Source organism: Rhodococcus sp. NPDC059968 (assembly GCF_042738615.1).
Taxonomy (GTDB): Bacteria; Actinomycetota; Actinomycetes; order Mycobacteriales; family Mycobacteriaceae; genus Rhodococcus_F.
In genome coordinates, this window is the sequence record NZ_JBHWUE010000021.1 from 1 (window position 1) to 57,461 (window position 57,461).

Below are 57,461 nucleotides of genomic sequence, written 5' to 3' on the forward strand. Positions count from 1 at the left end.
ACCGCCGCGTTCCACCGGATGAACGCCCGGTACCGGCGCTCGGTCTCCTCGTCGCCGGGGAACCACGGCTCGTTCTCCGTCGGGATGGTGTTCACATAATCGGTCGACGTCAACGCCGGCAAAGCGACGTGCTTCTCCCCGGCCCGCTCGAGCATCCGCAACATCAGATACCGGGCACGGGTCGGTCCGGACCGGTCCAACAGTCCATCGAACGATTCCAACCACTCCGTGGTCTCGTCCGGGTCGATATCCGGCAGATAAGACGCAACACCCTCACGGATGACGCGAACCGAACCGGCGCGGGCGAGGTCCGCGGAGGTCGTGGTCTGTTCGAGCAAAGGGATACTCCATCGTTGCGGGCGCGGGATAGGGCGCCGTGGTGACTGTCCGGGGTGAGGACGAAGCTGTACAACTCACTGCACAGGTGACTAACGCGGTTTCGCGAGCGGCCATCCCGTGATCTTCTTGGGACGTGGGGGCGCGTACGTGCGCACCTTCGAGGTCGAGAGCCCCAACCCTACAAGAGATTCCGCTAATTTGACAGCCGCACTGACCCCGTCGACCACGGGAACACCGGTGCGCTCACGGATTTTGTCGTCGAGGCCGGCCATTCCACCGCAGCCGAGGCAGATCACCTCGGCCTTGTCTTCGCGCACAGCAGCTTCGGCCTCGTCGACGATCGCCTCGATCGTGCGCTCGGGGTCGGATTCCAGTGCGAGGACGGGCAGACCGCTCGCGCGCACACTCGCGCACTTGGCGTCGAGGCCCGCGAGCCGGAGGCGGTCTTCGATGAGCGGCACGGTGCGGTCAAGGGTGGTGACGACGGAGTACTTGTGCCCCAGCATCATTGCGATGCTGGCGGACGCCTCGGTGATGTCGACGACGGGTACGTCGAGCAGCTCCTGGAGACCTTCCCGGCCGTGTTCGCCGTACCCGGCCTGGATCACCGCGTCGTACGGTTCCGGGTACGAACGCACCCGGTCCATCACCGCGATCGCGGCGAGGTAGCTCTCGAAGTTCCCCTCGACGGATTCCGCACCGATGTCCGGTGTGAGCCCGACGATCTCGGTGCCGGGTGCTGCCGCGGCCTCGGCCTGCTTGGCGATGGCGTCCGTGATGGACGTGGTGGTGTTGACGTTGACGACGAGAATACGCATCGAAAGCTCCTGTCAGTGGTCGCCGTGGCCGCTGTCCACGGCGATCGACTCGCCGGAGACGTCCACGTACTGCCGGGTGCGGTCGCCGACGACCGCGTAGATTGCCGCCGCCAGGCCCGCTCCGATGAACCACGAGAAGGGGGCGACGAGATGGAAGGCCGGGACGATCGCGAACAGGGTGCTGACGAGCGCGGCGGGAACGAGGGCATAGATCGCCCGCAGATTGAATCCCTTGCGGTAGTAGTAGGTTCCGGTCGGGCTGTCCGAGTAGAGGGCGGGCACGTCGACCTTCGTGCGGCGGATGAACCAGTAGTCGACGAAGATGATGCCGAACAGCGGGCCGAGGACGGCGCCGAGGCCACCGAGGAAGTAGTTGATCACCACCGGGCTGTCGTAGAGATTCCAGGGCAGCAGGACCACGCCGATGCAGGCGCTGATGATGCCGGCCTTGCGGAAGCTGATCTTCCCGGGAGCGAGATTCGACAGCACGTACGACGGTGCGACGAAGTTCGCCATGACGTTGACGGCCATCGTCACGATCACGAGGGCGAGGCAGGCCAGCGACAGGAACAGGGTGTTCGGGATCGCCGCGACGATGTCGGTGGGGCTGTCGATGATCGTCCCGTCGATCTGGAACTGGGCGCCGCACAGGATGAACGCGACGACGGCGAACGCGAGGACGTTGACGAACAGTCCCCAGAAGTTGCCGCGCACGACGGCGGTCTTCGACGGGGAGCGCCGCGAGAAGTCGCAGAAGTTGAGGATCAGGGTGCCGTAGATCGACATCCACAGGGCTGCCCCGGCGAAGACCTGCCGCCACATCTCCCCACCCGAAGCGGGCTGATCGGATGTCCAGGCGATGGAGAAGTCGGTGCGGAACAGCATCCACAGGGCGAGCGAGCCGACCGTGACCAGGATCAGCGGGCCGGCCAGACTCTCGAATCGGCGCACGGCCTCCATCCCGTAGACGAGGACGACGATCTGGACCGCCCAGATCCCGATAAAGCAGATCCAGCCGAGGCTGGAGAGTCCGAGGATCGAATTCTGGTCGAAGCGGTCGAGCGACGGCGCCACGGCGACGAGGAAGATCCGGAAAACGATCGAGGCGAGATAGGTCTGGATTCCGAACCAGACGATCGCGATGACCGCACGGACGATGGCGGGAATCTGGGCGCCGCGGATTCCGAAACTGATCCGGCTCATCACGGGGAAGGGCACGCCCGTCTTCTGCCCCATGAACCCTGCGTAGGTCATCGCGACACACACGATGACGGCACCGATCATGAGCGACAGGATCATGTGGCCGCCGCCGAGCCCGAGCGCGAACAGGCCGATGGCGAACGAGTAGTTGGCGATATTATGGACGTCGTTGGTCCACAGCGTGAAGATGCTGTAGCTACCCCAGCGGCGACCCGAGGCCTTCGTGGGTGCCAGGTCCAGGTTGTAGAGTTTGGTACTCGTCTCGGTCGCTGTCGGCGTCGTTTCCTGCGGAGCGCGGCCGTGGACGGCGGCATCGTGGTCGACGGTGGTGGTGTGCCGCGAGACTGTGTCGTCTATGAGCATGTGCCTGTCCTTGCGTGGCGGCGAACGAACTTCCGTATCACGGAAAGCTTGTTCCATTGGTCCCTCCAAGTGTGAGCCAGGCAACAGTGGCCGGTCAATGATTTCCGCAGGATATATCTTGGTGTGGCGCCGCCCGAAACACGACAAACCCGCTGTAACACTGGATCTTTCGGATCCAGCGCGACAGCGGGCAAGGGCGGCAGCGTCAGGCCAGTCCGCGGCTGAGCAGCCGGCCGCGGGGCGCCTCGTCGAGGTCGATCCGCTTGCCGGCCAGCCAGGTACTGCGCACAACGCCGGCGAGGGCACGCCGGTCGTAGGCGGAGACGGGATTCTTGTGCTGCAGGGCGGCCACGTCGACGACGAACGCCTCCTCGGGCGCGAACACGGCGAAATCCGCCGCGTACCCCAGCGCGATGTGCCCTTTCGTGTTCAGCCCGACCTGCTCAGCCGGGTTCTCCGCCATCCACCGGACCACATCGTTCAGACTGTGCCCGCGACGCTTGGCCTCCGACCACACCGCGGACAGCGATACCTGGAGCGACGCGATGCCGCCCCACGCGACACCGAAGTCGCCGATGTCGAATCTCTTGAGGTCGACCGTGCACGGGGAGTGATCGGTGACGACGCAATCGATCACGCCGTCGGCCAGGCCCTGCCACAGCAGTTCACGGTTCCCGGCTTCGCGGATCGGCGGGCAGCACTTGAATTGCGTTGCTCCCGAAGGAATTTCTTCCGAGACGAACGACAGATAGTGCGGGCACGTCTCCACCGTGAGCTTCACGCCGTCCTTGCGTGCCGACGCGATCATCGGCAGCGCGTCGGAGCTCGACAGGTGCAGGATGTGGACCCGGCACCCGGTCCACCGGGCCAGCTCGATGACCTCGGCGATGGCGAGATTCTCGGCGCCCCGGGGCCGCGAGTCGAGGAAGTCCGAATAGTTCTCCCCTCCGGGTGACGTCGCGCGGTCGATCGCGTGCGCGTCTTCCGCGTGGACGATCATCATCGCGCCGAACCCCGCGATCTCCTTGAGCGCCAGTTCGAGCTCGGCCGGATCCAGCGGCGGAAACTCGTCGACGCCGGAGTGCAGCAGGAAGCATTTGAACCCGAACACGCCCGCGTCGTGCAGGGCCCGTAGGTCCGGGACGTTGCCGGGCACGGCGCCGCCCCAGAATCCGACGTCGACGTACGCCTGATCGGATGCGACCCGGCGTTTGACGTCCAGAGCCTCGGCGTCGACGGTCGGCGGAATGCTGTTGAGCGGCATGTCGACGATCGTCGTCACCCCGCCGGCGGCAGCGGCCCGGGTCGCGCTCGCGAACCCCTCCCACTCGGTGCGGCCCGGCTCGTTGACGTGCACGTGGGTGTCGACGAGACCGGGAAGCAGCACCTCGTCGTCACCCAGCTCCACCACGACCTCGGCGTCGAGCTGGGCACCGAACGGTTCGATGACGACGATCCGGCCGTCCCGCACACCCACACAGCGGGCGACCTCGCCCGCCGCGGTGATCACCCGCGGGGCACGGAACAGCAGGTCGAGCCGGTCAGCCATCGTGTTCACCACCTGCGTCGGCGACGCTGCGCACCGCTGCCGCCACGGCCGGGGCGACCGCGGCATCGAACACACTCGGCACGATGTACGTGGGATTGAGTTCCGACGGAGACACCGAATCGGAGATCGCGCGGGCGGCGGCGATGAGCATGTCGTCGGTGATCTCGACGGCGTGCGCGTCGAGCAGGCCCCGGAACACGCCCGGGAACGCGAGCACGTTGTTGATCTGGTTCGGGAAGTCGGACCGACCGGTCGCGACGACGGCAGCGTGCTGTCCGGCGGCGACGGGATCGACCTCGGGGACCGGATTCGCGAGGGCGAACACGATCGAGTCGGGGCCCATCGTCGCGATGTCGTCGCCGGTCAGAATGTCCGGTGCCGAGACACCGATGAACACGTCCGCGCCGGCCAGTGCGTCTCGCAGCGATCCGGACCGCGCTTCCGGGTTGGTGTTGTCCGCGATCCACGAACGGAACGAGTCGGACGTGTCGTCGGGCGAGAGGATTCCGTTCCGCCCGCACGCCACGATGTTCGTCGCCCCCTGCGCCACCAGCAGGCGGATGATGGCATGTCCGGCGGCGCCGACACCCGAGACCACGATCTTCACCGTGTCCAGGCTCTTCGCGACCACCCGCAGGGCGTTGGTCAGTGCGGCGAGAACCACGATGGCTGTGCCGTGCTGATCGTCGTGGAACACCGGGATGTCCAGCATGTCGCGGAGCCGTGCCTCGATCTCGAAGCAGCGCGGGGCGGAGATGTCCTCGAGGTTGATTCCGCCGTACACCGGTGCGAGGGCTCGTACGATCTCGACGATCGCGTCCGTGTCCTGGGTGTCCAGGCAGACCGGCCACGCGTCGACGTCCGCGAACTGCTTGAACAGCGCCGCCTTGCCCTCCATCACGGGAATCGACGCGGCGGCGCCGATGTTGCCCAGCCCCAGCACGGCCGAGCCGTCGGTGACGACCGCGACGGTGTTGCGTTTGATCGTCAGCCGCCGTACGTCCTCGGGATTCTCGGCGATCGCGGTGCACACCCGGGCGACACCGGGCGTGTACGCGCGGGACAGGTCGTCGCGGTGCTTGAGCGGAACCTTCGGCACCACTTCGAGTTTCCCGCCGAGATGGAGCAGGAACGTGCGGTCACTGACCTTGCCCACCACGACGCCGGGCACGTCGGCGATCGCGGACGCGATCTGCTCGGCGTGCTCGACGTCGGACGCGTCGCAGGTCACGTCGATGACCATGTGGTCGGGGTGGCTCTCCACCACGTCCAACGCGGTCATGGCTCCCTTCACGGAGGCCACCGCCCCCGCGAGAGTCGAGGTGGTGCCTGCGCCGACCGGGGCCGTGACGCGAACGGTGATGGAGTAACCGGGACTGGGATTGGGCATGCGTGTTTCCTCGGGTTCGTCAGGTAGGGGTGGAGAGCGCGCCGGGGCTGGACTAGCGCGGTGCCTGGTCGGCGACGAGCGCCTGATGGCTCTGGGGAAGGGCTTCCCACCAGGTGCGCCGCGTCTCCGAGAGCGCTGTCGCGTCGAGATCGCCGAACAGCCGCAGCCGGGACAGGCCGCCGTCGGGATAGACGTCGAGTCGCAGGTGCGTGGCGGCGTCGGTGGCGTCCAGAACGAACCGGTGCCTCGTGTCGGGTTGCACGGCCGTGCGGGGCAGCAGTTCGGTCCACGCTCCGTCGTCCGCGATGTCGGCGGTCCGCGCGTCGGCGGTGCTCAGCCGCACCCAGCCGGGCGCATTCCCCACGTAGTAGCTGGTGTCGATCTCGACGTGCCGGGGCCGGCCGGCCGCGGCCAGCGAGAACACCGCGAAGTCGTTGCCGCCGCCACGACGCCGGGAGTTCTCCCAGCCCTCCCCCATGTTCCGTGCCCGCCCGGGAAGGATGATGTTCGCAGGCGACGCGTAGAACGCGTCGGAGCAGCCGACGAGGCGCCCGCCGTTCTCCGCGGCCAGTAGGTCCACCGTCCCGTCGAGGAACCGCGGGTCGGGCACGACCTCACCGTGCACACGCAACCGCGCAACGCCACCGTCGGGATAGATCGACAGCCGCACGTGTGTCCACCGGTGCGGGTCGGCGACCGCGTAGGCGTTCGCGGCGTGCCCCTCGGCCGGGGACTTCTCGACGATGGTCTGCCAATCCGCCTTCATGACCTCCTCGATCGACGGGTAGCCCTCGATCGACGCCGCCTCGATGGAGATGAAGGGCGGGTAGTTGCCCTTGAAATGCGCTGTGTCCACGACGATCCCGTGAATGATGCCCGCGGCCCCGAGCCGGACGATCGCGTAGTCGTGGCCGTCGTCGCGGCGGCGGCGGGTCTCCCACCCGTCGTAAACCTTGCCCTTGTGCCCGAAATCGGACGGGTCGAAGAACGGGGCCTCCGCCTTGATGAGGTTCTCCCGCTGGGCGAACAGTTCGTCGTTGGCCGCGGATACGCTTCCGCCGAGGGCGCGTGAGGCGAGGTCGGGTAGTGCGGTGAAGTCGGTGGACGTCATGATTCTCCTCGTGTGCTGAGTGGTGCGAGTTCGGCAGTCGATGCCGCGATCGTGCAGCCGATCCGGCGCAGTAGTTCCGCCGCATCTCTGATCGATCGATGAAGGTCCGGTTCCAGGTCCGCGAGCGCGTATGCCTCGGAAATGCCGGCGCTGTGCAATTGGATGTCGCTGAGCAGGTTTCGTCCGCACACGGCGAGGACGGGGATTCCGGCCCTGCGTGCCTCGGTCGCGACGCCGATCGGTGCCTTGCCGTGCAGGCTCTGCTCGTCGAGTGAGCCCTCGCCGGTGATGACGAGGTCCGCCCCCGCGAGCCTCCCGGGGAAATCGACGAGCCCGAGGACCGTGTCGATGCCGGGCCGGGTGTCGGCCCCCAGCACGGAGATCGCGCCGAACGCCGCCCCTCCCGCAGCGCCCGCTCCCGCGACCCGGCTGTCGTCGCGGCCGGTGGCGGCGCGCACGACCTGCGCCCACCGGGTCATGGCGTCCTCGAGCACGACCAGTTCTTCTGCGGCCGCGCCCTTCTGGCTTGCGTACACGGCGGTGGCCCCGGTCGGGCCGAGGAGCGGATTGTCGACGTCGCAGGCGAGCCGGAAGTGCGCCGCACGCGCCGCCGGGTGGAGGCCGGTCAGGTCGACCCGGGCGGCCCCGCGCAGGGCCGCTCCTCCCTTGGCGACCTCGTTGCCGCCCGAGTCGAGGACACGCACGCCGAGGGCCTGTAACAAGCCGGCACCGCCGTCGGTTGACGCGCTGCCCCCGAGACCGACGATGATCTCGCGGGCTCCCCCCTCCAGCGCGTGCCTGACGACGGTGCCGAGTCCGAATGTACTGGCACCCAGGGGATCTGCCACACCGTCCGGGAGCAGTACCAAACCCACGGCCGATGCCAGTTCGACCACTGCGGTCGAGCCGCGCACCGCGTAGGACGAGGTGACGGGCAGACCCGTCGGCCCCGTGGTGGTCACCGCGACCGGCGACCACCCTGCCGCGATGGCCGCCGCGACGGTGCCGTCGCCGCCGTCCGCGACCGGAACACGATCGATCACCCAGGACCGATCACCGGCCAGGAGTCCGTCGGCCAGGGCGTCCGCGACTTCCGCGGCGGTGAGGGATCCCTTGAACTTGTCGGGTGCGACCAGTACACGTGTCACGGTGTCCCCTAGTCCAGCAGCATGAGGGCTGTGGGAGCGTGCTCCCAGCTCTCCGCCAGATCCTCGAACTCGGCGACGTTGTCGAGTTCGGTTCCCATCGCGATGTTGGTGACCCGCTCGAGGAAGACCTCGACCACCACCGGCACCTTGTGCTCACCGGCGAGCTCACGGGCCTTCTCGAGGGCGCCGGCGATCTCGCCGGGCTCGGTGACCCGCAGCGCCTTGCAGCCCAGACCCTCGGCGACCTTGACGTGATCGACGCCGTACCCCTTCGGGACTGCGGGCAGCACATCGTGTTCGGTGGCTTCCTGGGTGTTGATGTTGTCGAAGCCCAGCTGCACGCAGAAGTCCATGTCGAATGCGCGCTGAGCCTGACGGATCAGCCCCAGGTAGGAGTTGTTCACCACGACGTGGATGTACGGCAGGTTGAACTGGGCGCCCACCGCCAGTTCCTCGATCATGAACTGGAAGTCGTAGTCACCGGACAGCGCCACGACGGGCGTCTCCGGCTCCGCGGCGACCACTCCGAGAGCGGCGGGGATAGTCCAGCCCAGCGGTCCGGCCTGGCCGCAGTTGATCCAGTTGCGGGCCTTGTAGACGTGCAGGAACTGGCCGCCGGCGATCTGCGAGAGCCCGATCGTGCTGACGTACCGGGTGTTGCGCCCGAAGACCTTGTTCATCTCCTCGTACACCCGCTGCGGTTTGACGGGCACGTCGTCGAAGTGGGTCTTGCGCTGCATGGTCCGCTTCCGGGTGGCGCAGTCCTCGACCCAGGTGCTGCGGTCCGCCAGGGTTCCGGCTGCCTTCCGCTCCTTCGCGATGGCGACGAACAGCTCGAGCGCCGCCTTGGCGTCGGAGACGATCCCGTAGTCCGGTGCGAACACGCGACCGATCTGGGTGGGCTCGATGTCGACGTGAACGAACTTGCGCCCCTTCCGGTAAGTGTCGAGGCCACCCGTGTGCCGGTTGGCCCAGCGGTTACCGATGCCCAGGACGAAGTCCGACGCCAGCATGGTCGCGTTGCCGTACCGGTGAGCGGTTTGCAGACCGACCATTCCCGCGGCGAGGCGGTGGTCGTCCGGGATGGTGCCCCAGCCCATCAGCGTCGGCACCACCGGAACGTCCAGCAGTTCGGCCAGTTCCACGAGCAGGTCCGCGGCGTCGGCGTTGATGATGCCGCCGCCTGCGACGATCAGCGGGCGTTCGGCGGCACCCAGCATGTCGAGCGCCTTCTCCGCCTGCGCGCGGGACGCGGCCGGCTTGTACACGGGCAGCGGCTGGTAGGTGTCCGGGTCGAAGTCGATCTCGGCCAGTTGCACGTCGATCGGCAGGTCGAGGAGCACCGGTCCCGGCCGACCGGACCGCATCAGGTGAAATGCCTGCGCGAACGCTCCCGGAACCTGGGCCGGCTCGAGCACCGTCATCGCCATCTTCGTGACCGGACCCGCGATCGCAGCGATGTCGACGGCCTGGAAGTCTTCCTTGTGCAGACGCGCGACGGGGGCCTGCCCGGTGATCGCGAGGATCGGGATCGAGTCCGCCATCGCCGAGTACAGACCGGTGATCATGTCGGTCCCGGCCGGCCCGGACGTCCCGATGCAGACACCGATGTTTCCGGCCTTGGCGCGGGTGAATCCCTCGGCCATGTGGGATGCGCCCTCGACGTGGCGGGCGAGGACGTGCTTGATCCCACCGTGGTCACGCATTGCTGCGTAGAACGGGTTGATCGCCGCACCGGGGAGGCCGAAGGCCTGGGTGGCACCTTCGAGTTCCAGAATCTTGACCGCTGCATCAGCGGCGCGCATACGAGGCATATCAGTTCTCCATCGAGGATTACGAGTTGAAGCGGGTCACTGGGAGGGGCGGCCGGACAGCCGCTCCACTCCACGCAGCAGGCCCGAATGATCCAGGCCACCATCACCGTTCGCACGGGCGGAGGCCATCAGCTGGGCGACGACGGCGCCGAGGGGTGTCACGACGCCTGCCTCACGGGCAGCGCTGGTCACGATGCCGAGGTCCTTGTGGTGCAGGTCGATGCGGAATCCGGGTTCGAACGACCGGTCCAGCATCTTCTGCGCCTTCTGGTTCAGGACGGCCGATCCGGCGAGCCCGCCCCCGAGTACCTCCACCGCGGCCGCGGTGTCGACACCGTAGGCCTCGAGGAAGATGATCGCCTCGGCGAGGAGCTGGATGTTGCCGGCGACGATCAGCTGGTTCGCTGCCTTCACAGTCTGTCCGGAGCCGTTGGGGCCCACGTGGACCACGGTCTTCCCGACGACGTCGAGGATCGGCCTGGCCGACTCGAAGTCTTCCGGGGCGCCGCCGACCATGATCGACAGTGCGGCGTTGACCGCACCGGCCTCGCCACCCGATACCGGTGCGTCGATCAGCCGGTATCCACGCTCGGCGGCCTGCGCAGCGAGTGCGGTGGTGACGTCGGGCCGGATGCTGGAGAAGTCGATGATCAGAGCGCCTGCCGGGGCGTGCTCGAAGACTCCGTCCGCACCGGCGAGTACGGCCTGCACGTCGGGCGAGTCGGGGACCATCACGGCCACGATGTCGGCGCCGGCAACGGCCTTGGCGATGGAGTCCGCAGCGGTGCCGCCGGCTTCCACGAGTGCCGCGGTGCGCTCGGGAGAGCGGTTGTATCCGACCACCTGGTGGCCGGCCTTGGCGAGATGAACGGCCATGGGGCTGCCCATGATTCCGAGTCCGATGAATGCGATAGTGCTCACGAGTCTCCTCGATTCCGTCGAAAGTGGTGGTGTGTCAGTGGGCGGCGCGGGACGCGCGCTGTTCGCGGGGCAACCAGTCGAACGTGTCCGGTCGTGTGGACTTGTACTCGAGCCCGACGTATCCGCGGTAACCGTGTCCGGCGAGCCTCTTCAGGTAGCCGTCGATGTCGAGTGTTCCGGTGCCGGGTTCGCCGCGACCCGGAGCATCCGCGATCTGCACGTGCCCGATCCGGTCTGCGTAGGTGTCGATCGCGGCGCCGATGTCGTCGCCGTTGACCTCGAGGTGGTAGAGGTCCGCGAGGAGCCGGAGCGAGTCGACACCGTGTTCGGCCTTCACCCGGTCGATCACCGCGATCGCCTCGGCCGCGGTCTTCAGCGGGTACGCCGGCGTGCCACTGACCGGTTCGACGAGCACGACCGCACCGATACGATCCGCCGCCTTACCCGCCTGGGCGAGGTTCTCGGTGGCCGTGTCGCCCTGAATCTTCGGATCGGTGCCGTCGATACGATTACCATACAGGGCATTGAAAGCCTTGGTGCCCAGCCGTTCTCCGATTCCGACGGTGATGTCGATGTTGTCGCGGAACGCCGAGACCTGCGCCGGGTCGGACAGCAGTCCGCGATCTCCCGCCGGCATGTTCCCCGCCGCGAAGTTCAACCCGGTGAGCTGCACTCCGGCGTTCTCGATCGCGGCCACGAACGCGTCGACGTCGCTGTCCCGCGGTACGGCGGTGTCGAAGGGCCACCAGAATTCGACGGCGTCGAATCCGGCGTCCCGGGCCGCCTGCGGACGCTGCAGGAGCGGCACGTCGGTGAGCAGGATCGAGCAGTTCAGGGTGTAGGCAAAGGTATCCATCGGCTGTTCTTTCACTTTCGGAATGTTCAGGAGACTGTGGTGTTGTCGGGCTCGGGCAGGCCTCGGTAGCGACGCCAGCCGCCGCGATCGGTGATCTCGGTGAGCTCACCGGCCTTGCTCTCGAGGAGGCCCGGACGCAGGCCTACCGCCAGAACCGAACGGCCGTCCGACAGTTCGATCACGGTGAGCTCCAGTTCCTCGGGCTCCTCGGGGAGGAAGTCGGTGCGAATGTCGCCGATCGGGACGTCGTAGAGTTCGCCCTCGATCGCGGCGCCGCCACTCTCCACCAGGAGAAGGGCCGGGAATTCGTCACGTACGGAGAAGAATCGGTAGTTCGGTGCGGTCCGGACCGTGCCGAGGAACGTGTGCGCGGATACGTTGTGATGGAGGTTTCCGCCTCGCATCGCTCCACCGTTGCAGAATAATTCGGCCATCTTGTCAGCTCCTTCTTCCGTGGGCAGGTGTCGCCACTTCGGGCGTGCCTGCCAGTTCGATCGCTACCTGCAGCAGCGCTTCGCGTAGTCGTTTGGTGTTGGCGTCGAGTCCTTCGCGCACCAGGTCCTGGGTGACGGGCCACGGGGTGTCGCTGATGACGTCGTGATCGGTGACCAGGGCGATGCAGGTGTAGGACATGCCCAGTTCACGGGCCAGCGCAGCTTCGGGGTACGGGGTCATGCTGATCAGGTCCCATCCCTGCGCTGCGTACCAGCGTGATTCGGCGCGGGTCGAGAAGCGGGGACCGCGGATCGCGACCATCACACCGCCGTCGTTGACCACCCAGCCGTTCCTGCGGAGCGTCGACACCACCGCTCGGCGCCCGTGGGCGCAGAAGGGGTCCGCGAAGGAGATGTGGACGTCGTCGTCGTGGAAGGTGTCGTCGGTGCGGCCCGTGCGGTCGACCAGCTGGTCGGGCACGACGATCGAGCCGACGCCGATCGCCGGTCGCAGCGAGCCGGAGGGGGTGGGAGCGAGAATTGTTCGCACGCCCAGGCTGTGCAGGGCCCAGATGTTCGCGCGGGCATTGATGCGGTGGGGCGGGATGTTGCGGTGGCGCCCGGTGCGCGTCAGGTACGCGAGCCGGCGGCCCCCTGACGACCCGAGGACGATGCTGTCCGAGGTCGGCCCGTACGGGGTGTCGATGTCGACCTGTTCGGCGTCGTCGAGGAGTCCGTGGTAACCCCAGGTGCCGAGCAACCCCACGGTGGGCTGGGTGTCAGGCATGGTGGTTCACCGTTCCTTCCGGAGCCTTGTTCGCCGTCAGCAGTTCGGGCCTCTCGATCGCCGGGTGTGCCGGGGTGTTCGGGAGGTGTTCGTGACCCGGGTGCGGGTGGATGGTGACGTCGTCCGGGTCGTCGGGCGTGACCTTTCCGTCGAGAACCGCGCGCATCTTGTCCTTGTCGAGCATGCCCTCCCAGTTCGCGACCACGAACGTGGCGAGACAGTTACCGAGCAGGTTCGTGAACACGCGCATGGAGTCCATGAGCCGGTCGGCGCCGAGTAGCAGCGCGACGGCGGCGACCGGGAATGCACCGATCGCGGCAGCGGTCGCGGACAGGGCGACGAAGGCCGAGCCCGGCACACCCGCCATTCCCTTGGAACTGAGAATCAGGATGCCCATGATGGCGAGCTGCTCGCCGAAGCTGAGATCGACGCCGACGGCCTGCGCGAGGAACATCATCGCCAGCGACAGGTAGATCGCGGCGCCGTCGAGGTTGAACGAGTAGCCGGTAGGGATCACCAGACCGACGACGGCGCGGTCGCATCCCGCGTTGTCCAACTTCTTGATGATGCGGGGCATGACGGCCTCGGACGATCCGGTGCCCAGGGCGAGCATGAACTCCTCACGGCAGTACTTGATGAACTTCCAGGCATTCACGCCGGTGATCAGCTTGACCACGATCGACAGCACGACGATGAAGACCAGTGCCGCTCCGTAGCACGCCAGGATGAGTATTCCGAAGGATTTGAGGGAGCCGGCACCGTAGTTGCCGACGGTGAAGGCCATCGCGCCGAACGCCCCGAGAGGTGCCAGGTACATGATGTAGCCGACGATGCGGAAGATGACGTGCAGCGTCTGGTCGATGACGTCCATCAGGATCGGCGGAGCCGACTCACTGAAGGACGCCAGCGCGACACCGAACAGGATCGCGAACAGCAGTACCTGCAGCAGGTTGTTCTGCGCGAACGCATCGAACACGCTGGTCGGGATGATGTGCATGACGAACTCGACACCACCCGGCAGGTGCCCGCCCTGGGTCTTCTCGTCCAGTGCGGTGGTGTCCAGCGTCGCCGGGTCGATGTTGAGTCCGCTACCCGGGTGGACGAGATTGCCGACCAGCAGGCCGAGGCCGAGCGCGCAGGTCGTCGCGGCGGTGAACCAGAGGAGCGCCTTGCCGCCGATCTTGCCGAGCGCTTTCATGCTGCCGACCTTGGCGATGCCGGTGACGATCACCAGGAAGATCAGCGGGGACACGACCATCTTGATGAGCTTGATGAAGCCCTCGCCCAGTGGCGCCAGGTGATGGGAAAACTCCGGAAACAGGATTCCGGTGGCAATACCCAGGGCGATGCCGATCAGCACCTGGACGAAAAGCGATCTGTACCAACGCTGCTTTGTGGGTTTCGCAGCGATTTCGGTTTCAGACACGGGGCCCTCCCTTGGGGCTTGGTGTTTTCCATATTATGGAAGTTGTATTTCGTATCTCGATATAGTGAACGCCGTCACACCGGGTTTTGTCAACAGATGTAGCGAAGGAATCGTCCCGATCTACGGCGACCGCGCTATCGTCATACGGAGCACCCTTTCCGCCTGACGGAAAGAACGTGGGGGCTCTCGAGCAGTCAGAGGATGGAGACAGACATGACGAACGGTCAGAGTCCGGCCGGCGGCGTGCAGTCGGTCGAGCGCGCATTCGACATACTCGAGATCATGGCGAGCGCCGGCGGGTCCATCGGGGTCAGCGAACTCGCCGACCTGGCCGGACTCCCCCTCCCGACCATCCACCGGCTCATCCGCACACTGATGAACCGCGGATACGTCCGGCAGCTACCCACCCGGCGGTACGCGCTCGGACCCAAGCTCATTCGCCTCGGCGAGAGCGCCACCCAGCTGATCGGCGCCTGGTCGCGACCGCACCTGTCCGAACTGGTGCGAGGCACCGGCGAGACCGCGAACATGGCCGTTCTCGACGGCACCATGGCCGTCTACGTCGCGCAGGTGCCGTCCGAGCACGCGATGCGCATGTTCACCGAGGTCGGCCGCCGCGTCTACCCGCACTGCACCGGCGTCGGTAAAGCCATCCTCATGCAACTTTCGAATGACGCCGTGCGCTCACTGGTCGGCCGGACCGGCATGACGACGTACACCGAGAATTCCCTGACCGACCCCGACATGCTGATCGCCGATCTCGAACTGAGCAGAAACCGTGGGTACGCGATCGACGAGGGTGAGCAGGAGATCGGCGTCCGTTGCTTCTCGGTGCCGGTGCCGAACGCTCCGACACCCACCGCCATCTCCGTCTCCGGGCCTGCCGCCCGCGTCACCCTCGAGTCAGCCGACCACATCGTGCCGCTGCTCAAGCGCGTCGCGAAGGAACTCGGCACCGAGTTCGACAAGAACGCCGCGCTCTGAATCCGGTCGACTCATCAACAAAGGTTGACGGATCACCTTCATCAACTTAAGTTGATGCCGTGAGTGACGATCCGAACCCGGCGACCGCTTTCGCTGCCGTCGTCGCGCTGCGGCGTCAGGCCGATCAGCTCGAGCGTGACGCCGTCGCACACGCACTGTCCGCCGGCTGGACCTGGGCGGACATCGGTCAAGCTCTCGGCGTCTCGGGTCAGGCGGCGCACAAACGCCTCGGCCCGGGACGATCCTCCGACAAGAAGACGAGGGGCGCACGATGAAATTCACCCGGGCATGGCGCGACATGCGCACGATGAAGACGCTGTTCTCCGAAACGGAGGCCGAGGCCGACCGGCTGGGCGACCGGGAACCGGGCCTCGAGCACCTGCTTCTCGCATCCTTCGCGCTGCCGGACGGTACGGCACCCCGAGTGTTCGAGCGTCTCGGATCGAACCGGGACGCACTGCGCGAGGCGGTCATTCGCGTGCACGGAGAAGCCCTCGCGGCGGCAGGCATGACGGACGCGGGCGTCGCCACCAGCGCACTGAGCCGCCCCCGCACCGGCCCGCTGCGGCTGACCGAACCGGCCCAGGCCGCATTCCGTAATGCGGTGGCTCTCGCGAAGTCGGAACGGAGACCGATCGTCGGAGCCGACATCGTCGCAGCCGTCGCCACCATCACGCACGGCACCGCGGCGCGGGCACTGGAATCACTGGGGCTCGTCCGGTCCGACGTCGTCGACGCCGCGCGGGCGGAGCCGGCACCGTGAGCGGACGGCCCAGGACCGGTTGTCACCGCCTGCGCGGATAGGCTCGACACGTGGTTCTTCCCAGCTCGACTTCTGTGTCACCGGCAGATGTTCTCGGTTCCATGCGGGACGTCATTGACGGTCCGCTGCCCGACATCGCCGTCCGCTTCTCCAAGTTCCTCGCCGACATCTGGCCGCACACCGCGCTGGTGATCTTCACCCGGGAATGCACGGGACGTCCCCGCAAGGTCAGCGGCGATCCATCGGTGGTCGAACGCGTCACCATCGCCGAACTGGACGCGTTGCGCACCCGGATGACGGAAGGCACCCCATTCGACGACCAGACCGTGCTCGCCGGCTCGAAGCGGAAGGTGTGGGCTCTGCTGGACGCGACGGGCACCCTCCTCCTCGTACTCCCGAAGCCGCGGCAGCGCATTCGTGAGGTCCCGTTGGTGGCGGGCGCCTTCGGCGTCGTCGCCGTGTCGATCCGGCATCAGGTGGCGCAGGCGAGCCCGGCGTACCTGGCTGAGTCGCGGGCGGCGTCGAGCGAACGGGCCAGAACCATCGTGGAGCTGACGGACCTGCACGCGGCAACGCTCGAATCGATCCTGTCGACGCTCCGGTCCAAGGACCTCGACGACCGTAGGTCGCGGATCACGGCGAGCGAGACGGCGTCCTCGGCGCTGGTGACTCTGCGTTCCGCGGGCGAGTCCGACCGCAACCTCGCGGAGGAAGCGGTCACCACGGCGTTCGCCCGGCTGCAGGGCGAACTGCGGCCGTTGCTCCAGCACCGTCCCGTGCGCGTCGACTACGTCGATCCGCCGGTGGACGGTCGCGCGCTGCCCGGCGAGGTGGCCAGTGCGGCGCGGGCCGTCGTGCGCAGCGCCGTCCTGGCATTCGCGGCGCAGGCCGCCCTCGAGCGAATCCGGATCGCCTGGGACTGCGACGGCGCGAACCTCCTGGTCGAAGTCCGCGACGACGGCGACGGTGGTCTCGACACCGACGCACTGGTGCGGCAACTCTCCGGCCGGGTGCACACGTTCGGTGGCCGGATCGACGTCGAGTCGGTCGACGGGTGGGGGTCCCGGGTGGCCGTCGCGATCCCCCTCGACGTACCGGTGGCGCGGCAGGACGAACAACAACTCGGCGACCTCAACCCCCGCGAACTCGAGGTCCTGGGTCACCTCGCGACGGGCAAGCGGAACAAGGCGATCGCCGACAGCCTCGGCATCAGCGAGAGCACGGTCAAATTCCACGTCGCGGGTGTGCTGAAGAAACTCGGTGTGGCGTCCCGAGGTGAGGCGGGCGCGATCGCCCTCGAGGCCGGCATCCGCGCCGACTCGACCGCCAGGCACGCATGAGCGTCGCGACGCTGCGTCACCGTGTGACCGAACGGAAGCACGGTCCGCTGCCGGCGGCCAGAGCGTCTGCCCGGCTGTCGGCCTATGTGTACGGAAACATCCTCGTCCTCACCGTGGTCGTCGCCGCAACGCCCCGGACCATCGAGAACGGCGCGGCCGTCGCGTTGGTCCTCGGCACGACGGTCACCACCTTCCTTGCTCACGTATTCGCGGACGCCGTCGCCCACAGCAGTGTCCCGGTGGACGACGATGACGAGGAGCGGACGGAACGGTCGTCGAAGGCTCTCGACGAACTGCGTGACGCGATACCGATCGTCTCGTCCGGCACCGGACCGGCGGCGCTGCTCGCCCTGGGGTGGCTGCACGTTCTGCCCACCGCGTGGGCTCAGCTCCTGGCCGGCGGTGTCATCGTCTTCCGCATCGCGACGATTCAGATCGTGACCGAGCGGATTCGGGGTAACCGCCTGACATTTCGCGTGTTGATCGTCGGCCTGACCACTGCCGCCGTCGCGGCGGCCATCGTCCTCGCGAAAGTACTGATCGGGCACTGACCCCCGCACGTGAGTGGCAAAGTGTGCTGGCGCACGCTTTGCCACTCACGTCAGGTGATGCGGTCGGGGTGGGTGTAGATGTTCATGGTGGTGCCGCGGAGGAATCCGATGAGGGTGAGGCCGGTGTCGTGGGCGAGGTCGATCGCGAGTGAGGACGGGGCGGAGACGGCGGCGAGGACGGGAATGCCGGCCATCACCGCTTTCTGTGCGAGTTCGAACGAGGCCCGGCCGCTGACGAGCAGGACGCTCCCCCGTAGCGGGACGCGGTTCTGTTCGGTGGCCCAGCCGATCAGCTTGTCGACGGCGTTGTGCCGTCCGACGTCCTCCTTGATGGTGAGCAGTTCCCCGGCCCGGGTGAACAACCCGGCCGCGTGCAACCCACCGGTGGTCTCGAACACCCGTTGCGCGGCCCGCAACCGGTCGGGCAGTTCCGCGATCGTCGCGGCCGGCACCCGCACCGCGTCGGTGGCCGGGGAATGCTTCGTCCGTTGCCGGATCGCGTCCAGGGACGCCTTTCCGCACACCCCACACGAGGAGGTGGTGTAGAAGTTGCGTTCGATCCCGGTGTCGGGCAGGAACACCCCCGGCGCGAGGTCGACGTCGAGGACGTTGTAGGTGTTGACACCGTGGTCGTCGACGCTGTTGCAGTAGCGGATCGACGCGATGTCCGCGCGGTCGGCGATGATGCCCTCGGTCAGCAGGAACCCCTGCGCCAGTTCGACATCGGAGCCGGGGGTGCGCATGGTGACCGCCAGCGGTGTCCCGTTCACCCGGATCTCGAGCGGCTCCTCCACCACCACCGTGTCCGGGCGGGTGGACTGCCGGGTGTCGGTGATCCGGGTGATCGGGGTCCGGGTGGTCACACGCCCCATCAGCGCCGCCGTTCGAGGCGGATGGTGATCGCCTTCGACACCGGGGTGTTCGACTTGGCCGCCACGTGATCGAGCGGGATCAGCGGATTCGTCTCCGGGTAATAGGCGGCCACGTTCCCGACCGGGGTCGGGTAGGGCACCAGCCGGAAGTCGTCGGCGCGACGCTCCTGCACCGTCCCGTCGGGGGTGGTCCACTCGGAGACCAGATCCACCCGATCCCCCGCGGCGTATCCGAACGACTCGAGGTCCTGCGCGCTGATGAACAGCACCCGCCGCCCGCCCTTCACACCGCGGTAGCGGTCGTCGAGACCGTAGATGGTGGTGTTGTACTGATCATGCGACCGCATCGTCTGCAGGATGAGCTTCCCGTCCGGGACGGGCAGCCAGGACAGTGCGTTGACCGTGAAGTTCGCCTTCCCCGTGCCGGTGACGAACCGGCGCTCGTCCCGCGGCGGGTGCGGCAACCCGAACCCGTCCGGCCGGCGGACCTTGGCATTGAAGTCCGCGAACCCCGGAATCACCCGGGCAATACTGTCGCGGATCCGGTCGTAATCGCCGGTGAATTCCGCCCACGGCACCGAATGATCCGGACCGAACATCGCCTGCGCGATCCCGCAGACGATGGCGACCTCACTGCGCAACAGCTCACCGGCCGGCTTCAGGCTGCCGCGCGAGAGGTGCACCATCGACATCGAGTCCTCGACCGTGACCTGCTGCTTGCGACCGTTCTGGATGTCCTTGTCGGTGCGGCCGAGCGAGGGCAGGATCAGCGCGGTCTGCCCGGTGACGAGGTGCGAGCGGTTCAGTTTCGTCGACACCTGCACCGTCAACGCACAGCCCCGCAGCGCGGCCTCGGTGGTCTCGGTGTCCGGGGTCGCGGAGACGAAGTTGCCGCCCATCCCGATGAACACCGACGCCTTCCCGTCCCGCATCGCCCGGATCGAGTCGACCGCATCCAGGCCGTGCTCCCGCGGTGACCGGATCCCGAATTCGGCGTCGAGGGCGGCCAGGAACGATTCGGGCATCTTCTCCCAGATCCCCATCGTCCGGTCGCCCTGCACGTTCGAGTGCCCGCGCACCGGGCACACCCCGGCCCCGGGTTTGCCGATCATCCCCTGCAACAGCAGCAGGTTCACCGCGTCCTGGATGGTCGCGACGCCGTGCGTCTGCTGGGTCAACCCCATCGCCCAGCAGATGATGGTCTTCTTCGAGGAGATCAACGCGTCCGCGGTGGCCTGGATCTGCGCGAGGGTCAGCCCGGTCGCCGCCGCCACCGTGTCCAGATCGACCTGCCGCAGATGCGCCGCGCACTCGTCGAACCCGGCGGTGTGCCGGTCGATGAACTCCCGGTCCAGGACCGTGCCGGGCGCGGCGTCCTCGGCCTCGAGCAGCAACCGGCCCAGGCCTTGGAACAGGGCCTGGTCGCCGCCGATCCGGATCTGCAGGAACTCGTCCGCAATGGCCACGCCGTCGCCGACCACCCCGTGCACCTTCTGCGGGTCCTTGAACCGCAGCAGCCCGGCCTCGGGCAGCGGGTTGATCGCGATCACCTTCGCCCCGTTGGCCTTCGCCTTCTCCAGGGTCGAGAGCATCCGCGGGTGGTTGGTGCCCGGGTTCTGCCCGGCGATCAGGATCAGGTCGGCGTTCTCGAGGTCCGGGACCGACACCGACCCCTTCCCGATCCCGATCGTCTCGGTCAACGCCGACCCCGACGATTCGTGGCACATGTTCGAGCAGTCCGGCAGGTTGTTCGTCCCGAACGCCCGGATCATCAACTGGTACACGAACGCGGCCTCGTTGCTGGTGCGGCCGGAGGTGTAGAACACCGCCTCGTGCGGCGATCCCAACGCCCGCAACTCCCCGGCGATCATCGCGAACGCCGCGTCCCACCCGATCGGCTCGTAATGCGACGACCCCGGCAGTAACACCATCGGATGCGTCAACCGGCCCTGCTGCCCCAACCAGAACTCGGTACGACCCAGCAGATCCGACACCGAATGTGCGGCGAAGAACTCCGGCGTCACCGTGCGCGTCGTGGCCTCCTCCGCCACCGCCTTCGCCCCGTTCTCACAGAACTCCGCATGCTTGCGGTGCCCCGGAGTCTCCGGCCACGCACACCCCGGACAGTCGAAACCCTCCCGCTGATTCAACTTCATCAACGTCCGGGCCGTGCGCACCGGACCCATCTGCTCGATCCCACGACGCAACGACACCAACACCGCAGGAACACCTGCCGCATAGGATTTCTCGTGCGTGACGACGACATCGTCCTCGTCGAAGGTGTACCTGTCGGTGGTGTCGGTCATGGAGTCAGTTTCCTCGTGCAATCCATTCGGCGAGGTGCGGGGCCTCGGTGCCGATCGTGGTTCCGTCACCGTGACCGGTGTGGACGAGCGTTTCTTCGGGAAGAGCGAACAGCCGGTCGCGGATCGACCCGATGATGGTCGGGAAGTCCGAGTACGACCGGCCCGTGGCGCCGGGACCGCCGGAGAACAGGGTGTCTCCGGAGAACAGCGCCCCCGCCTCGGGCAGGTACAGGCACACCGATCCGGGCGAGTGGCCCGGTGAGTGGATCACCTGGATCTCGGTGCCCGCGATGGCGATCCGCTGCTCGTCCTCGAGATGCCAGTACTTGGCCTCGGGGTGGCTCATCTTCCACAGCACGTCGTCCCCGGGGTGCAGGAGGATCGGTGCGTGGAGCCGGGCGCCGAGTTCGGGCGCGACCGTGACGTGGTCGTTGTGGCCGTGGGTGCAGATCACGGCGTTCACGTGCCGGTCGCCGACCGCGTCGATGATCGGCTGTGCGGCGTGGGCGGCGTCGACGATGACGACATCTGTGTCGTCACCGATCAGCCAGATGTTGTTGTCGACGTTCCACTCGCCACCGTCGAGGGCGAAAGTGCCTTCGGTGACGACCCGTTCGATCCGGAACTCGCCGCTCACAGGACGACGACCGAACGCAGCACCTCACCGGCGTGCATCTTGTGGAAGGCCTCTTCGACCTCGTCGATCTTGATCCGCTCGGAGACGAACTTCTCCAGCGGCAGCCGGCCCTGCTGGTACAGGTCGACGAGCATCGGGAAGTCGCGCTCGGGCAGGCAGTCGCCGTACCACGACGACTTCAGGGATCCGCCGCGGGAGAAGAAGTCGATCAGCGGCATCTCGAGCTTCATGTCGGGGGTGGGAACACCGACCAGCACGACGGTGCCGGCGAGGTCGCGGGCGTAGAACGCCTGCTTCCACGTCTCCGGCCGTCCGACCGCGTCGATCACGACATCGGCGCCGAATCCGCCGGTGAGTTCCTGCACGGCCTCGACCGCATCGACGTCGGCGCCGTTGATCGTGTGCGTCGCGCCCAGGTCCTTGGCCCATTCGAGCTTCTTGTCGTCCCGGTCGATCGCGATGATCTTCACGGCGCCGGCCAAGCGGGCACCCATGATCGCGGCGTCGCCGACGCCACCGCAGCCGATGACGGCGACGGTGTCGCCGCGCCCCACGTTGCCGGTGTTCACGGCGGCACCGAGGCCGGCCATCACGCCGCAGCCGAGCAGTCCGACGACTGCCGGGTCGGCGGAGGCATCCACCTTGGTGCACTGTCCGGCGTGGACGAGCGTCTTGTCGGCGAACGCGCCGATCCCCAGGGCGGGAGACAGTTCGGTGCCGTCCTCGAGCGTCATCTTCTGTGCAGCGTTGTGCGTATCGAAGCAGTACTGCGGGCGTCCGCGCTTACAGGCGCGGCACTGTCCGCAGACGGCGCGCCAGTTCAGGACCACGAAGTCGCCGACCGCCACGGACGTGACGCCTTCGCCGACACTCTCGACGATTCCGGAAGCCTCGTGGCCCAGCAGGAATGGGAACTCGTCGTTGATCCCGCCGTCGCGGTAGGTGAGGTCCGTGTGGCACACGCCGCATGCCGCGATGTCGACTACCACCTCTCCGGGACCGGGGTCCGGGATGTTGACGGTCGCGATCTCGACGGGGGCACCCTTGGAGCGGGCGATGACGCCTCGTACCTGCTGCGGCATTGGACTCATTCCTTCGGTCGATCAGTCATAGCGGGATCGATGCATGGCCATATATGCACCTCTCCCGAGACCCTACGTTCCGGAAGATCACGGAGGGACTGATCGAAGTGAGAGGTTGACCTAGCCGGAATGCCAGCCGCTCACTGTGGTCTTGCGGCAGAGGTCATGGCAGGAAACTGACGGTTGACACGTCGCGGTATATACAGGACTATACATCTCGAAGAGTGAGGCACACCACATCGATCACGGAGTTCTGATGACCCGGAGAGATTCCAGCTCGACCGAGGAACCGCACCCGCCCCTTCCGGTGGTGCTCGACGGTGCCCAGCTCACCGTCGATCAGCTCACGGCGCTCGCCCGGGAGCCCGTCGTGGTCGAGCCCGACCCCGCAGCGCTCGACCATGCACGTCGTTCGTGGGAGACGGCCGTGCGCATCGCCGAACGGCAGCCCATCTACGGACGCACGACGGGCGTCGGGGGCAACCGGGACACCTCCGTCTCCGACGGCGTCGAGCAGGACCTTCGACTTCTCCGCAGCCACGCCACGGGCTCGGGCCCCTCGCTGCCGGATCACGTCGTCCGAGCCGCCATGATCATTCGCGTCAACCAGATTCTCAACGGCGGATCCGGTCTGCACCCCGACATCGTGACCGCGCTGATCGATGCCATCACGGCGGACGAACAGCCCACCGTGCACGCTCGCGGGGCGATCGGCACCGGCGACCTCAGCGCGTTCTCCGAGATCGCGCTCGGGTTGATGGGCGAGGCAGCGCTGCGGGACGGTCGGTTCGTCACCCGGTGGACCGCACACCAGGGTGACGCACTCCCCCTGATCTCGACCAACGCGATGACGGTCGCGCTCGCGGCGACGGCCACCGACAGCGTCTCGAACTGGCTGGAGCACTCGCTGATCGTCGGTGTGCTGTCGCTGCTGGCGACGCGCAGTTCCGTCGAACCGTTCGCGGCACGGGTGCAGGCTGCCCGCAGGCACCTCGGTCAGGAAGAGGTAGCCGGCCGGGTCCGGGAGCTCCTCGCGGGCCAGCACGTACAGGCTGCCCGCGTGCAGGATTCCTACGGGTTCCGCGCCCTGCCGCAGATCCTCGGGGCGACCTGGCAGGCGCTACAGCGGTTGCGGGGCACGCTCGCGATCGAGATGAACTCGTCCTCCGAGAACCCCCTCATCTCCGTCGAGGACGACGCCGTGTTCCACAACGGAAACTTCCACGGAATGCCGATCGCCCTCGCCGTGGACGAGGCGAAACTCGCGCTGTCGAGCGCAGCGTTGTTGTCGCAGTGCAGGCTTGCCAATCTCTCGGATCCAGTGGTCACCGGTCTCCGGCCGTTCCTGGCCGACGGTCCGGCGGGCAGCAGCGGCACCATGCTGCTGGAGTACACGACGTCCGCGGCCATCGCCGAGATCCGGATGGCCGCGGCGCCGGGGTCCCTCGGACACACCGTGATCTCACGCGGAACCGAGGACCACGCGAGCTTCGCGTCGCAGGCCGCCACCCAGCTCACCGACATCCTCGCGCAGTCTCGCATCGTTCTCGCGTGCGAACTGATCTCCGCGGTGCGCGCCCTCGGCCAGCAGAACCACGTTCTCGACACGACCACCGAACTCGGCGCATACCTGGACCGGGCGCGCGGGTGCCTGGACCCGCGGACGACCGACCGTCCTCTGAGCGACGACCTGAAAGCAGCGGTGAAGTTTCTCGAACAGATGCCGAATCCGGAGAAAGACGCAAGTCGGTAAAGCAGTCCCACGACACCGAACTTCCGAGTGTGTCTACACCTCGGATTACACGAAAGTAGCACGCGGATGATCACATTCGACAAAGTCACCAAGGCGTACCCGGATGGCACGACAGCAGTGAAGGAACTGGACCTCGAGTGCCCGAGCGGGAAGATCACAGCACTCGTCGGCCCGTCGGGATGCGGCAAGACGACCTCGCTTCGGATGATCAACAGGCTGATCGAACCGACGTCCGGAACCATCTCCCTCGACGGCGAATCCACGGCGGACATGGATCCGGCACTTTTGCGAAGGCGGATCGGGTACGTCATCCAGCACGCCGGACTGTTCCCGCATCGCACCATCGTCGACAACGTCGCGACGATGCCGAGGTTGCTGGGAAAGACGAAGAAGGAGGCACGAACCCGGGCGATGGAGCTGCTCGAGACCGTCGGTCTCGCGGCGAACTTCGCGGACCGGTACCCGTGGCAGCTCTCGGGTGGCCAGCAGCAGCGAGTGGGGGTCGCGCGCGCCCTCGCCGCGGACCCGGCTTTCATGTTGATGGACGAACCGTTCAGCGCTGTCGACCCGGTGGTCCGGAGCCAGCTGCAGGACGAATTCCTGAGACTGCAGAAGGAGATCGGCAAGACGATCATCATCGTCACACATGACATCGACGAGGCCCTCAAGCTCGGCGACCAGGTCGTCGTGTTGCGAACCGGCGGGATCCTGGCGCAGGCCGCGACGCCGCTGGAGTTGCTGACCGAACCCGCCGACGAGTTCGTCGCCGACTTCGTCGGACGCGACCGCGGCTACCGTTCGCTGGGCTTCTCGAACCTCGGCGGCCGCGTGGAGACGGTCGCCGAACCCGTTGCTCGTCTCGGCGATTCGGCGTCCGACGCCCTCACGCGGACCACGGACGACTGGTTGCTCGTCGTCGACCCGGCGAACAAACCGATCGGCTGGGTGCAACCGGCGAAGGTCGTCGACCGCATTCGCCCGGACGACGTGAATCTCAGCGGGACGGTCGCCGATGCGCACGGGACGATGCGGGCACTGCTCGATGCCGCCTTGTCCGCACCCAGCAAACGCGGTGTCGTCGTCGACGGCGACGGTGTGCTCGTGGGAACCGTGACGGCACATGCGGCGGTGGCGGCGATCGAGTCGGCGGATCTGGTGGCGGCGGAGGCGATGGCCCGATGAACGTCGAATGGCTCGTCCGCCAGTCCGATCGCATCGCCGAACTGGTCGGCTGGCACATCCTGCTCTCGCTCGTGCCGCTCGTCGTCGGTGTGATCGTCGCGTTGCCGATCGGCTGGCTGGCGCATCGCAGTCGCCGGATCAACCCCTATGTGGTGGGGACGGCCGGCCTGCTCTACACGATCCCGTCGCTGGCGCTGTTCGTCCTGCTCCCGCCGATCCTCGGAACGAAGATCCTCGATCCGATGAACATCGTCGTCGCGCTGACGATCTACACCGTCGCCCTGCTCGTGCGCGTCATCGCCGACGCCCTGGATTCGGTGCCGAAGGAGACTGTGCTCGCCGCAACGGCGATGGGCTACCGGCCGTACCAGACGCTGCTGAAAGTCCAGCTGCCGGTGGGTGTTCCCGTCATCTGCGCCGGCCTGCGCGTCGCTGTCGTGTCGAACGTCAGCCTCGTTTCTCTCGCCGCGCTGCTCGGGATCCCGCAGATCGGTTCGCTGTTCACCCAGGGCTTCCAGTTGCGTTTCTACACACCGATCATCGCCGGTATCGCGCTCTGCCTGTTGCTGGCTCTGGTTCTCGACCTGCTCATCGTGCTCGCCAATCGGTTACTCACACCGTGGACCCCGAAGGTGGTCTCATCATGATCGACTTTCTGCTCGACGGTGCTCATTGGACCGGGCCCGAAGGCATTCCCGCTCTCCTCCTCCAGCACCTGATGTACACGTTCCTCGCCCTGTTCGCGGCGGCACTGATCGCGGTTCCGCTCGGTCTGTACATCGGGCACACCGGTCGCGGAGCGGTCGTCGTCGCGGGCCTGGCCAACTCGCTGCGCGCCCTTCCCACCATCGGCTTGCTGATTCTGCTGGTGCTGGTCATCGCGCCGTCGTTCTCGACCAAGCTGGCCTATCTGATTCCCAGCCTGATCGTGCTGGTGCTGCTGGCCATCCCACCAATACTCACCAATACGTACGCGGGTATTCGCTCGGTCGACCAGGCCGCCGTGGACGCTGCGCGAGGCATGGGGTTCCGGTCGATGCGCATCCTCACCGAGGTGGAGATGCCGTGCGCGCTGCCGCTGATGCTGTCGGGTGTGCGCAGCGCGGTGCTGCAGATCGTCTCGACGGCGACCGTCGCCGCGTACATCTCGCTGGGCGGACTGGGACGTCTCCTCATCGACGGCAAGGCGCAGAGCGACTACGCGCAGATGGCCGCCGGAGCGGTCCTCGTGTCCCTCCTCGCGCTCACATTCGACCTGGCGATCGGATTCCTCACGGTTCGGGTCGTCTCACCCGGTCTGACGCGACGCGAAAGGAGCGGCGCGAAGAAGCGATCCGGTTCCGAAGACACCGCCGTCGCGGCCCGGCCCACATCCGCTCCCGAGCCCTCGCTGATCTGAAGGACATCATCATGAAGAAGGCATTGATCGTCGCGCTGACCGGCGCCACCCTGCTGTCGTTGACGGCGTGCGGGATCGGCAAGGACCCGTTGGCGTCCGACGACGGCGGAAGCAGTGACGGTGCCCTCGTCGTCGGCTCCGCGGACTTCCCCGAAAGCCAGCTGATCGCGACGATCTACGCGGAGGCGCTGCGCGCGAACGGCATCGACGTCACCGAGAAGCTCAACATCGGGAGCCGGGAGGTGTACGTCCCGGCCATCCGGGACGGCTCCATCGACCTGCTGCCCGAATACTCGGGTGCGTTGCTCCAGTACCTCGACAGCGCCACCACCGCAACCGCGTCGGACGAGGTGACCGAGGAGATCAAGGCCAAGCTGCCCGCCGGGCTCATCGCACTCGAACCGTCCCCCGCCGAGGACAAGGACGTTCTCGCCGTGCGACAGGAGACGGCGGACGAGTACTCGCTCGAGACGATCGAGGACCTCGTGCCCCACGCCGACGAGCTGACCCTCGGCGGCCCGCCCGAATGGAAGACCCGGGAGAACGGCGTCGCCGGGCTGACGGACAGGTACGGCCTGACGTTCAAGGAGTTCCTGGCACTCGACGCCGGCGGTCCCTTGACGCTCAACGCCCTGCTCAGCGGTCAGATTCAAGTGGCGGACGTGTTCAGCACCGACCCGGCGATGCGTTCGGAGAACCTCGTGGCACTCGAGGACACCAAACACCTGTTCCTCGCGGAGAACATCACACCGATCATCAACGAGAACAAGGCAGGCGACGACGTCCGCGGAGTCCTGGCCGACGTGTCGGCCGCTTTGACGACCGAAGATCTCATCGAGATGAACGAGCGAGTTGCCGACCTCGAGGACATGGGCGACATCGCCCGGGAATGGCTGCAGGACAAGGGGCTGGCGTCCTGATCACACCCCGGGCGGGCGCGTCAGCTCAGCGCATCGAACGTCGCCGTCGCGTATTGGGCGGTCCGGTCTGAGCCGAGAAGTCCCGGGCCCATCTTGTTCATCACGTACGTCATGGTCATCCGGCGTTCGGTGTCGACGACGACCTGGGAGCCGCCCCAGCCACCCCAGAAGCAGATGCGCCCCTCGGGGACGAACGGCACGGATACGGGCGTCGGCAGGCCGTAACCGATGCCGAATCGAATCGGTTGTCCCAGGGCCAGATCCACGCCGTTCGACTGCTCCTCGAAGATCAGGGAAATGGTGTCCGGCGACAGTAGGCGGACGCCGTCGAGTTCGCCCCCGCAGGCCACGACGGACTGGATCCGGGCGAGCGACCGGGCGTTGCCCTGACCACCGGCCGCGCCGTTCTCCGCCTTGCGCCACTCGTCGGACCAGGACGCCGAGGCGTCCGGTCCGGGGCCGGTGAACGTCCTGACGATGACGCTGTGGGGGTCGAGGGAGGCCAGGTCGATCGGCAACGGCGGCGGCGGGACCACGTTCGACACGCGGCCGAACTCCGACGGGTCCAGTCCGATGTGGAAGTCGGCCCCCAGCGGCCCGGCGATCTCCTCCGCAACGAAACGTCCGAGCGTGCGTCCGTCGACCCGACGCACGACCTCGCCGATCAGGTGACCGTAGTTCAAGGCGTGATATCCGGACGCCGTTCCCGGCTCCCACCACGGCGCCTGTGCGGCCAGCCGCTTCGTCGACTCGACGAGGTCGAAGGTGTCCTCGACCGTGATCGGCTGATCCCATCCCGAGACACCCGACGTATGCGAGAGGAGATGGCGGACCTCGACGCGTTCCTTGCCGGCCGCGGCGAATTCCGGCCAGTACTTCGCGACGGGCGCGTACACGTCCAGCAGTCCGCGATCGACGAGCATCAGTGCGGCGAGCGCAGTGACCGTCTTGGTGCACGACCACGCGTTGGTGATGGTGTCGCGCTCCCATTCGGTGGTGTGATCGGTGTCGGACCATCCGCCCCACATGTCGACCACCGGCTTTCCGTCGAGAGCAACGACGATCGACGCGCCGAGTTCCTCACCGGAGTCGAGATTGTCCTTCAGCGCCTCCTGCAACGCCGTGAAGCGCTTGTCGCACACCCCTCCGAGCTTGGTCACCTGCGGTTCCTCTCCACCAGCCGACGCAATATTGATCTTGACATCGGGTTCAAATGAGGGCTCCAGTGTGATCCCACCCCTCGTGTGATGTCAATCACTTCGCTCTCCGTTCTCGGAGGGCCCCGCCACGGTCCGGCGCTCACCGGGTTCACCCGTGTCGGGTGAGGTTCCCGGCGGCGCGGCGGTCGACGCTGAAACCCAGGACTACAGGTGAGGAGACGTGCCATGGGCAAGCCATTTCGGGGTGTCGTCAACGTCGACATTCGCGACTCGGTTCCGGACTGGTCCCCCTTCGAGCCACCCAAGGCTGCCGACGATGCGCCCAACGTCGTCTATGTCGTCCTCGATGACGTCGGCTTCTCGGCGATGCGCTGTTATGGCGGGCCGATCGAAACGCCGAACATCGACCGGATCGCCGCCAAGGGTGTTCGGTACACCCAATGGCACACCACCGCGCTGTGCTCACCCACGCGCTCCTGTCTGCTGACGGGACGCAACCACACGCGCAACAGCATGGCCTGCATCACCGAGGCTGCGATCGGATTCCCCAACGCGAGTGGCACCATCCCGCCGGAGAACGGCATGCTCTCGGAGATGCTCGCCGAGCGCGGCTGGAACACCTACATGGTGGGCAAATGGCACCTGTGCCCGACCGATGAGATGAACCTGGCAGCCACCCGCCGGAACTGGCCGAGCGGGCGCGGCTTCGAGCGCTGGTACGGCTTCCTCGGCGCGGAGACCAACCAGTGGTATCCGGATCTGGTCTACGACAATCACCCGGTCGATCAGCCACGTTCACCGGAGGAGGGCTACCACCTCACCGAGGACGTCACCGACAAGGCATTGGAGTTCATCAAGGACGCCAAGGCGATCGCGCCGGATAAGCCGTTCTTCCTCTACTACGCGCCCGGCGCGTGCCATGCGCCGCACCACGCCCCGAAGGAATGGATCGAGAAGTTCGCGGGCAAGTTCGACATGGGCTACGACGCGATCCGCGAACAGACCCTCGCCCGTCAGAAGGAACTGGGCATCGTCGCGGCAGACACCGAACTTCCGCCGATCAACCCTATCGGCACTCCCGAGACCCGGTCGGGACCCGCGGGCGAACCGTTCCCGGAACTCGACTACACCCGCCCGTGGAGCACGCTGAACGACGACGAGAAGCGCCTCTTTGCGCGGATGGCCGAGGTCTACGCCGGCTTCCTGGCCCACGCCGACCATCACATCGGTCGCCTGCTCGACTATCTGGAGTACACCGAGCAATTGGAAAACACCGTGATCGTGGTGGTCTCCGACAACGGCGCGAGCGGCGAAGGTGGCCCGAACGGCTCCGTCAACGAGATGAAGTTCGCCAATGGCATCCCGGACGATCTCGCGGAGAACCTCGCGAAACTCGAGGATCTCGGCGGACCCAAAACCTACAACCACTATCCCAACGGCTGGGCGATGGCGTTCAACACCCCGTTCAAGATGTGGAAGCGCTACGAGTTCAACGGCGGAACTGCCGACCCCTGCATCATCTCGTGGCCGGCGGGAACCAAGGCTCGGAACGAGATCCGGGACCAGTACCATCACGCGATCGACCTCGTGCCGACGATCCTGGACATGGTCGGGGTCGACGCCCCCGAGACCATCAAGGGCCATGTCCAGAGCCCATTCGACGGCGTCAGTATGCGGAGCAGCATCGACGACAAGTCCTCGCCGTCGGAGCGGAAGTCGCAGTTCTACTCGATGCTCGGCTCGCGGTCGATTTGGCACGAAGGCTGGAAGGCCGTCACGACACATCCGACCATTGCAGGCTGGGGCCACTTCAACGAGGACGAATGGGAGCTGTACCACACCGACGTCGACCGCGCCGAAGTGAACAACCTGGCAGCGGAGCATCCCGACAAGCTGCGGGAGATGGTGAACATCTGGTTCGCCGAAGCCGGTGCGAACGGAGCGTTTCCACTGGACGATCGATCAGCCGTCGAGATCATGGGCACGCCCCGACCCCAACTGACAGCGGCCCGAGGCCGATACGTGTACTACCCGGACACCGCCGCCGTGTCCGAGTGGCAAGCGGTCAACACACGCGGCCGGTCGTTCGTGATCGGTGCGCTCGTCGACATCCCCGCGCCGGGAGCTGAGGGCGTGCTCTTCGCGATCGGATCCCGTTTCGGGGGCCACGCACTGTATGTGAAGAACAACCGGCTGCACTACGTCAACAACTTCGTGGGCAGCGAGGAACAGATGATCGTCGGCTCCGAGGACATCCCCACCGGAACGGACCTGATCCTGTCCGCCTCGTTCGACAAGGACGGGCAGGAGCCCACTTCTACCGAGGGAATCCTGTCCCTCTTCCACGCGGATCGAAAGGTCGGAGAAGGCCGGATCAAGACCCAGATGGGGGCGTTCGCGATCGCAGGTGCGGGGCTGTACGTCGGTCGGCACCCGGGCGAGCCGATCACCGAGGACTACCCCGGCGAATCACCTCACCGCTTCACCGGTGGCACGATCAATCGGGTCGCGGTCGACGTCAGCGGCGAACCGTATCTCGATCTCGAGCGGGAGGCCGCCCTGATGCTCATGCGCGAGTGACCTGGACGGCCCGGGTGAGCCCGGGCCTCAGCTGCCGGTCACCGGCAGCACCAGTGCCTGAGCAGGGTCGCCCGTCGCGATGGTGACCTGGTGCGGCACCAGACTTCCGCGGAAGCTCGGGTCTCCCCCGGACACCACGAGGCGGACGCGGTGTCCCTCGCCGAAGCGGTGGACGATGGCCGGCATCGTGACCTGCACGGGCTCACCCGGCGCCACGATGCGTACCGGAGCGACCTGTCCGTTGATCAGCGTTTCCGTGCCGTCGGGAGCCACGTCGTACAGCTTCGCGAAGACCACGACCGAGTCCTCGACACCGGCGACCGCGGGGGCGGCCGTGACGCGGACGTCGAGCGTCGGGGCTCCCACCACGTCCAGCGGGGCGTCGAGGATGCCGGACGACCACTCGGCCTGGGTGCCGGAGATCACGCCCTGCGGGACCTGGTTCTCCGGCCGGGTGTCCGGCGCCTCCCGGTCGGTGGGGAGACCGCCCGGCAGCGTGTTCAGCGTCTGCGCGCCGGGAACGATGTCGTCGAGGCGGTCGGTCAGCGTGCCGTTACCGGAGAGGTGGAGCAAATAGTCCTGGCCCACCGCGATATCCGACGATTCGGCGTACGCGGGCGCGGCGTTGCCGGTGTAGTCGACCCAGTTGCGGAAGTAGCTGAACACCGGTCCGGTGTCGACCCCGCTGTCCTTCAGGTAGTGGTCGAACCAGTCGATCATCCGGCCCGTCTCGTACTGGGTGTCGGGGTTCGGGTCCTTCATGCTGATCTCGCCCTCGGCGGGAGTGAGATCGGAATGCCCCCAGCTGTGCCAGATCATCTTCACGTCGTTGCCCTGCGCCTGCAGCGCCTCGAACGTGGCTTTCGCTTCGTTGAGGTCGAACAGGGTGTCCTGCTGGCCCTGCATGATCAACGCCGGAATCTTCACGCGGTCCGCGTACGACACCACGGAGGATCGGCGCAGGAAGTCGACGGACCCCGGATCCGGGTAGCCCTGCACCGCGGACTGCGCCAACGCGGGACATGCGGGGTCGGCGAAATTGGGGCAACCCAAGGCCCGCGCGGGGTCCTGCGCGTAGCCCTCGGCCCGGGGGTTGGTCACGCCGACGGCCCCGAACATGAGCGACCACACCACCTTCGACGCACCGGGAACCGACGTACTGACCCCGGTTGTCTGGTCGGTGCCGTTGGGTGCGAGCGAGTAACTGAGGTCGTTCCACGTGATCATCGGGATGATCGTGTCGATCCGGGGGTCCACCGAGGCCGCGGCGAACTGCACGGCCCCGCCGTAGGAGCCGCCGACCATACCGACCCGCGGGTCGTGCGCCTCGGCGGCGCCGTGGTGAGCGGTCGCGTCCTGCACCACGTAGTCGAGTCCGGGGACGGGAACGGTGTGCGCGGGATCGACGAACGCCATCCCGTCGCGTCCACCGAGGAAGCTCACCAGTTCGCTCGCCGCACGCCCGTCGTAATCGGGGTTGTCCATGTGGATCTTGCAGCCGGAACCGCCGAAGCCCAGCCCGGAATACGCCAGCACCGCGTAGCCGCGGGACGCGAGGAACGAGGCGATACCGGCCTGATCGTTCTTGGAACCGCCGAAGCCGTTGGTGGTGAGGACGGCGGGCACGCGATTGGACGGAGACGCCGAATCGGGCTTGTACACGTCACCGATGACGTCGCACGGTTCGTCGCGGTTCGGTCCGACGAGCGTCTGGAAGTGGAGCGTGGTCTTGGTGAACCCGGCCGGGTCGGCTGTCGCCGGAGCCGACGCCGCGATCGGTGTCAGTACCGCGGCCACCGCCGTCACCACCGCCAGAGTTGATCTACGCGCCCTGTGTTTCACAGCCCACCCGCCGTCCGTCACTCCGCCCCGAGCACCTCCGACGAGCGTAAACGCTCTGGACGCACGACCAACTCAGGCTGCCGGTGTGTCGCCGCACCGGTGTGGGGCGCGGCTCGCAGACTCGCGCATTTCGTCGGGCACACGGGTGTGCCCCTCGTGCGGTTTATATTTGAGCTGTGGTCATGACGAAGCGCGCCGAAACGTCCCTGTTGACCGACCAGGTCTACGAGACGATCCACGAGGCGATCATGAACGGTGATCTGCCTGCCGGCGCCCGCCTGCGCATTCGCGACATTGCCGCGCAGGTCGGGACCAGCGTGATGCCGGTGCGCGAGGCGATCCGGCGGCTCGAGGAAGCCGGTCTGGCCGAGCGGGTCCCCCACAAGGGCGCGGTCGTGAAAGGCCTGACCCTGGCCGAACTGGTCCACGTCTACGACGTACGACGGTTGCTCGAGGTGGAGGCCGCACGATTGGGCGCCCAGCAGATCAGCCCCGCGGACGTCGACCGAATGCAAACCGAGTACGAGCTCATGCAGACCGCCATCGCCGAACGGCGGGTGGTCGCGCTCCTCGATCACGACGAGGCGCTGTTGACCATTCTCTACGAAGCAGCAGCGAACCCTGTGCTGGTCGATTCCATCCGTAACCTGTGGCAGCACTGCCGTGCCTACAAGATCGTCGGCGCGCAGGGCACCCTGGACACGCCGGGAGACGACTCGTTGTGGAGATACCAGGAACGTCTCGTCGAGGCCGCCCGCAAGGGTGACGCCGACGATGCGGCCGCCGTCAACAATGAGTCGTTGATCAACGCGACGTCGCGGATCAGGGTGCAACTCGCCGCTCAACAGGATGCCGGTTAACGTCAGCGACAACGGCTTTCACGGATGCGCCGACGAGGAACCACTTCGCGATCGGTGGCGAAAGTGGAGGATGTTCCGGGCATCGGCGGTCGAGGGACACCGGACACACCCGCCGGGCGCCGCCAGGATCTTCAAAGGACAGGGCCTGCCCTATCCTCGACCTATGGGCCGTGTCGTCTACTCAGTCGCGTCATCTCTCGACGGTTTCAACACCGATGCCCAGGGCGACTTCTCGTGGGCGGTACCCGACGAGGAAGTCATTGCCGCGCTCACCGCCGACGTGAGCACGGCGGCGGGCGAGTGCGGGCCGGACCGTGGTCATGGTGCGAGTGTAGGGCCGGTGTCGTCGATGTGGTTCGAGCTGTTGATGTGCCCGATCACCGTCGGAGCGGGAACGAGAGTGCTGCCCGACAAGGTCCGAGCGTCTCTGTCGCTCACGCGGGAACGCCGGTTCGGCAACGGCATGGTGCAGCTCACCTACGACGTCCGATAGCACGTCCCAATCCGGAGAGGTCGAGATTTCGGTCCCACCATGATCAAGAGCGCAGGAGGCCCACCGAGTGAATCAGCTGCTGAGAGTCCAGAACTTCACCGTCTCGCGCGACGGATTCGGCGCCGGCGAACATCAGAGTCTCGAGAGGCCGTTCGGCCATGCCGATCCTGGGAAAATGTTCGCCTGGGCCGGAGCCACGGCGAGCTGGCCCATGCGAACCGACCCTGGCGGTAGCCGCGGCCTCGACGACTACTTCACGCGAGACTTCGCCCGCAACATCGGCGCCGAGATCATGGGCCGCAACAAATTCGGCCCGCAGCGCGGTCCCTGGCATGACCACGACTGGCTTGGCTGGTGGGGCGACGAGCCCCCGTTCCACACCCCGGTGTTCGTGCTGACCCACCACACGCGTCCGTCGTTCACCCTCGGCGACACCACATTCCACTTCGTCGACGCCGACCTCGTCGACACCATGCACGTGGCGGTCTCGCAGGCCGAACTCGGATCCGGGGCGCGTCTGTGGGAATCACCTGATGAGCTGCGTGACCGGTTCCACCTCGAGGTGGTTCCAAGCCCCAGTGGCGTGACCCACCATCTGTTCTGGCGAAGGCCGTAGTGGACCACCTCGTTGTCGGTGTGGCGAGATTGCTCGTGTGGACGGCCGACCAAGTAGGTGCCGGTTCGGTCAGGGCACCTTCGGCGGGTTGTCGGGGAGGAGGAGGGCACCGATATCCTTGCCGATCGGCACAGCGTTATTGGCGTTTGCGTTGGCCGTCGGTCCGAGCGTGACGTAAACGATGATGGTGGTCTTGGACTCCGTTTCGTAGAGAGCGATGCCGTTGTAGCCCCCGAATGCCGGGTTCATGAGCAGCCAGCTGCCCAAGTGAACGGTTCCGAATGCGAAGTACTTGTCCGCCGTCAGCGGGCCCAGCCCGGCGGTCTTGTCCGCCATCATCTCCGTGAACGCCGTGTCGGACAGGAGTTCGCCGGTGGCGAGCGCACGAACCCACCGAGCGACATCGGCCACCGTGGAGTTCATGTTGCCGCTGTTGAGGAACGCCGTGGGATTCCAGAACGTGGAGTCCTCGAAGACGCCACGTTCGTTGGTATAGCCGTGCAGGATCGGTTCACTCATCTGGGGTGTCAGCACCACGCTGCTCGCGTCCATCCCGAGCGGCGTGAAGATCCGCTCCTTCAGCAGGTCGCCCAAGGGCTTTCCCGCCGCCTTCTCGAGCACCACACCGAGCAGACACAGATCGCTGTGCGCGTAGGCAAAGCTGGTCCCCGGTTCGAACAGCGGCGGGCGGGCGTTGGCCAAGTCGAAGATCTCCTGAGACGTAAAGCCTTTGATCGGATTGGCGTAGAAGATCTTCAGGAAATCGGGGTTGGTCACGTAGTCCGAAATGCCGGTGGTGCTGTTGGCGAGCATCCGCGGGGTGATCTTGTCGGCCCGCGGAAAGTCGGGCACCCACTTGGCGATCGGCTCGTCCAGGCTCAGCGTTCCGGCCTCGCCCAGCTGCAACAGAACTGTCGACAACATCGGTTCCATCGGTTGGCCGACTCGCAATTGCATGTCACGCGTCGCGGGAACGCCGAGCGGGGACTCCCCCACTGCTCCGGCGACGATCTCCTCGTCGCCGCGCCATACGCCGAATACGGCGCCGCTGAGATCGAGCTCCGTCAGCTTGTCGCGAACGATATCGACGACCTTGTCGACCTCGGGATCGTCGGTGTGCACGACGTCAGGACCGTGCTCCGCTGCTTGCTGTTCGCCGCTGCGATCGTCCGATCCGCAAGAAACGGTGGCAAGGGCGAGAACGATGCTGAGCGCGGCGGCCGTTCGACGCAGCCGGCTTCGAGTCGACAAGCTCATGGGGTCGATCCCTTCGTACGCAGAGGTCGAGTGGGAGTCGCTGCTCACTGGGATTCTAGGCGCAGACTGTCGCCGCCCAGGGAGGTTCCGGCCGTTATTCGCAGGCCACTGTTCAGCGCGGGTGCCGTCGACGAGGGCGTGGATCTGGTCGCCCACCCACCCCGGAAGCGACCGTTGACACACGCCACCCGGTCCACGACATTCGTACTCATGGACGATCACCTGGTCGACGGCAAGGTCGCGCTCGTGACCGGCGGCAGCCGCGGAGTGGGTCGAGGCATAGCGGAACATCTGGCGTCGGCCGGAGCGACGGTGTACGTCACCGGACGCACGGTGCACGCCGCGCACTTGCCTGCCGGCTGCATCCCGGCCACCTGCGATCACACCGATGACGAACAGGTCTCCGCTGTCTTTCGCCGCGTGACCGCGGAGGCGGGGCGGCTCGATCTTCTCGTGAACAACGTGTGGGGTGGCTACGAGCGCATGGTCGACAACGGCCGGTTCACGTGGGGCCTACCCTTCTGGGAGCAACCGATCTGGCGATGGGATGCGATGTTCGCCGCCGGGGTCCGAGCGCACTACGTCGCCGGCACATTCGCGGCCCGCATGATGGTCCCCCAGCGAGCCGGGCTCATCGTGAACATCTCGTTCTGGGCCGCGCAGAAGCACATCGCGAATGTGCCGTACGGCGTCTCGAAGGCCGCGACCGACAAGCTGTCCGCTGACATGGCGCATGAGCTCCGGCCACACGACATCGCCGTGGTCTCGCTCTATCCGGGTCTCGTTCGGACGGAGAAGGTGATGGAGGCCGCGGCGTACCTCGACCTGTCGAACTCCGAGTCACCACAGTTCATCGGCCGTGTCGTCGCCGCGCTGGCCGCCGATCCCCAGATAATGACGACGTCCGGACAGGTTCTGGTCGCGGCCGCCATGGCCGAACGCTATGACATCACGGACGTGGACGGCGCTCGACCGTCACCGTTGACCTTGGGGCAAGTCTGATCGGAGGTCATGACGGTCCCGGTCCGTGCGACGTTGCGTTCCACCGCACCCGCTTCTGACCAGCACTTTCCCTCCGAGAGTCACTACTCGGTGCCACATGGCACCACAATTGAGCCATCGAACCCTTGCACTGGTGCCACATTGGTGCCATGCTTGGCACCATGGATTTGACACCGTATGTGAGCAACCTCGGACGTGAATTCGCCACCCTCGCCGAAGCCGGCGGTGAAGAATCCCGTGCGTTGGTCGAGCGCCTGACCGGGTCGCTCGAGTCGGCGATCCGGATGACGCTGCTGGACGCGCTGTCCGCTGCGACGGACGAGATCACCCAGGATCTGGCCCCGGGATCGGTGGAGCTGCGCCTGCGTGGACGCGATCCGAACTTCGTCGTGAACGCACGGCCCGCCGAGCCTATCGAGGACGCGGCCGAGGGCGATTCGGCACCGGCGGACGGCGGCACACCGATCGCCGAAGACGGCCCGACCTCGCGAATCAATGTGCGCCTCCCCGAACAGCTCAAGGCGGCGGTCGAGGAGGCCGCAGCCAAGGAGGGGCGCTCGGTCAACGCCTGGCTGGTCCGTGCAGCTTCGTCCGCGCTGCAGCAACCGGACCGCGTCCAGCACGCCCAGCAGCGCGGCAAACAGACCAAGCAGAGCCTCACCGGCTGGGTGCGCTAGCCGCACCGCCTTCCACCACACCCACACCACGTCCCCGACCTGCGGGGATGTGTCACCCACCCATCATGAGGGGACAGCCATGCCCAATTTCGATACACCCGAACCGATTTCCGTCACGCTCGAGCTCGGCGTCGGCAATGTGCGGATCACCGCGAGCGACCGCACCGACACCACCGTCGACGTGCGCCCGAGCGACGAATCCGACGAGTCGGATGTGCAAGCCGCCCAACGGGTCCGCGTCGAGTACGCGAATGGCGTGCTCCAGGTGACGGGGCCGAAAGCGCGCGTTCTCGACTTCTCCCGCAAGAGCAGGTCGGTGGAGGTGTCCATCGACCTGCCCAGCGGCTCGCAGGTTTCCGGCGAGGTGCAGGTGGGAGACCTCAGCGGCACGGGCCGGCTCGGGCAGTGCAGGTTCAAGACCTCTACCGGGAACGTCCGGCTCGAGCAGACCGGTCCGTTGCGTGTGGACACCGCGGCCGGTCACGTCACCGCGGACGGCGTCGCAGGCAACGCCGAGATCCGCACCGGCTCCGGGAAGGTCCGCATCGGCGAGATCGAGGGCTCCGCAATCGTCAAGAACTCCAACGGCGACACCACGATCACCACGGTGACCGGCGACGTGCAAGTGCGCTCGGCGAACGGCGACATCTCCGTCGACCGGGCCGGGGCGAGTGTCGAGTCGAAGACGTCGAACGGCAGCATTCGACTCGGCGAGGTGGCCCGTGGCTCGGTCGAGCTCGGGACCGCGATGGGCGACCTGGAGATCGGCATCGCCGAGGGCACCGCGGCCTGGCTGGAGGTGAACACCAAGTTCGGGCAGGTACGCAACCTGCTGGACAACACCACCCGGCCCGAGGCGTCCGACGAGACCGTCGAGGTCCGTGCGCACACCTCGTTCGGCGGCATCACGATCCGCCGCTCCTGATCCACTTCTGCCCTCGAGAAAGGAAAACCATGACCCCCAGGCAATCTCAGCTGGCCATCGCGGTGACCGGGTTGCGCAAGTCGTTCGGCGACCACGTCGTGCTCGACGGCATCGACCTGACCGTCCCGCAGGGAACGGTCTTCTCACTGCTCGGCGCGAACGGCGCCGGGAAGACCACCACGGTCAACATTCTGTCTACCTTGATCAGCGCCGACGCAGGTGACGCCCGAGTCGCCGGCCACGACCTCACCCGCGAATCCGACGCGGTGCGCGCCGCGATCGGTGTCACCGGCCAGTTCTCGGCGGTGGACAACCTGCTCACCGGCAAGGAGAACCTGCTGCTGATGGCGGATCTGCACCACCTCGCCCGCAGCGACGGCCGGCGGCGCGCCGCCCAGCTGCTCGAACAGTTCGACCTCGTCGACGCGGCCTCGAAGCCCGTCTCGACGTACTCCGGAGGCATGCGACGGCGGCTCGACCTCGCGATGACCCTGGTCGGTAGCCCGCGAGTGATCTTCCTCGACGAGCCGACCACTGGCCTGGACCCGCGCAGCCGCCGGGGCATGTGGCAGATCGTCCGGGACCTGGTGGCCACCGGCGTCACCATCTTCCTGACCACCCAGTACCTGGAGGAAGCCGACGAGCTGGCCGACCGGATCGCGGTCCTCGACCACGGCCGACTGGTCGCCGAGGGAACCGCGGACGAGCTCAAGCGCCGCATCCCCGGTAGCCACGTCCGCCTGCGGTTCGCCGACCCGCACGGCCTCGAAGAAGCCGAGCGCGTCCTCGGTCAGGTCTCGCGCGACACCGACAAGCTCGCCCTGCGTGTGCCCAGCGACGGCAGCCTCCGCTCGCTGAAGGCCCTGATCGACCGGCTCGACGACCAGGCCATCGAGGTCGACGAGTTGTCCGTGCACACCCCCGATCTCGACGACGTCTTCCTCGCTCTCACCGGCAACCCGCACAACGAGAAGGTGACCTCATGATCAGCACCCCTGCCCACACCCTCGCCGGGCCGGCCCCGGCGGACCTCCGGTTCCACCCGCTGCGCGACTCGGCAACGATGCTGCGCCGCAACCTCAATCACCTGCTGCGGTACCCGTCGATGACCGTGACGCTCGTGGGAATGCCGGTCGTCTTCCTGCTGCTGTTCGTCTACGTGTTCGGCGGCACGTTGGGCGCGGGGCTCGGCGGGGTGTCCGGCGGGCGCGCCGAGTACGTCAACTACGTTGTGCCCGCGATCATCCTGATGACCGTGACGGCCGCGGTCCAAGGGACAGCGATCTCGGTCGCGATGGACATGACCGAGGGCATCATCGCCCGGTTCCGCACCATGCACATCGCCCGCGTCTCGGTGCTGACCGGACACGTGCTGGGCAGCGTGATCCAGGCGATGCTCAGCGTCGCGATCGTGATCGGCGTGGCGTTGCTTGTCGGCTTCCGGCCCACCGCGGGGGTGGGCGCGTGGCTGGCCACTGCCGGTTTCCTGGTGGTGGTGACGTTCGCGCTCGTCTGGCTCTCCGTCGCGCTCGGCCAGGTCAGCAAGACCGTCGAGGCCGCGAGCAATGTGGGTATGCCGCTGGTTCTGCTGCCCTTCCTCGGCAGCGGGTTCGTCCCCACCGACTCCATGCCTGCCGGGCTGCGCTGGTTCGCCGAGTACCAGCCGTTCACCCCGATCATCGAAACCCTGCGAGGCCTGCTCATGGGTACCCCGATCGGGAACAACGTATGGATCGCGCTCGGCTGGTGCGTCGTCATCACCCTCGGCGGATACCTCTGGTCGAAACGGCTTTTCAACCGCGAGTACTCGCGGTAGCGGCACCCGCAACTAACACTGCCACGAAAGGAAATCCGATGACTGAAACAGTCGCCATCCCGTACGGCCTCCCCATGGAACGCGATGCGGGCCCCTTCGACCCGCCCCGGCAGATCACCCGGCTGCGCGAGGCTCGCCCTGTCAGTCCGATGGTCTTCCCCGACGGTCACGAGGGCTGGCTCGTCACCGGCTACGACGCGGTCCGCCAGCTCATGGCCGACACCCGGTTCAGCTCCCGCCAGGACATCGGCGTTCTCCACGTGCCGTACGAGACCCCCGGCATGCCCGTCGCCACCGCGCCGTCCCCGCAGGTGCCGGGCCTGTTCATCGCCATGGATCCGCCGGACCACACCCGGCTGCGGCGCAAGCTCACCGGCGCCTTCACCGTCAAACGTATGAAGCAGCTCGAAGACCACATCGTCGACGTCGCCGAGCGGCAACTGGCCGAGATGGCGCGCCTGACCCCGCCGGTCGACCTGGTCAGGGAGTTCGCGCTGCCGGTGCCCTCGCTGGTGATCTGCGAACTGCTCGGTGTCCCCTACGCGGACCGGGAGAACTTCCAGGTCAACTCCGCCAAGTTCCTGGTCAAGGACCAGCCGCTCGACGAGAAGATGGCCGCGTACAGCGCACTGACCACGTACCTGGCCGAACTGGTCACGCGCAAGCGCGCCGCCCCCGGCGAAGACATACTGTCCGATCTGGCCCGCGACGACGATCTCACCATCGAAGAGCTGACCGGCGCCGCCTTCCTGTTGCTGCTCGCCGGCCATGAGACGACCGCCAACATGCTGGCGCTGGGCGCCTTCGCCCTGCTGGAGAACCCCGAGCAGCTGGCGGAACTGCGCGCAGACCCGGACCTGCTCCCCGATGCCGTCGAGGAACTTCTGCGCTACCTATCCGTTGCCGACATCTTCTATCGCTACGCCACCGAGGACATCGAACTCGGCGGCGAAACAATCCCGAAGGGATCGACGGTCGTTGTCTCGTTGCTGGCCGCGAACCGCGACCCGCGGCGCTTCGACAACCCCGACACCCTGGACATCCGGCGCAAGGCGCGCGGTCACCTGTCCTTGGGCCACGGTGTCCATCTGTGCCTGGGCCAGCAGCTGGCCCGCATCGAGATGCGGGCCGGTTTCGAGGGGCTGCTGCGCCGCTTCCCGACCCTGGGGCTCGCCATCCCCGCCGGCGAGGTGAGACTCAGGACCGACATGAACATCTACGGCGTGCACGAACTTCCGGTCACCTGGACGAAGAGTGATCGAGCCGATCCAACCAGTCACCGAGCAATACGGTGAGTAGTTCGGGCCGCTCGTGCATGAGCGCGTGGCCGACGTCCTCGACGACCGCCAGGGTGGCGTGCGGGTAGCGCTCGACCAATTCGGCCGCGTCGGCGTACCCGACGACCGAATCGCGGCGGCCGGCCACGATCAACGTCGGCCCCGAGAACACGCTCGACCCGACGTCGACCGTCCACCCGGCGAAGATCGGCCCGAGGGCATCCTCGTCGACGAGCGTCGTACCTGGCACCACATGGTCGCGGTAGCGGCGAGCGGTGGCCGGTGTGCGCACGACGAAGTACTCGTCGAACCCCGCCCACTGCGCACGTTCGAGTTCGTCGTAGGCATCGGCGTCCCGGCGAACCACGGCGTGGTCGGGCACGTTTCGTGACCGCTCGGTGACCGGACACAACAACGCCAGACCGAGCACCGTGTCCGGTCGCTGGGCGGCCACGCCACGAGCCAGGTAGGCGCCGTAGGAATGTCCAACCAGGATTACCGGGCCCGCGCCCAGGCCGTCGATGAAGTCACCGAGCAGCGTGACCACATCGTCGTTGCAGGTCAGGCCGCCGGTTGTCGAGAGGCCCATTCCCGGCAGGTCCGGGTAGATCCGTCGGTATCCCGTACCGGGAACGATGGCCTCGATCGCCGCCTCGATCTCACGATGATCCACGCCGGCGCCGTGCAGCGCCACGAGCGGCACGCCGGCGCCGTGCTCGACGTAATGGACCAGGGCTTCGTTGATCCGGCGCTCCATGTCAACACCTTAACGATCCACACCGACCACGGGTCGCGCTCGACCAATTGCCCGGTCCCCCGTCCACAACTGAAATATGCTGCGTGAGGTGGACATTGTCGATGCTCATCATCATTTCATCAACCTGCCCGACCTCGTGTACCCGTGGATTGACAGTCGCCCACCCGCGCTGACCGCCTTGCTGCCGAACTACTACGACGCCGCGCGCCGGTACCTGCCGCACGACTATCGGGCACAGGTCGAGGGGATGCCCGTCACGGCCTCGGTCGCGTGCGAGTTCGGTGCAGCAGACGGTGTCGCGGAGGCCATCTGGGTTCAGCACTGCGCCGACCGTGTCGGTGTTCCGAACGCCTTCATCGCGGCCGTGCAGCTCGATTCAGTCGATCTCGCAGGCGTTCTCGCGCGATATCGGGATCTCCCGGTGGTCCGGGCCGTGCGTCAGCCGCTGTACTGGGCGGCCGACCCCGGCAAGCGCCTGGGTGCACGCGGCGACTACCTGTCGGACCCGGCCTGGCTGCGCGGATTCGAGCAGGTTGCGGATGCGGGGCTGGTGTGGGATCTGCTCGTGTACGACGAGCAGCTACCCGCCACGCACGAACTCATCGCTGCGTTTCCCGACACCACCTTCGTGCTGGAGGCGGTCGGGTGGCCGCTCGACCTCACTGCCGAGGGCTTCTCCCGTTGGGAAGAGCGCCTCACGGCGGTGAGTCGGTTTCCGAACGTCGTTCTCAAGTTTCAGGGAATCGCGCTCATCTTCGGAACATCCCCAGACGCGATCGGGAGGTGGATACGGGCGGCGCTCAGAATCTTCGGCGCCGAGCGATGCATGTTCGCCTCTCATTATCCGATCGACCGTCTGCTGTGGGATACCGAAACCATGGTGTCCACCGTCCAGGCAGCACTCGGCGACTTGTCGCCGGCAGAACAGGCACTCTTCTTCGGCGAAACCGCACGACGGGTGTACCGCCTGCCTGCCGGTGAAGCCTAGTATGAGGGAGATCGAGTACCTGCAGTTTCGACGCCGCCAATCCAGTTTCGGCGTCCGGCCAACACTGTGAGGAGTACACGTGACACGAGAGGGAAGTATCCGGGTCGGCGACCGGACCATCACGTATCTCGAAGCCGGTGACCCGGGCGGACCACTCGTACTGCACAACCACGGCGGACCCTCGAGCCGATTGGAGGCCGAGCTGTTCGATTCGTACGCGAAGGCCAATGGACTGAGATTCGTGTGCGCGGACAGGCCGGGCATCGGCGGGTCCGATCCTCAGCCGGGCCGCACCTTCGAAGGCTGGACCGATGACCTCCTGCTGCTGGCCGACTCCTTCGGCGCACATCGATTCGCGGTAACCGGCTGGTCGGAGGGTGGACCCTGGGCCCTGGCGGCCGCCGCGTATCTGGACCCCGCGCGCCTCGTCGATGTCGTGTGCATCGCCGGTGGCAACTACGGAACGTTCGGATCGAACTGGGCCGCGCAGTATCTCAGCAGCGTGGACGCGCTGGGCGGCCGCCTGGCGCTTCACTTCCACCCCGGTTTCACACTCATGTACGACGTGCTCGGTATGAGTGCCACACACTTCTCGGATCGCTACGCGAAGGCGATCATGCAGTCGGCGTGCACCGCGGATCGGGAGGTGCTGGCTGACGAGGAGGTCCTCGACGCGTTTCTGAGGGCAGGGCGCGAGTGTTTTCGACACGGCGCGGACGGACTCGTCGTCGACGCCACGATGCTCTACAAGGCCTGGCCGTTCGACATGACGAAAGTGACGCGCCCCGTCCATTTCTGGCAGGGCAGCGCCGACACCCTGGTGCCTGAAATCATCAACAAGACCGTAGCGGACAAGACCCCGGGAGCTGTCTGGCACCCGATCAGCGGTGGTGGTCATTTCATTGCCGTCAGTCACGCGAACGACATTCTCGCACTGGTAGCGAACAACCTTGCACCGGTTCAGAACTGACGCTCGTCGTCAGTGGGGGACGCCTCGGCCGTCGAGCCGAGTCTGGTAGAACAGCACCGTCACGGCGACCACCGCTTCGAGTGCGGCGGTCGCGAGTGCCGCCGCCATCGGAGTCGACATCGAATGACCCATCGAAGCCGACGCTGCCGCATGCATCGCGTGCCCGTGATGGCCACCGCCACCGGCACCGGGACTCATCACGGTGAGGTGCAGCGCGATCATGCCGACGTTCATCAGCGCGACGAGCCCCCAATCCCGGTGCGAACCGCGCACCCACAGGTGCCGCGCGCAGTACAGGCATCCGAAGATCATCGCGACGGTCACCAGGCCGATCAACGGCGAGGACGTCGCATGCTCACCGAGCGACGCGGCGTGGAGCCCTGCCGCGGCGACCGCAAGGGCCGCGGCCGCCCGCCGCAACCAATGGCTGGTGCGGCGGACGGTCGGAGCATAGACGGCGGACACGACTTCTAACCTTCGCAGCAGTGCTTCGCGGTGCTCGCCGGCACGTCGAGCGCGGGGTTGCGGTCGAAGAATCCGACCGGCTTGAGCTTGAACCCGGCATAGTCGACCGGCATGACCGGCCAGTCCTCGGGCCGGGGGAAGTGCGTCAGCCCGAACGTGTGCCACAGCACCAGGTCTTCGCCCTCGATGTCCCGGTTGCCCGCCACGAACGTGGGCAAGCCGGCCCGGCCCGGGTGCTGGTTGACGAAGTCGCCTGCGGGATAGCGCTCGGACTCGTCGTATTGCGTGACCCACAGGTGCTTGGTCGCGAACGCGGCGCGGGAGGCGATCGAACTGGACGGGTCTGCCAGGAGCACCGGCTGACCTTCGGGGTGCAGCGCGTACCCGACGTCCTGACCCAGGCGGTTCTGCTTGGTGGGATTGGTGATGTGCCAGACCCGGGCCTTGAGGTTGTCGGCGGTGCGTTGCCCCTCGGATTCGGTGGTCAGCTTGGTCTTCTGGCAGCGGAAGGCATTGCCCCACGGGTTCTCCGGTCCCATCGGGACGGGCACGGCATCCACCTCCTCGACGGTGTTCACGTTACCGTCGACGGCCATGTCGAGTCGAGCGGAGAAGAGGTGCTGGTGGAACGGGGCGCCGAGCCCGGGAGCCATCTGGGTGGAGAATCCCTCTGCGCCGCGGTACGCGGACGTGAAGACGATTCCGGTGGCCTTCGCCTCGAGTTCGATGGTGCCGTCGAGGTAGAGGTACCAGTAGAAGCCGTAGTCGTAGTTGCCGATGGTGAGGAAGAACGAGATGACCAGGCGACGCGAGCGGCGGGTCTCGGTCATGCCGTTGAACATGTCCGTGTGCTTCCACAGGACGCCGTAATCCTCCTCGTGGAGGCAGATCGCGTTCTTCATGACGCGCGGGTCACCGGACTCGTCGGCGATCGTGACGTCGAAGTACTGGATCTCGCCGAGGCAGTCGCAGCCGAGTTCGAGCGAGTTGGTGTACCGGCCGAACAGGTACTCACCCTGGTCGAAGTAGTTCTGCCAATAGCGGACCGGGGACGGATCGGCGTAGGGAACCACCATCTCGGCGATCGAGGCACGATAGATCACGGGTCGTTCGACTCCGCCGTCGTCGAACGAAAGCTGGTGCAGTGTCAGGCCCTCGCGCACATCGAAACCGAAGCGGAACTTCCAGTCGGCCCACGTGATCTCGTTGCCGTCGACGGAGAAGCTGGCGCCCTCGGGCTGAGTGATCTCGATCGGCTTGAGGTCGGTGCGGGTGGGTGTGGCGTGCGGTTCGGCGTTCCATTCCCCACGCTCGGCGGGGACGGGAAGCTCGATCTCGTCGACCACCTTCACGACGCGACGCTCGGTGAGGTCGACGTAGGCCACGACCCCGTCGATGGGGTGCGCCCACGGCAGATCAGCCTTGTCCTCCTGATGGAAGGCGAGGACACGGACGATGCGGTGCCCGACCTCGTCCTCGTGACCGAACACGCCGGCCGACAGGGGAACCGCCCGGACCTTCGACGGTTCGATGCCGCGCTTCGCCATCGCCGCGAGCCAGTCGGAGCTGCCGAGCAGGAACGCCTCGATGTCCTCGAATTCCTCGTCGAGGATCGGGACGTGGCCGTCGGTGGCGGAATCGACGGTGGTCGAGCTGATCACACGGTTCTCCGTCACCGACACGACGAGATCGGTGCCGATGCCGGTGGATCGATCGAGCAGCAGGATCCGGGCGCGTCGCTCGATCGGGTCGCCCGGCGTGAATGCGAGGACAGTGGACTTGTGCGGCTCGGCGAGTGCGACGAAGACGAAGCGCACGTTCTCGCCGATCAGTCCCTCGTTGGTGAGGAGCGCCTTCGCCGAACGGATCTCGTCCGCGGACAACGGAGTGAGCGGATGATCCGGGGCGGCGGAACCGACGGTGGCCGGGGTCTCGGTGGTGGCGGTACTCATCGTGCGATCTCCTTGTCGATGATGGTGTCGTTCGTGTCGTGCTGCGGTAGAGCGGTGTCGTGGCGTGCGGCGTGGGGTCGGAGCACGGCGACGGCTGCTCCGCCGGCGAAGGTCCCGACGAGCAGGACCCCGATGACGGCGGCGAGAGTGCTCGACCCGCCGACGAGAAGGGGAAGGTTGGCGACCGTCATGATCAGGAGCCCGGCCAGGCCGACGAGTCCGAGCAGTGGTGCGATCACCGTGTTCCACAGCCGCCGGTCCACCCGGGTCCGGCCGAAGTAGACGAGGACGGCCACGGAGGTCAGGGTCATCAGTGCGACGATCCCGACCGAGGACACACCGGCGAACCAGGCGAACACCTCGGTCACCGGGTCGAGTCCGGCAACGGCGGACGCGACGATCAGGACGAGAGCGGACACCGTCTGCACGACCGACGCGACGTACGGCGACGCGTGCTTGACGTGCGAGCGGCCGCATCCTGCGGGCAGGGCCGCGCTGTTCCCGAGGGAGAAGATGTACCGGGAGAGCACGTTGTGGAAGGACAGCAGTGCGGCGAACAGGCTCGTGATCAGGAAGATCTGAACGAGGTCGCCGGCGATCGCGCCGACGTAGCGGGTGGCGGTCTCGGTGATCATCCCTTCCGGGTTCTCGGTCGCGATGGCCACGGCGCCCTCGTCGCCCCACGCACTGACCATCGCCCAGCTCGACAGCGCGTAGAAACCGCCGATGACCAGCAACGCCAGGTAGGTGGCCCGGGGGATGGTGCGGCCCGGGTCGCGGGCCTCGTCCCGGAAGACGGCGGTGGCCTCGAATCCGATGTACCCGGCGATGGCGAAGATCAATGCGATGCCGGGTGCTCCGGAGAAGAACTCGGCGGGGTGGAACGCCGCCGTCGAGAATCCCTCGTCGCCGCCGCCCCGGACGATGACGGCGGCGTCGATGACGAGGACGATCCCGACCTCGCAGACGAGGAGTACGCCGAGCACCTTGCCGGACAGATCGATGTGCCGGTAGCCGAGGATCGCGACCACGGCCGTCACGGCCAGGGCCCACACGTACCAGGGAAGCTCGGGGCCGCCGTGAGCGGTGATGAAATCGTTGACGGCGGCTCCGATGTATCCGTACACCGCGCCCTGGACTGCGGTGTAGGACAGCAGCGCGAGGAACGCGGAGCCGAGACCGGCGTGCCGGCCCAGGCCCTGCGTGATGTAGGTGTAGAACGCGCCGGCGCCGGGGAGGTGCTTGGCCATCGCTGTGAATCCGACGGCGAAGAACAGCAACACCACCGTGCAGACGATGTACGACGCGGGATAGGCGGCGCCGTTGCCCGCTGCGATACCCAGAGGGACGGTTCCGGCGATCACGGTCAACGGGGCCGCCGCTGCGACGACCATGAACACGATGGCACCCGGACCGAGGGTGCCTGCCAGCCTGCGAGGGGTGCCGTCGCTGACCGCACTCGAGTGCGTGGGGGCGTTGGTTGTCATGGCTTCCTTCGACTTTCACGAGGAGAGGGTCTGCGTGGATGCTCCGCGGTGAGCTCTGGGACGAGCATGCGACTGCGGGTTGTCGGCGCAGTTGCCGAAGCGTCACAGTTCGTCGACAGCAAATGAGAACGCACGCAGGACGATTCTCATTCGGGTCCGAGAATCTAGAGTGCGATGTTGACGGACTTGCTCTGGGTGTATTCGGCGATGGCGCCTTCACCGAGTTCGCGTCCCCACCCGGACTGCTTGTAGCCGCCGAACGGAAGCGCCGTGTCGAAGGCATTGTGGCAGTTCACCCACACCGTGCCCGCCTTGATCTCGGCGGCCACCTGGTGGGCGCGCGACACGTCCCGGGTCCACACGCTGGCGGCGAGGCCGTAGGGGGTGTCGTTGGCGGCTGCGCGGACGCCTTCCTCCCGGTTGAACGGCACCGCCACCGCGACCGGGCCGAAGATCTCCTCCTGGTACACGCTGAACTCCCGGTTCACGTCGACCAGCAGGGTGGGCTCGACGTAGAAGCCGGTGTCGCCGTGCCGCCGCCCACCGGAGAGGGCGCGGGCACCGTCGGCGAGCCCGGCGTCGATGTATCCGGTGACCTTGCCCAACTGCTCCTGGGAGATCAGCGGGCCGATGTCGTTGGTGGGGTCGAGTCCCGGTCCGATCTTCTGGGACTTCGCGAAATCGGCTACCCCGGACGTGAATTCGTCGAAGATTCGATCCTCGACGAGCAGACGCGTTCCGGCCGTGCAGGCCTGGCCGTGTTGAACAGGAACCCGCTGGCCACGCCCGGGATCGCAGCCTCGAGGTCGGCGTCGGAGAAGACCACCTGCGGGCTCTTGCCACCGAGCTCGAGGGACACCTTCTTCAGGTTCCCCGACGCGGCATTGACGATCTTCTTTCCGACCTCGGTCGAACCGGTGAACGCGACCTTGTCGACGTCGTCGTGGCTCGACAGCGCCGCGCCGATGTCGCCGAAACCGGTGAGCACGTTGAACACGCCGCCGGGGACGCCGGCCTCGGCGATCACCTCGGCAAGGAGCAGCGCGGTGAGCGGGGTCTGCTCCGCAGGCTTGAGGATCATCGTGTTCGAGCAGGTCAGCGCGGGTGCCACCTTGAACGCGGCCATCACCAGCGGGAAGTTCCACGGGATGATCTGTGCGCACACACCGACCGGCTCACGGGTGGTGAAGGCATGGAAGCGGGCTCCGGGCGCCCACGGCACCGACACGGGGATGGTGCGGCCTTCGATCTTGGTGGCCCAGCCGGCGTAGTAGAAGAAGATCTCCGCCGCCCATGTCACGTCGACGGCCTTCGCCACCGCCACGGACTTGCCGTTGTCGATCGACTCGAGCTGCGCGAACTGATCCGCCCGGGCCAGAATGCCCTCGCCGATCTTCCACAGGATCCGCTGACGTTCCGCGGGGGTGAGGGAGCGCCACGGCCCGGACTCGAAGGCCCGCCGGGCCGCCGCTACCGCCCGGTCCACGTCTTCGATGCCCGCGTGCGGCACTGTCGTGATCACCTGTCCGGTGGCGGGATCGACCGTCTCGAACGTCCTGCCCGACGCCGAGTCCACCCATCGGCCGTCGACGAACATGCGCTTCGGCGACGAAACGAAGTCGACGACCCGGGGGTCGAGTCCGGCTGGGGTGTGAACGACTGCAGTCATCATGTCCTCTTCGATGGAGTGAATGAATCTGTGAATGAATCCGGCTTCTGCAGAACACTTTTGGCGGACAATTTCGCCTCGTCGTGCTGCGGCCTGAACCCACGATAAACCCCGAATGTGTCGCCGGTCACTACTAAATCCGGATGGGAATCGGCGACTGCGGCATTCTCATTCGACTTCTCCGACCACGGCGGCGCCGATTCTCATTCCGGCTTTTCGGGTCTGCGCAGCTGATCCGCCGTGTGAGCCGGCGCAGGCTGCGAAATCGGGAACGAATTCGCCGGCCATTCTCATTCGAGGTGATCGAAAATTAATTCCGATCGGCGCATTGCGCTCGTCTCCTGCGCTAGCGTGCAACTCATGCAGCCCCGGGTTGATCACTCGCGCGGGGCCGGCCGGAAAGTGTGGAGAGCAGGTGGGTGGTGTCCGGTACACCGAGAATCAGAAGTAGATCACCGGTCGCCGGTCTCGAGCGGGCGCGTCTGAGTTTCGTCCAGTTGCTCGGGCAGTCCGTTTCCGCGGTCGCACCGTCGGCCGTGATGGTCACGCTGCCTGCTCTCGTCATACCCGACGCGGGCCGGGCGACCATCGCGGTGTTCGTCGCGGCAGCGATTCTGATGACGGCGGTCGGCTACTGCATCGGACAGTTCGCCACCCGGATGGTGGCCGTCAGCGGTCTCTACAGCTACATCGTGAAGGGACTCGGGGCGGTGCCCGGTTTCGGCGGGGGCTGGTCGCTGCTCATCGGCTACGCCGCCGCGGCCATGGCGAGCACGCTCGGAGCCGCGAGTTACCTCGCCGCGCTGCTCGGTCGAGTCGGGCTTCCGGCGGGGTCGCCCCTCATCGCAGTCCTCGCGGCGATCGTCGGACTGCTCGCCCTTCTCCTGATGGTCCGGGGCGTGACGCTGTCGGCGCGGATCATGCTCGCCATCGAGGTCTTCGCGATCGTGGCCGCCTCCGCCGCGCTGGTGGTCGCGTTCGTGCAATCGGTCCGCGAGGGCGCGACCCCGTCCGCGGGCGGCGCGAAATCGGGATCCGCCGTCGGGTTTGCCGTACTGCTCGCGATCACGTCGTTCGTCGGATTCGAGAGCGCGGGCACGGTGGCGCGGGAAGCCCGCAACCCGTTCGTCGCCGTCCCGCGCGCCATCCGGTGGACCCCCATCGCACTGGGCGTTCTGTATGTGTTCGCGGCCGCCCTGCAGTTGCCCGAGCCGGTGCGGCAGGGAGTCGACTCGCTACCGATCGTCCTCACGTTGCCCGACACGTCGGGCGCCGGTTCGTCGGCGCTGTCGATCGTCATGGAACTCGGCATCACCGCCTCCTGGTTCGCGTGTGTCCTCGGTTCGACGACGGCGCTGTCGCGCACCCTGTTCGCGATGGGCCGCGAAGGGGTGGTTCCGAGCGTGTTCGGCCGGACGCACCGCAGGTTCCACACCCCGCACGTGGCGTTGACGGTCGCGATGCCGGTCGTCGTCGCGGTGCCCGTCCTCTATTTGTTCGTCAGCGGTTCGAGCCGGGACGTCCTGATCGGACTTCTCGCCGTGTCCGCGCACGGCTACGTCCTCGCGTATGTCCTGCTGTGCGTCGCGACGCCGGCGTTCCTCCGGCGGATCGGCGAACTGACTCGGCTTCCCCTGATCATCGGCGTGCTGGCGGCGACGGCGATGGTCGCGCTGGTCGGGTGGGCGGCGTTCTCGCGAACGTATGTCGCGGGCGCAGCGACCGCCGTCTACGTACTCCTGATGCTTCTGGGCGCCGCGGTCTTCGCCATCCGCGCCAGGAGATCCCCCGGAATCGGCGAACGGATGGGTGTGTACGACGAGGCCGTGGCCGAAGACCTGCTGGGCCGGTACCGACCGTGGGAGGTTCGCCGGTGAACGCCGACGACAGAGCCCTGTCGGGGCGGCAGCCGAAGGCCGTCACCAGCGCGCTGCGGGTGCTCGAGGAGGTGGCCCGGGCGGGCTCGGGTGTCACCGCGAAGGACATCGCGGCCCGCCTGTCGATGCCGTCGGCGACCACGTACCGTCTGCTCAACATTCTCGTGGGCGAAGGCTATGTGGTGCGGCTCCCCGACCTGTCCGGGTTCGCGCTGGGCCAGAAGATCGGGATCCTCGTCGACGCCGCCGTCGTGCCCACGGTGTGTGCGGCGGCGCGTGACGTTCTCGCCGAACTGCGACTGTCGGTGCGCTTCGGGGTCCACCTGTTCTACTACACCAACGTCGCCGTCCGCGCTGCCGACGCCGACCCCGAATATCCGCCGCCGGAGGACGAGTCGTTCCTCAACCAGCACCTCTACGCGTGCGCGGTCGGCAAGCTCCTTCTCGCCGAGAAGTCGGAACTCGAATCCGTGATTCCCCGTTGGGAGCCACGGGCGCTGACGGCCCGCACGATCGTCGCGAGGAGCGAGCTGCTCGCGCATCTGGACCTGATCCGAAGCCAAGGCTTCGCCATGCAACTCGGGGAGCTCCGGGACGCGTCGGCCTGCGTCGCCGTCCCCGTCCGGTCCGGAACGGGCGCGCTCGTCGGCAGCCTGGCCCTGTCGGGGCACGTCGATCACGAACACCTCATGCTGCGCCACGTCTCCTCACTGCGCGAGCACGCAGCGCGGCTGGCACCGCTGATGGCATAGCGCTACGGCGTCCGAGACTGACGGGCGAGCCGGCGGTCGTAGTCGGCCCGCCCGACGGGGTCGACGGCAGTGAGCGCCCGCCGGTCGTCGATCAGACGGCGGCCGAAGTCGAGGAGACGCTCCGGGACCACGGCGTCGATCAGATCCCACCCGGCGAGGTAGCGGGGCACCGCGGTTTCGGCGCGACGATGGTCGAGCGTCCGGACGATGGCGTCCGCGACGTCCTCGGGGTCGACGGTCGGCATCCCGCCGTCCAGCGGCACACCCGCCGACAGTCCGGTGCGCACCGCGCTGGGAAGAATGGTGCTCACACTGACTCCGGCGGGAGCGAACTCCGCCCGGACGGCGGCCGAGAGCCCCACCGCCCCGAACTTGCTGGCGTTGTAGACGGCCATCCCGGGCACCGGCAGCTTGCCTGCCATGGATGCGACGTTGACGATGTGGCCACGCCCGCGCTCGACCATGCCGGGCAACACCATTCGCATCCCGTGCAGCGGACCCCACACGTTGACGTTCATGGTCATCCGGCTGGTCGCGTCGGATTCCTCGAGGAAGCCGCCGAGCGGCATGACGCCGGCGTTGTTGACCAGCACGTCGATGCGGTCGCAGTCCGCCAGCACCGCATCGACGAACCGCCGCCACGACTCCGCGGAGGCGACATCCACGGTGTGCGCGCGGGCGCCGATCTCGGCCGCGGCCTCGTCGGCGACCACGCGATCGAGGTCACCGATGCAGACGGTCGCACCTCTGGCCGCGAACAGTTCGGCAGTGGCGCGACCGATACCCCGGCCTCCCCCTGTCACGACGACGACAGCGCCGTCCAGGTCGATCACGGGATAGTTCCGGCCGCTGAAGATGCTCATACTTCGGAGACTAGCAGTATCTGAATTACGTCGGTAGCCCGAATTCCCTCCTGGAGGTATCGCTCGAACTGCCGACGTCAGGCGCCGACGGCCACTCCGCGCGGTGAGGGAGTGAGACTGGCGCCGCCCAGACCGAGGTGGTCGCGCAGGGTGCTACCGGTGTAGTCGGTGCGGAAGAGTCCACGCCGCTGCAGCTCGGGGACGACGAAGTCGTCGAACGTTCCCGGCGCCTGTGCCGCGGACAGGATGTACCCGTCCGCCTCCCCGCCGAGGAATCCTTCCTCGATCTGATCGGCGATCTGCGACGCCGTCCCGACGAACTGCGGCAGCAGCACACCCTGGGCGTAGAGCTTGCCGATGTCGCGCAACGTGAGGTTGTCCTTGACGCTGAGCCGGCGCGCGACGTCGAACAGCCCCTGCGTGCCCGGCACGACGACATCCTCGATCGGGGCGTCGAGGTCGTACCGCGAGAAGTCGTGATCGGTGTGCACCGACAGCGTGATCAGGCCGGAGATGGGGTCGGCGAGTTCGTTGTGGAACGCCTGCTTCTCCCGCGCGATCGACTCGGTCTCCCCGACGAACGGCACGAAGGACGGGAAGATCTTGATGTCGTCCGGGTTGCGCCCGAAGTTTGATGCACGCGACTTCACGTCCGCGTAGTAGGCCTTGCGGCCCTCACTCGTCGGGTCGATCTCGAAGATCGCCTCAGCCCAGCGGGCGGCGAAGTCCTCACCGACCGAGGAGGACCCGGCCTGGATGATCACGGGACGGCTCTGCGGTGAGTGCGGCACCGTCAACGGTCCGCGCGTCTTGAACCACTCGCCCTCGTGGTCGACGGTGCGCACCTTGTCGGGATCGGCGAACACGCCAGACGCCTTGTCCTGCACCAGGGCGTCGCGGTCCCAGCTCCCCCAGAGCTTGAACGCGACCTCGAGGAATTCCTGGGCGCGGTCGTACCGCTCGTCGTGACCGAGGTGATTCTCGATGCCGAAGTTCTGGGCCTCGGCCTGATTGAGCGAGGTGACGACGTTCCAGCCCGCCCGGCCCCGCGACAGGTGGTCGAGGGTGGCGAAGATCCGCGCCACCTCGTACGGGTGGAAGTAGGTGGTGGACTTGGTGATCGCCAGACCGATCTTCTCGGTCACGTTGGCCAGGCCCGCCGCCACCAGCGAGGGGTCGATGGTCGCCGACGCCTGCGTTCCGCTGCTCAGCGGGACCCGGATGTCGTTGCCGTACCGAACAGGTGTGGCCAGGAGATCGGCGAAGAACAGGAAGTCGAACTTTCCGCGTTCGAGTGTCTGCGCCACGCGCCGGTAATAGTCCGGTCCGAGGTAGTCGGTCTCCGACGCCGGGTGCCGCCACGCGGCGTGGGAATGGGTGACGTGCGAGGCGATGAGAAAGCCGGCGAGGTGAAGTTCACGAGACATGGTGTGCGTCCTTGATCGGTCAGAAGTCCTTGGTTCAGCCTTCGACAACACGGCGGTGGATGTCACCAATTGGACTCAGCGTGACGTGAAGTCCACGACGTCCGCGGACGCGTAGAAGCCGGAGTCCGTGGAAGTCAGGGCGATATCCGGTGCAGGGAAATATGATGAGTGATGACGAAAAACACGCCGGCCCCCCACCACCCGGTCGTCCTCGAAGCCCTCCCATGAAGTCGACTCTGTCGTCGATCCTCGCCGGGTGCGTGGTGGCGCTCGCGCTCCCGTGGGCGCATCTCCCCGTGGCCGACGCCGCGCCGGACTCCGCCATCCGGTACGTCGCATTGGGTGATTCGCGGGCCACCGGATCGCTTCACGATCCGCTGTCGATTCGAGACGGGTGTTTCCGCACATCCGACGCGTACCCGCAGATCGTCGCCGACACCCTGCGCGCGGCGTCCTACGTCAGCCGGGCGTGCGCGGGGGCGAAGACCGAAAACATCACGGAAAAACCACAATTCACCGTCACCGGGCCACAGCAACCGCAGATCGGCGCACTCCGGCCGGACACGACGCTCGTCACCGTCAGCATCGGAGGAAACGACATCGCGTGGTCGTCATTGGTGGAGCCCTGCTACACACTCGCCCCGGGGCTCGACGCGAACTGTCGCTCCGACGCCACCACGGCCCGGCGCATGAACGACGCTCTCACCGTGCTCGGCCCTAAGGTGTCCGCCACCCTCGCTGCGATCGCCGGGAAGGCCCCCGCTGCAACAGTGCTCATGGTGGGGCACGGAGGCATCTTCGGCGACCGCGGTTGCTGGCCCTACGTCCCCACGAGCGACGCCGACGCCGCCTTCGTCGTGCAGTTCTTCGTGAGAATGAACAACGTTCTCGCCGACGCGGCACGCACGAACGGCGCCTACTTCGTCGACGTGGCCGCGGCCGCGGTAGGGCACGACGCGTGCGCCGGATCCGGCCAACGGTGGTTCGAAGGCCTCGTCCCCCAATCGTTCACGATGCCCCTGCACCCCACCCACGAAGGACTGAGGGCGATGGCGTCGCTCGTCATCGCGACCCGTCCATGACTGTTGCGCTAACGAACAACGGGGAGTTCACGGTGTCCTGTCCCTTCTTGACATGGAGGCGGGAGGAACGGTGAGAGAGTCGGGTGTCATGCGGTCTTCAGGTCGGCGAGGAGTTCGTAGCTGCGGATGCGGTCCTTGAACTCCCAGGTCTCGGTGAGAACGATGAGTTCGTCGGCCTGCGTGTGCTTGACCACATCGTTGAGGCCGTCGCGGACCGTGTCAGGCGCGCCGACGCAGGACGCGCGGAGCATGGCCCCGACGGCCGAGGCTTCTTGCGGGGACCACAGCTGGTCGATGTCGTCGACGGGTGGCAGGTTCTGCAGTTCGCCGCGGATCAGGGTGAGGAACTTGCGCTGGAGGGTCGTGAAGATGTGCTGGGCGCTTCGGTCGGTGTCTGCGGCGATGACGTTCACGCCGACGACGGCATGCGGCTTATCCAGGTTCTCGGAGGGGCGGAAGTTCGCACGGTAAATGTCCAGGGCAGCGGACAGCTGGTTGGGAGCGAAGTGCGAGGCGAAGACGAAGGGCAGGCCTTCCTTCGCGGCCAGGGCCGCGCCGAAGGTGGAAGAACCGAGGATGTACAGCGGGACGTTGGTGCCCTCGCCGGGGATGGCGCGGACCCGGCGGGTGGGTCCGCCCGGCGCGAGGTAGCGGCGAACCTCGGCCACCTGGGCCGGAAAGTCCTCGGCGGTGGCTTCACCGCGGCGCAATGCCTGGGCGGT

At 66.9% G+C, this 57,461-nt stretch carries 51 protein-coding genes and 2 pseudogenes (1 of these 53 running past the window's edge); 25 read left to right on the forward strand and 28 right to left on the reverse strand.

What is annotated here, in order from left to right:
- From ACFWAY_RS18700 to dctA, 13 genes and pseudogenes are all read right to left on the reverse strand, one after another.
- Positions 1-338, reverse strand: a pseudogene (locus tag ACFWAY_RS18700) (pyruvate dehydrogenase (acetyl-transferring), homodimeric type); the annotation flags it as partial.
- Positions 339-428: 90 nt separating this feature from the next.
- The gene (locus ACFWAY_RS18705) at positions 429-1,157 is read right to left on the reverse strand and encodes an aspartate/glutamate racemase family protein (RefSeq protein ID WP_378511629.1); all 729 of its coding nucleotides are present in this window, start codon (positions 1,155-1,157) and stop codon (positions 429-431) included.
- Between the two features lie 12 nt (positions 1,158-1,169).
- Positions 1,170-2,720, reverse strand: a complete 1,551-nt coding sequence (locus tag ACFWAY_RS18710; protein WP_378511630.1) for an NCS1 family nucleobase:cation symporter-1 — start codon at positions 2,718-2,720, stop codon at positions 1,170-1,172.
- A 205-nt stretch (positions 2,721-2,925) separates the two neighbouring features.
- The gene (gene allB / locus ACFWAY_RS18715) at positions 2,926-4,269 is read right to left on the reverse strand and encodes an allantoinase AllB (protein WP_378456377.1); all 1,344 of its coding nucleotides are present in this window, start codon (positions 4,267-4,269) and stop codon (positions 2,926-2,928) included.
- Entirely contained in the window at positions 4,262-5,659 is a 1,398-nt protein-coding gene (locus ACFWAY_RS18720) for an NAD-dependent malic enzyme (protein WP_378456378.1), read from the reverse strand. Before ACFWAY_RS18720 ends, allB begins: the two co-directional genes overlap by 8 nt.
- Before the next feature lie 52 nt (positions 5,660-5,711).
- Positions 5,712-6,770, reverse strand: coding sequence for an allantoicase (gene alc, locus ACFWAY_RS18725; protein ID WP_378456379.1), 1,059 nt, complete (start codon positions 6,768-6,770; stop codon positions 5,712-5,714).
- On the reverse strand, positions 6,767-7,918 hold the full coding sequence (locus ACFWAY_RS18730; protein WP_378456380.1) for a glycerate kinase: 1,152 nt from the start codon (positions 7,916-7,918) through the stop codon (positions 6,767-6,769). The genes alc and ACFWAY_RS18730 overlap by 4 nt, the downstream gene beginning before the upstream one ends.
- Positions 7,919-7,926: 8 nt before the next feature.
- On the reverse strand, positions 7,927-9,732 hold the full coding sequence (gene gcl, locus ACFWAY_RS18735) for a glyoxylate carboligase (RefSeq protein WP_378456381.1): 1,806 nt from the start codon (positions 9,730-9,732) through the stop codon (positions 7,927-7,929).
- A gap of 36 nt (positions 9,733-9,768) precedes the next feature.
- Complete coding sequence (locus ACFWAY_RS18740; RefSeq protein ID WP_378456382.1) at positions 9,769-10,653, reverse strand: 2-hydroxy-3-oxopropionate reductase; 885 nt, start codon at positions 10,651-10,653, stop codon at positions 9,769-9,771.
- 34 nt (positions 10,654-10,687) lie between these two features.
- Entirely contained in the window at positions 10,688-11,509 is an 822-nt protein-coding gene (locus ACFWAY_RS18745) for a hydroxypyruvate isomerase family protein (RefSeq protein WP_378456383.1), read from the reverse strand.
- A 26-nt stretch (positions 11,510-11,535) separates the two neighbouring features.
- Positions 11,536-11,943 (reverse strand): gamma-glutamylcyclotransferase, encoded by a 408-nt coding sequence (locus ACFWAY_RS18750; protein ID WP_378456384.1) that lies wholly within the window; start codon positions 11,941-11,943, stop codon positions 11,536-11,538.
- A 4-nt stretch (positions 11,944-11,947) separates the two neighbouring features.
- On the reverse strand, positions 11,948-12,730 hold the full coding sequence (locus ACFWAY_RS18755) for an MTAP family purine nucleoside phosphorylase (protein ID WP_378456385.1): 783 nt from the start codon (positions 12,728-12,730) through the stop codon (positions 11,948-11,950).
- A complete protein-coding gene (gene dctA / locus ACFWAY_RS18760; protein WP_378456386.1) occupies positions 12,723-14,156 on the reverse strand; it encodes a C4-dicarboxylate transporter DctA in 1,434 nt (477 codons plus the stop codon). The genes ACFWAY_RS18755 and dctA overlap by 8 nt, the downstream gene beginning before the upstream one ends.
- A gap of 213 nt (positions 14,157-14,369) precedes the next feature.
- On the opposite strand from dctA, the gene ACFWAY_RS18765 reads away from it, so the two are divergent.
- The 5 genes from ACFWAY_RS18765 to ACFWAY_RS18785 all read left to right on the forward strand — a co-directional run bounded on the left by ACFWAY_RS18765 (position 14,370) and on the right by ACFWAY_RS18785 (position 17,794).
- Positions 14,370-15,140 carry an IclR family transcriptional regulator gene (locus tag ACFWAY_RS18765; RefSeq protein ID WP_378456387.1) on the forward strand — a complete coding sequence of 257 codons (771 nt, stop codon included), beginning with the start codon at positions 14,370-14,372 and terminating at the stop codon, positions 15,138-15,140.
- A 59-nt stretch (positions 15,141-15,199) separates the two neighbouring features.
- Entirely contained in the window at positions 15,200-15,415 is a 216-nt protein-coding gene (locus tag ACFWAY_RS18770) for a hypothetical protein (protein ID WP_378456388.1), read from the forward strand.
- On the forward strand, positions 15,412-15,903 hold the full coding sequence (locus ACFWAY_RS18775) for a Clp protease N-terminal domain-containing protein (protein WP_378511631.1): 492 nt from the start codon (positions 15,412-15,414) through the stop codon (positions 15,901-15,903). Before ACFWAY_RS18770 ends, ACFWAY_RS18775 begins: the two co-directional genes overlap by 4 nt.
- A gap of 101 nt (positions 15,904-16,004) precedes the next feature.
- Positions 16,005-17,243, forward strand: coding sequence for a response regulator transcription factor (locus tag ACFWAY_RS18780; RefSeq protein ID WP_378511632.1), 1,239 nt, complete (start codon positions 16,005-16,007; stop codon positions 17,241-17,243).
- A complete protein-coding gene (locus ACFWAY_RS18785) occupies positions 17,240-17,794 on the forward strand; it encodes a hypothetical protein (RefSeq protein ID WP_378456390.1) in 555 nt (184 codons plus the stop codon). Before ACFWAY_RS18780 ends, ACFWAY_RS18785 begins: the two co-directional genes overlap by 4 nt.
- 50 nt (positions 17,795-17,844) lie before the next feature.
- Here ACFWAY_RS18785 and fdhD read toward each other — a convergent pair whose 3' ends face one another.
- From fdhD to ACFWAY_RS18805, 4 genes are read right to left on the reverse strand one after another with little or no spacing between them, the layout of a single operon-like run.
- On the reverse strand, positions 17,845-18,666 hold the full coding sequence (gene fdhD / locus ACFWAY_RS18790) for a formate dehydrogenase accessory sulfurtransferase FdhD (RefSeq protein ID WP_378511633.1): 822 nt from the start codon (positions 18,664-18,666) through the stop codon (positions 17,845-17,847).
- A complete protein-coding gene (locus ACFWAY_RS18795; protein ID WP_378511634.1) occupies positions 18,666-20,972 on the reverse strand; it encodes an FdhF/YdeP family oxidoreductase in 2,307 nt (768 codons plus the stop codon). Before ACFWAY_RS18795 ends, fdhD begins: the two co-directional genes overlap by 1 nt.
- Positions 20,973-20,976: 4 nt before the next feature.
- Complete coding sequence (locus ACFWAY_RS18800; protein WP_378511635.1) at positions 20,977-21,609, reverse strand: MBL fold metallo-hydrolase; 633 nt, start codon at positions 21,607-21,609, stop codon at positions 20,977-20,979.
- The gene (locus ACFWAY_RS18805) at positions 21,606-22,691 is read right to left on the reverse strand and encodes an S-(hydroxymethyl)mycothiol dehydrogenase (RefSeq protein ID WP_378456394.1); all 1,086 of its coding nucleotides are present in this window, start codon (positions 22,689-22,691) and stop codon (positions 21,606-21,608) included. The genes ACFWAY_RS18800 and ACFWAY_RS18805 overlap by 4 nt, the downstream gene beginning before the upstream one ends.
- Positions 22,692-22,947: 256 nt before the next feature.
- Here ACFWAY_RS18805 and ACFWAY_RS18810 point away from each other — a divergent pair, with 256 nt between their 5' ends.
- From ACFWAY_RS18810 to ACFWAY_RS18830, 5 genes are all read left to right on the forward strand, one after another.
- Positions 22,948-24,444: an aromatic amino acid ammonia-lyase gene (locus ACFWAY_RS18810; protein WP_378511636.1), complete on the forward strand. Its 1,497-nt coding sequence runs from the start codon at positions 22,948-22,950 to the stop codon at positions 24,442-24,444.
- A 66-nt stretch (positions 24,445-24,510) separates the two neighbouring features.
- The gene (locus tag ACFWAY_RS18815; protein ID WP_378456396.1) at positions 24,511-25,626 is read left to right on the forward strand and encodes an ABC transporter ATP-binding protein; all 1,116 of its coding nucleotides are present in this window, start codon (positions 24,511-24,513) and stop codon (positions 25,624-25,626) included.
- Positions 25,623-26,273 (forward strand): ABC transporter permease, encoded by a 651-nt coding sequence (locus ACFWAY_RS18820; RefSeq protein ID WP_378511637.1) that lies wholly within the window; start codon positions 25,623-25,625, stop codon positions 26,271-26,273. The genes ACFWAY_RS18815 and ACFWAY_RS18820 overlap by 4 nt, the downstream gene beginning before the upstream one ends.
- Positions 26,270-27,025, forward strand: coding sequence for an ABC transporter permease (locus ACFWAY_RS18825; RefSeq protein WP_378456398.1), 756 nt, complete (start codon positions 26,270-26,272; stop codon positions 27,023-27,025). Before ACFWAY_RS18820 ends, ACFWAY_RS18825 begins: the two co-directional genes overlap by 4 nt.
- 11 nt (positions 27,026-27,036) lie before the next feature.
- Positions 27,037-27,945: an ABC transporter substrate-binding protein gene (locus ACFWAY_RS18830; RefSeq protein WP_378456399.1), complete on the forward strand. Its 909-nt coding sequence runs from the start codon at positions 27,037-27,039 to the stop codon at positions 27,943-27,945.
- A 20-nt stretch (positions 27,946-27,965) separates the two neighbouring features.
- Here ACFWAY_RS18830 and ACFWAY_RS18835 read toward each other — a convergent pair whose 3' ends face one another.
- Positions 27,966-29,105 carry a serine hydrolase domain-containing protein gene (locus tag ACFWAY_RS18835; RefSeq protein ID WP_378511638.1) on the reverse strand — a complete coding sequence of 380 codons (1,140 nt, stop codon included), beginning with the start codon at positions 29,103-29,105 and terminating at the stop codon, positions 27,966-27,968.
- Positions 29,106-29,330: 225 nt separating this feature from the next.
- Between ACFWAY_RS18835 and ACFWAY_RS18840 the strand changes: the two genes are divergently transcribed.
- Positions 29,331-31,685, forward strand: coding sequence for an arylsulfatase (locus ACFWAY_RS18840; protein ID WP_378511639.1), 2,355 nt, complete (start codon positions 29,331-29,333; stop codon positions 31,683-31,685).
- Positions 31,686-31,712: 27 nt separating this feature from the next.
- On the opposite strand, the gene ACFWAY_RS18845 is transcribed toward ACFWAY_RS18840, so the two are convergent.
- Positions 31,713-33,494, reverse strand: coding sequence for a CocE/NonD family hydrolase (locus ACFWAY_RS18845; RefSeq protein ID WP_378511640.1), 1,782 nt, complete (start codon positions 33,492-33,494; stop codon positions 31,713-31,715).
- A 215-nt stretch (positions 33,495-33,709) separates the two neighbouring features.
- Here ACFWAY_RS18845 and ACFWAY_RS18850 point away from each other — a divergent pair, with 215 nt between their 5' ends.
- From ACFWAY_RS18850 to ACFWAY_RS18860, 3 genes are all read left to right on the forward strand, one after another.
- The gene (locus tag ACFWAY_RS18850) at positions 33,710-34,387 is read left to right on the forward strand and encodes a GntR family transcriptional regulator (protein WP_378456403.1); all 678 of its coding nucleotides are present in this window, start codon (positions 33,710-33,712) and stop codon (positions 34,385-34,387) included.
- A 163-nt stretch (positions 34,388-34,550) separates the two neighbouring features.
- The gene (locus ACFWAY_RS18855) at positions 34,551-34,880 is read left to right on the forward strand and encodes a hypothetical protein (protein WP_378511641.1); all 330 of its coding nucleotides are present in this window, start codon (positions 34,551-34,553) and stop codon (positions 34,878-34,880) included.
- Between the two features lie 67 nt (positions 34,881-34,947).
- Positions 34,948-35,496, forward strand: coding sequence for a dihydrofolate reductase family protein (locus ACFWAY_RS18860; RefSeq protein WP_378511642.1), 549 nt, complete (start codon positions 34,948-34,950; stop codon positions 35,494-35,496).
- Between the two features lie 69 nt (positions 35,497-35,565).
- Here ACFWAY_RS18860 and ACFWAY_RS18865 read toward each other — a convergent pair whose 3' ends face one another.
- Complete coding sequence (locus ACFWAY_RS18865; RefSeq protein ID WP_378511643.1) at positions 35,566-36,753, reverse strand: serine hydrolase domain-containing protein; 1,188 nt, start codon at positions 36,751-36,753, stop codon at positions 35,566-35,568.
- Between the two features lie 210 nt (positions 36,754-36,963).
- On the opposite strand from ACFWAY_RS18865, the gene ACFWAY_RS18870 reads away from it, so the two are divergent.
- The 6 genes from ACFWAY_RS18870 to ACFWAY_RS18895 all read left to right on the forward strand — a co-directional run bounded on the left by ACFWAY_RS18870 (position 36,964) and on the right by ACFWAY_RS18895 (position 42,468).
- Positions 36,964-37,755: an SDR family NAD(P)-dependent oxidoreductase gene (locus ACFWAY_RS18870; protein ID WP_378511644.1), complete on the forward strand. Its 792-nt coding sequence runs from the start codon at positions 36,964-36,966 to the stop codon at positions 37,753-37,755.
- 161 nt (positions 37,756-37,916) lie between these two features.
- Positions 37,917-38,432: a YlcI/YnfO family protein gene (locus tag ACFWAY_RS18875; RefSeq protein WP_378456408.1), complete on the forward strand. Its 516-nt coding sequence runs from the start codon at positions 37,917-37,919 to the stop codon at positions 38,430-38,432.
- Positions 38,433-38,511: 79 nt separating this feature from the next.
- A complete protein-coding gene (locus ACFWAY_RS18880) occupies positions 38,512-39,357 on the forward strand; it encodes a DUF4097 domain-containing protein (protein WP_378511645.1) in 846 nt (281 codons plus the stop codon).
- A gap of 29 nt (positions 39,358-39,386) precedes the next feature.
- Complete coding sequence (locus tag ACFWAY_RS18885; RefSeq protein WP_378511646.1) at positions 39,387-40,343, forward strand: ATP-binding cassette domain-containing protein; 957 nt, start codon at positions 39,387-39,389, stop codon at positions 40,341-40,343.
- Entirely contained in the window at positions 40,340-41,173 is an 834-nt protein-coding gene (locus tag ACFWAY_RS18890) for an ABC transporter permease (RefSeq protein ID WP_378511647.1), read from the forward strand. The genes ACFWAY_RS18885 and ACFWAY_RS18890 overlap by 4 nt, the downstream gene beginning before the upstream one ends.
- Positions 41,174-41,211: 38 nt before the next feature.
- On the forward strand, positions 41,212-42,468 hold the full coding sequence (locus tag ACFWAY_RS18895) for a cytochrome P450 (protein WP_378511648.1): 1,257 nt from the start codon (positions 41,212-41,214) through the stop codon (positions 42,466-42,468).
- Here ACFWAY_RS18895 and ACFWAY_RS18900 read toward each other — a convergent pair.
- Positions 42,413-43,207 (reverse strand): alpha/beta fold hydrolase, encoded by a 795-nt coding sequence (locus tag ACFWAY_RS18900; RefSeq protein ID WP_378511649.1) that lies wholly within the window; start codon positions 43,205-43,207, stop codon positions 42,413-42,415. The genes ACFWAY_RS18895 and ACFWAY_RS18900 overlap by 56 nt on opposite strands.
- Positions 43,208-43,283: 76 nt before the next feature.
- Between ACFWAY_RS18900 and ACFWAY_RS18905 the strand changes: the two genes are divergently transcribed.
- Positions 43,284-44,195, forward strand: a complete 912-nt coding sequence (locus ACFWAY_RS18905) for an amidohydrolase family protein (RefSeq protein ID WP_378511650.1) — start codon at positions 43,284-43,286, stop codon at positions 44,193-44,195.
- A 79-nt stretch (positions 44,196-44,274) separates the two neighbouring features.
- Positions 44,275-45,165 (forward strand): alpha/beta fold hydrolase, encoded by an 891-nt coding sequence (locus ACFWAY_RS18910; RefSeq protein ID WP_378511651.1) that lies wholly within the window; start codon positions 44,275-44,277, stop codon positions 45,163-45,165.
- A gap of 9 nt (positions 45,166-45,174) precedes the next feature.
- On the opposite strand, the gene ACFWAY_RS18915 is transcribed toward ACFWAY_RS18910, so the two are convergent.
- The 4 genes and pseudogenes from ACFWAY_RS18915 to ACFWAY_RS18930 all read right to left on the reverse strand — a co-directional run bounded on the left by ACFWAY_RS18915 (position 45,175) and on the right by ACFWAY_RS18930 (position 50,738).
- A complete protein-coding gene (locus ACFWAY_RS18915) occupies positions 45,175-45,630 on the reverse strand; it encodes a hypothetical protein (protein WP_378511652.1) in 456 nt (151 codons plus the stop codon).
- 5 nt (positions 45,631-45,635) lie between these two features.
- On the reverse strand, positions 45,636-47,582 hold the full coding sequence (locus ACFWAY_RS18920; protein ID WP_378511653.1) for a primary-amine oxidase: 1,947 nt from the start codon (positions 47,580-47,582) through the stop codon (positions 45,636-45,638).
- Positions 47,579-49,069: an APC family permease gene (locus ACFWAY_RS18925; RefSeq protein WP_378456417.1), complete on the reverse strand. Its 1,491-nt coding sequence runs from the start codon at positions 49,067-49,069 to the stop codon at positions 47,579-47,581. Before ACFWAY_RS18925 ends, ACFWAY_RS18920 begins: the two co-directional genes overlap by 4 nt.
- A 164-nt stretch (positions 49,070-49,233) precedes the next feature.
- Positions 49,234-50,738, reverse strand: a pseudogene (locus ACFWAY_RS18930) (aldehyde dehydrogenase family protein).
- A 422-nt stretch (positions 50,739-51,160) separates the two neighbouring features.
- Between ACFWAY_RS18930 and ACFWAY_RS18935 the strand changes: the two are divergent.
- Together ACFWAY_RS18935 and ACFWAY_RS18940 are read left to right on the forward strand one after the other, a co-directional pair.
- On the forward strand, positions 51,161-52,615 hold the full coding sequence (locus ACFWAY_RS18935; RefSeq protein ID WP_378511654.1) for an APC family permease: 1,455 nt from the start codon (positions 51,161-51,163) through the stop codon (positions 52,613-52,615).
- The gene (locus ACFWAY_RS18940) at positions 52,612-53,367 is read left to right on the forward strand and encodes an IclR family transcriptional regulator (RefSeq protein ID WP_378511655.1); all 756 of its coding nucleotides are present in this window, start codon (positions 52,612-52,614) and stop codon (positions 53,365-53,367) included. Before ACFWAY_RS18935 ends, ACFWAY_RS18940 begins: the two co-directional genes overlap by 4 nt.
- A 2-nt stretch (positions 53,368-53,369) precedes the next feature.
- Here the strand turns inward: ACFWAY_RS18940 and ACFWAY_RS18945 are convergent, their stop codons facing one another.
- Together ACFWAY_RS18945 and ACFWAY_RS18950 are read right to left on the reverse strand one after the other, a co-directional pair.
- A complete protein-coding gene (locus tag ACFWAY_RS18945; protein WP_378511656.1) occupies positions 53,370-54,230 on the reverse strand; it encodes an SDR family oxidoreductase in 861 nt (286 codons plus the stop codon).
- Between the two features lie 77 nt (positions 54,231-54,307).
- The gene (locus tag ACFWAY_RS18950; RefSeq protein ID WP_378511657.1) at positions 54,308-55,657 is read right to left on the reverse strand and encodes an LLM class flavin-dependent oxidoreductase; all 1,350 of its coding nucleotides are present in this window, start codon (positions 55,655-55,657) and stop codon (positions 54,308-54,310) included.
- 224 nt (positions 55,658-55,881) lie between these two features.
- On the opposite strand from ACFWAY_RS18950, the gene ACFWAY_RS18955 reads away from it, so the two are divergent.
- Entirely contained in the window at positions 55,882-56,739 is an 858-nt protein-coding gene (locus ACFWAY_RS18955) for an SGNH/GDSL hydrolase family protein (protein ID WP_378511658.1), read from the forward strand.
- A gap of 86 nt (positions 56,740-56,825) precedes the next feature.
- On the opposite strand, the gene ACFWAY_RS18960 is transcribed toward ACFWAY_RS18955, so the two are convergent.
- Positions 56,826-57,461, reverse strand: partial view of an LLM class flavin-dependent oxidoreductase gene (locus ACFWAY_RS18960; protein ID WP_378511659.1) — the 3' portion only. 360 nt of this gene lie beyond the right edge of the window; the window shows 636 of its 996 coding nt (coding positions 361-996); the start codon falls outside the window, past its right edge — the gene reads right to left on this strand; the stop codon is at positions 56,826-56,828.

Excerpts from the sequence above, each read along its gene's own strand:
- ACFWAY_RS18850 (WP_378456403.1), top strand. The coding sequence starts at position 33,710 with ATGACGAAGCGCGCCGAAACGTCCCTGTTGACCGACCAGGTCTACGAG.
- alc (WP_378456379.1), bottom strand. The coding sequence starts at position 6,770 with ATGACGTCCACCGACTTCACCGCACTACCCGACCTCGCCTCACGCGCC.
- ACFWAY_RS18795 (WP_378511634.1), bottom strand. The coding sequence starts at position 20,972 with ATGACCGACACCACCGACAGGTACACCTTCGACGAGGACGATGTCGTC.
- ACFWAY_RS18710 (WP_378511630.1), bottom strand. The coding sequence starts at position 2,720 with ATGCTCATAGACGACACAGTCTCGCGGCACACCACCACCGTCGACCAC.
- ACFWAY_RS18765 (WP_378456387.1), top strand. The coding sequence starts at position 14,370 with ATGACGAACGGTCAGAGTCCGGCCGGCGGCGTGCAGTCGGTCGAGCGC.
- ACFWAY_RS18875 (WP_378456408.1), top strand. The coding sequence starts at position 37,917 with ATGGATTTGACACCGTATGTGAGCAACCTCGGACGTGAATTCGCCACC.
- fdhD (WP_378511633.1), bottom strand. The coding sequence starts at position 18,666 with ATGGGGCGTGTGACCACCCGGACCCCGATCACCCGGATCACCGACACC.
- ACFWAY_RS18945 (WP_378511656.1), bottom strand. The coding sequence starts at position 54,230 with ATGAGCATCTTCAGCGGCCGGAACTATCCCGTGATCGACCTGGACGGC.
- ACFWAY_RS18750 (WP_378456384.1), bottom strand. The coding sequence starts at position 11,943 with ATGGCCGAATTATTCTGCAACGGTGGAGCGATGCGAGGCGGAAACCTC.
- ACFWAY_RS18955 (WP_378511658.1), top strand. The coding sequence starts at position 55,882 with ATGAAGTCGACTCTGTCGTCGATCCTCGCCGGGTGCGTGGTGGCGCTC.
- ACFWAY_RS18705 (WP_378511629.1), bottom strand. The coding sequence starts at position 1,157 with ATGCGTATTCTCGTCGTCAACGTCAACACCACCACGTCCATCACGGAC.
- ACFWAY_RS18825 (WP_378456398.1), top strand. The coding sequence starts at position 26,270 with ATGATCGACTTTCTGCTCGACGGTGCTCATTGGACCGGGCCCGAAGGC.
- ACFWAY_RS18905 (WP_378511650.1), top strand. The coding sequence starts at position 43,284 with ATGCTGCGTGAGGTGGACATTGTCGATGCTCATCATCATTTCATCAAC.
- ACFWAY_RS18840 (WP_378511639.1), top strand. The coding sequence starts at position 29,331 with ATGGGCAAGCCATTTCGGGGTGTCGTCAACGTCGACATTCGCGACTCG.
- ACFWAY_RS18785 (WP_378456390.1), top strand. The coding sequence starts at position 17,240 with ATGAGCGTCGCGACGCTGCGTCACCGTGTGACCGAACGGAAGCACGGT.
- ACFWAY_RS18870 (WP_378511644.1), top strand. The coding sequence starts at position 36,964 with ATGGACGATCACCTGGTCGACGGCAAGGTCGCGCTCGTGACCGGCGGC.
- ACFWAY_RS18820 (WP_378511637.1), top strand. The coding sequence starts at position 25,623 with ATGAACGTCGAATGGCTCGTCCGCCAGTCCGATCGCATCGCCGAACTG.
- ACFWAY_RS18775 (WP_378511631.1), top strand. The coding sequence starts at position 15,412 with ATGAAATTCACCCGGGCATGGCGCGACATGCGCACGATGAAGACGCTG.
- ACFWAY_RS18810 (WP_378511636.1), top strand. The coding sequence starts at position 22,948 with ATGACCCGGAGAGATTCCAGCTCGACCGAGGAACCGCACCCGCCCCTT.
- ACFWAY_RS18805 (WP_378456394.1), bottom strand. The coding sequence starts at position 22,691 with ATGCCGCAGCAGGTACGAGGCGTCATCGCCCGCTCCAAGGGTGCCCCC.
- ACFWAY_RS18855 (WP_378511641.1), top strand. The coding sequence starts at position 34,551 with ATGGGCCGTGTCGTCTACTCAGTCGCGTCATCTCTCGACGGTTTCAAC.
- ACFWAY_RS18925 (WP_378456417.1), bottom strand. The coding sequence starts at position 49,069 with ATGACAACCAACGCCCCCACGCACTCGAGTGCGGTCAGCGACGGCACC.
- ACFWAY_RS18780 (WP_378511632.1), top strand. The coding sequence starts at position 16,005 with ATGCGGGACGTCATTGACGGTCCGCTGCCCGACATCGCCGTCCGCTTC.
- ACFWAY_RS18815 (WP_378456396.1), top strand. The coding sequence starts at position 24,511 with ATGATCACATTCGACAAAGTCACCAAGGCGTACCCGGATGGCACGACA.
- allB (WP_378456377.1), bottom strand. The coding sequence starts at position 4,269 with ATGGCTGACCGGCTCGACCTGCTGTTCCGTGCCCCGCGGGTGATCACC.
- ACFWAY_RS18720 (WP_378456378.1), bottom strand. The coding sequence starts at position 5,659 with ATGCCCAATCCCAGTCCCGGTTACTCCATCACCGTTCGCGTCACGGCC.
- ACFWAY_RS18920 (WP_378511653.1), bottom strand. The coding sequence starts at position 47,582 with ATGAGTACCGCCACCACCGAGACCCCGGCCACCGTCGGTTCCGCCGCC.
- ACFWAY_RS18865 (WP_378511643.1), bottom strand. The coding sequence starts at position 36,753 with ATGAGCTTGTCGACTCGAAGCCGGCTGCGTCGAACGGCCGCCGCGCTC.
- ACFWAY_RS18895 (WP_378511648.1), top strand. The coding sequence starts at position 41,212 with ATGACTGAAACAGTCGCCATCCCGTACGGCCTCCCCATGGAACGCGAT.
- gcl (WP_378456381.1), bottom strand. The coding sequence starts at position 9,732 with ATGCCTCGTATGCGCGCCGCTGATGCAGCGGTCAAGATTCTGGAACTC.
- ACFWAY_RS18745 (WP_378456383.1), bottom strand. The coding sequence starts at position 11,509 with ATGGATACCTTTGCCTACACCCTGAACTGCTCGATCCTGCTCACCGAC.
- ACFWAY_RS18890 (WP_378511647.1), top strand. The coding sequence starts at position 40,340 with ATGATCAGCACCCCTGCCCACACCCTCGCCGGGCCGGCCCCGGCGGAC.
- ACFWAY_RS18880 (WP_378511645.1), top strand. The coding sequence starts at position 38,512 with ATGCCCAATTTCGATACACCCGAACCGATTTCCGTCACGCTCGAGCTC.
- ACFWAY_RS18950 (WP_378511657.1), bottom strand. The coding sequence starts at position 55,657 with ATGTCTCGTGAACTTCACCTCGCCGGCTTTCTCATCGCCTCGCACGTC.
- ACFWAY_RS18755 (WP_378456385.1), bottom strand. The coding sequence starts at position 12,730 with ATGCCTGACACCCAGCCCACCGTGGGGTTGCTCGGCACCTGGGGTTAC.
- ACFWAY_RS18885 (WP_378511646.1), top strand. The coding sequence starts at position 39,387 with ATGACCCCCAGGCAATCTCAGCTGGCCATCGCGGTGACCGGGTTGCGC.
- ACFWAY_RS18830 (WP_378456399.1), top strand. The coding sequence starts at position 27,037 with ATGAAGAAGGCATTGATCGTCGCGCTGACCGGCGCCACCCTGCTGTCG.
- ACFWAY_RS18900 (WP_378511649.1), bottom strand. The coding sequence starts at position 43,207 with ATGGAGCGCCGGATCAACGAAGCCCTGGTCCATTACGTCGAGCACGGC.